The sequence below is a fragment of the Arthrobacter sp. AK01 genome (assembly GCF_021109375.1).
Taxonomy (GTDB): Bacteria; Actinomycetota; Actinomycetes; order Actinomycetales; family Micrococcaceae; genus Arthrobacter.
In genome coordinates this window covers 1-57671 of record NZ_JAJOHP010000005.1, presented here as the reverse complement: position 1 = coordinate 57671, position 57671 = coordinate 1, and the positions used below count along the sequence as shown (strand labels likewise).

At 64.4% G+C, this 57671-nt stretch carries 46 protein-coding genes (1 of these 46 running past the window's edge); 25 read left to right on the top strand and 21 right to left on the bottom strand.

All coding sequences use genetic code 11. The features are described from left to right. The 10 genes from glmU to sufU all read left to right on the top strand — a co-directional run. Nucleotides 1–279, top strand: partial view of a bifunctional UDP-N-acetylglucosamine diphosphorylase/glucosamine-1-phosphate N-acetyltransferase GlmU gene (gene glmU / locus LN996_RS03015; protein ID WP_231338711.1) — the 3' portion only. Its footprint begins 1215 nt before the window's first position; the window shows 279 of its 1494 coding nt (coding positions 1216–1494); its start codon lies off the left edge, out of view; it ends in the stop codon at nt 277–279. A gap of 2 nt (nt 280–281) precedes the next feature. Beyond that, the gene (locus tag LN996_RS03010) at nt 282–1262 is read left to right on the top strand and encodes a ribose-phosphate diphosphokinase (protein WP_011774071.1); all 981 of its coding nucleotides are present in this window, start codon (nt 282–284) and stop codon (nt 1260–1262) included. 319 nt (nt 1263–1581) lie between these two features. Further along, nucleotides 1582–2154, top strand: a complete 573-nt coding sequence (locus LN996_RS03005; protein ID WP_231338710.1) for a 50S ribosomal protein L25/general stress protein Ctc — start codon at nt 1582–1584, stop codon at nt 2152–2154. A gap of 156 nt (nt 2155–2310) precedes the next feature. Continuing rightward, on the top strand, nt 2311–2895 hold the full coding sequence (gene pth, locus LN996_RS03000) for an aminoacyl-tRNA hydrolase (protein WP_231338709.1): 585 nt from the start codon (nt 2311–2313) through the stop codon (nt 2893–2895). Between the two features lie 141 nt (nt 2896–3036). After that, entirely contained in the window at nt 3037–5769 is a 2733-nt protein-coding gene (locus tag LN996_RS02995; RefSeq protein WP_231338708.1) for a LuxR C-terminal-related transcriptional regulator, read from the top strand. A gap of 35 nt (nt 5770–5804) precedes the next feature. Next, the gene (locus LN996_RS02990; RefSeq protein ID WP_231338707.1) at nt 5805–8465 is read left to right on the top strand and encodes an AAA family ATPase; all 2661 of its coding nucleotides are present in this window, start codon (nt 5805–5807) and stop codon (nt 8463–8465) included. Nucleotides 8466–8691: 226 nt separating this feature from the next. Next, nucleotides 8692–8832: a hypothetical protein gene (locus tag LN996_RS02985; RefSeq protein ID WP_231338706.1), complete on the top strand. Its 141-nt coding sequence runs from the start codon at nt 8692–8694 to the stop codon at nt 8830–8832. A gap of 105 nt (nt 8833–8937) precedes the next feature. After that, complete coding sequence (locus tag LN996_RS02980; protein WP_231338705.1) at nt 8938–11400, top strand: ATP-binding protein; 2463 nt, start codon at nt 8938–8940, stop codon at nt 11398–11400. A gap of 88 nt (nt 11401–11488) precedes the next feature. Next, a complete protein-coding gene (locus LN996_RS02975) occupies nt 11489–12814 on the top strand; it encodes a cysteine desulfurase (RefSeq protein ID WP_231338704.1) in 1326 nt (441 codons plus the stop codon). Nucleotides 12815–12902: 88 nt separating this feature from the next. Beyond that, complete coding sequence (sufU, locus tag LN996_RS02970) at nt 12903–13355, top strand: Fe-S cluster assembly sulfur transfer protein SufU (RefSeq protein ID WP_231338703.1); 453 nt, start codon at nt 12903–12905, stop codon at nt 13353–13355. A gap of 21 nt (nt 13356–13376) precedes the next feature. Here sufU and nhaA read toward each other — a convergent pair whose 3' ends face one another. The 4 genes from nhaA to LN996_RS02950 all read right to left on the bottom strand — a co-directional run bounded on the left by nhaA (nt 13377) and on the right by LN996_RS02950 (nt 17153). Then, a complete protein-coding gene (nhaA, locus tag LN996_RS02965) occupies nt 13377–14720 on the bottom strand; it encodes a Na+/H+ antiporter NhaA (protein ID WP_374202209.1) in 1344 nt (447 codons plus the stop codon). Between the two features lie 126 nt (nt 14721–14846). Further along, nucleotides 14847–15068 (bottom strand): SCO4848 family membrane protein, encoded by a 222-nt coding sequence (locus tag LN996_RS02960; RefSeq protein WP_089594213.1) that lies wholly within the window; start codon nt 15066–15068, stop codon nt 14847–14849. Nucleotide 15069: 1 nt separating this feature from the next. Next, nucleotides 15070–15567, bottom strand: a complete 498-nt coding sequence (locus LN996_RS02955; protein ID WP_231338701.1) for a DUF2505 domain-containing protein — start codon at nt 15565–15567, stop codon at nt 15070–15072. 47 nt (nt 15568–15614) lie between these two features. Beyond that, entirely contained in the window at nt 15615–17153 is a 1539-nt protein-coding gene (locus LN996_RS02950) for an SDR family oxidoreductase (protein WP_231338700.1), read from the bottom strand. 109 nt (nt 17154–17262) lie between these two features. Here LN996_RS02950 and mfd point away from each other — a divergent pair, with 109 nt between their 5' ends. The 7 genes from mfd (at nt 17263) to LN996_RS02915 (ending at nt 29259) form a co-directional block, all read left to right on the top strand. Then, nucleotides 17263–20883 carry a transcription-repair coupling factor gene (gene mfd / locus LN996_RS02945; protein ID WP_231338699.1) on the top strand — a complete coding sequence of 1207 codons (3621 nt, stop codon included), beginning with the start codon at nt 17263–17265 and terminating at the stop codon, nt 20881–20883. A gap of 4 nt (nt 20884–20887) precedes the next feature. Then, the gene (locus LN996_RS02940; RefSeq protein WP_231338698.1) at nt 20888–21697 is read left to right on the top strand and encodes a metal-dependent hydrolase; all 810 of its coding nucleotides are present in this window, start codon (nt 20888–20890) and stop codon (nt 21695–21697) included. Between the two features lie 218 nt (nt 21698–21915). After that, entirely contained in the window at nt 21916–22725 is an 810-nt protein-coding gene (locus LN996_RS02935) for a glycosyltransferase (protein WP_308102690.1), read from the top strand. Next, entirely contained in the window at nt 22722–24161 is a 1440-nt protein-coding gene (locus LN996_RS02930; RefSeq protein WP_231338696.1) for a glycosyltransferase family 4 protein, read from the top strand. The genes LN996_RS02935 and LN996_RS02930 overlap by 4 nt, the downstream gene beginning before the upstream one ends. Before the next feature lie 36 nt (nt 24162–24197). Continuing rightward, nucleotides 24198–27299, top strand: a complete 3102-nt coding sequence (locus LN996_RS02925) for an oligosaccharide flippase family protein (protein WP_231338695.1) — start codon at nt 24198–24200, stop codon at nt 27297–27299. Between the two features lie 4 nt (nt 27300–27303). Beyond that, entirely contained in the window at nt 27304–28455 is a 1152-nt protein-coding gene (locus LN996_RS02920) for a glycosyltransferase family 4 protein (RefSeq protein WP_231338694.1), read from the top strand. A gap of 12 nt (nt 28456–28467) precedes the next feature. Beyond that, complete coding sequence (locus tag LN996_RS02915) at nt 28468–29259, top strand: PIG-L family deacetylase (RefSeq protein ID WP_231338693.1); 792 nt, start codon at nt 28468–28470, stop codon at nt 29257–29259. Nucleotides 29260–29282: 23 nt separating this feature from the next. Here LN996_RS02915 and LN996_RS02910 read toward each other — a convergent pair whose 3' ends face one another. The 3 genes from LN996_RS02910 to deoC form a co-directional block, all read right to left on the bottom strand. Beyond that, complete coding sequence (locus tag LN996_RS02910) at nt 29283–30386, bottom strand: right-handed parallel beta-helix repeat-containing protein (RefSeq protein WP_231338692.1); 1104 nt, start codon at nt 30384–30386, stop codon at nt 29283–29285. A gap of 108 nt (nt 30387–30494) precedes the next feature. Further along, nucleotides 30495–30722 (bottom strand): hypothetical protein, encoded by a 228-nt coding sequence (locus LN996_RS02905; RefSeq protein ID WP_231338691.1) that lies wholly within the window; start codon nt 30720–30722, stop codon nt 30495–30497. 53 nt (nt 30723–30775) lie between these two features. Then, the gene (deoC, locus tag LN996_RS02900; RefSeq protein WP_231338690.1) at nt 30776–31468 is read right to left on the bottom strand and encodes a deoxyribose-phosphate aldolase; all 693 of its coding nucleotides are present in this window, start codon (nt 31466–31468) and stop codon (nt 30776–30778) included. Between the two features lie 159 nt (nt 31469–31627). Between deoC and LN996_RS02895 the strand changes: the two genes are divergently transcribed. After that, on the top strand, nt 31628–33115 hold the full coding sequence (locus tag LN996_RS02895; protein WP_231338689.1) for an HNH endonuclease: 1488 nt from the start codon (nt 31628–31630) through the stop codon (nt 33113–33115). Nucleotides 33116–33141: 26 nt separating this feature from the next. Here the strand turns inward: LN996_RS02895 and LN996_RS02890 are convergent, their stop codons facing one another. From LN996_RS02890 to LN996_RS02850, 9 genes are all read right to left on the bottom strand, one after another. Then, nucleotides 33142–34014 (bottom strand): FAD-dependent oxidoreductase, encoded by an 873-nt coding sequence (locus tag LN996_RS02890; protein ID WP_231338688.1) that lies wholly within the window; start codon nt 34012–34014, stop codon nt 33142–33144. A gap of 156 nt (nt 34015–34170) precedes the next feature. Continuing rightward, complete coding sequence (locus LN996_RS02885; protein WP_231338687.1) at nt 34171–35514, bottom strand: patatin-like phospholipase family protein; 1344 nt, start codon at nt 35512–35514, stop codon at nt 34171–34173. Nucleotides 35515–35522: 8 nt separating this feature from the next. Continuing rightward, the gene (locus LN996_RS02880; RefSeq protein WP_231338686.1) at nt 35523–35996 is read right to left on the bottom strand and encodes a hypothetical protein; all 474 of its coding nucleotides are present in this window, start codon (nt 35994–35996) and stop codon (nt 35523–35525) included. Then, nucleotides 35993–36475 (bottom strand): hypothetical protein, encoded by a 483-nt coding sequence (locus tag LN996_RS02875; protein ID WP_231338685.1) that lies wholly within the window; start codon nt 36473–36475, stop codon nt 35993–35995. Before LN996_RS02875 ends, LN996_RS02880 begins: the two co-directional genes overlap by 4 nt. Beyond that, the gene (locus LN996_RS02870) at nt 36472–37425 is read right to left on the bottom strand and encodes an acetoacetate decarboxylase family protein (RefSeq protein ID WP_231338684.1); all 954 of its coding nucleotides are present in this window, start codon (nt 37423–37425) and stop codon (nt 36472–36474) included. Before LN996_RS02870 ends, LN996_RS02875 begins: the two co-directional genes overlap by 4 nt. Further along, nucleotides 37422–38495 carry an alpha/beta hydrolase gene (locus LN996_RS02865; RefSeq protein ID WP_231338683.1) on the bottom strand — a complete coding sequence of 358 codons (1074 nt, stop codon included), beginning with the start codon at nt 38493–38495 and terminating at the stop codon, nt 37422–37424. The genes LN996_RS02870 and LN996_RS02865 overlap by 4 nt, the downstream gene beginning before the upstream one ends. Then, nucleotides 38492–40510 carry a hypothetical protein gene (locus LN996_RS02860; protein WP_231338682.1) on the bottom strand — a complete coding sequence of 673 codons (2019 nt, stop codon included), beginning with the start codon at nt 40508–40510 and terminating at the stop codon, nt 38492–38494. Before LN996_RS02860 ends, LN996_RS02865 begins: the two co-directional genes overlap by 4 nt. After that, nucleotides 40507–43182 carry a GMC oxidoreductase gene (locus LN996_RS02855; protein ID WP_231338681.1) on the bottom strand — a complete coding sequence of 892 codons (2676 nt, stop codon included), beginning with the start codon at nt 43180–43182 and terminating at the stop codon, nt 40507–40509. The genes LN996_RS02860 and LN996_RS02855 overlap by 4 nt, the downstream gene beginning before the upstream one ends. A gap of 148 nt (nt 43183–43330) precedes the next feature. Next, nucleotides 43331–43762, bottom strand: coding sequence for a hypothetical protein (locus LN996_RS02850; protein ID WP_231338680.1), 432 nt, complete (start codon nt 43760–43762; stop codon nt 43331–43333). A 128-nt stretch (nt 43763–43890) separates the two neighbouring features. On the opposite strand from LN996_RS02850, the gene LN996_RS02845 reads away from it, so the two are divergent. The 6 genes from LN996_RS02845 (at nt 43891) to LN996_RS02820 (ending at nt 48549) form a co-directional block, all read left to right on the top strand. Then, nucleotides 43891–44487, top strand: coding sequence for a dihydrofolate reductase family protein (locus LN996_RS02845; RefSeq protein ID WP_231338679.1), 597 nt, complete (start codon nt 43891–43893; stop codon nt 44485–44487). A gap of 31 nt (nt 44488–44518) precedes the next feature. Beyond that, nucleotides 44519–45238: an ATP-binding cassette domain-containing protein gene (locus LN996_RS02840; protein ID WP_231338678.1), complete on the top strand. Its 720-nt coding sequence runs from the start codon at nt 44519–44521 to the stop codon at nt 45236–45238. A 144-nt stretch (nt 45239–45382) separates the two neighbouring features. Beyond that, nucleotides 45383–46201, top strand: coding sequence for a hypothetical protein (locus LN996_RS02835; protein WP_231338677.1), 819 nt, complete (start codon nt 45383–45385; stop codon nt 46199–46201). 158 nt (nt 46202–46359) lie between these two features. Further along, nucleotides 46360–46791, top strand: coding sequence for a LexA family transcriptional regulator (locus tag LN996_RS02830; protein WP_159697748.1), 432 nt, complete (start codon nt 46360–46362; stop codon nt 46789–46791). A gap of 64 nt (nt 46792–46855) precedes the next feature. After that, nucleotides 46856–47053 carry a hypothetical protein gene (locus LN996_RS02825; RefSeq protein WP_231338676.1) on the top strand — a complete coding sequence of 66 codons (198 nt, stop codon included), beginning with the start codon at nt 46856–46858 and terminating at the stop codon, nt 47051–47053. Nucleotides 47054–47250: 197 nt separating this feature from the next. Then, nucleotides 47251–48549 carry a Y-family DNA polymerase gene (locus LN996_RS02820; RefSeq protein WP_231338675.1) on the top strand — a complete coding sequence of 433 codons (1299 nt, stop codon included), beginning with the start codon at nt 47251–47253 and terminating at the stop codon, nt 48547–48549. A gap of 28 nt (nt 48550–48577) precedes the next feature. Here LN996_RS02820 and LN996_RS02815 read toward each other — a convergent pair whose 3' ends face one another. Genes LN996_RS02815 through nirB form a run of 3 tightly spaced genes read right to left on the bottom strand, consistent with a single transcriptional unit; the run spans nt 48578 to nt 53422 of the window. Beyond that, on the bottom strand, nt 48578–49735 hold the full coding sequence (locus LN996_RS02815; RefSeq protein ID WP_231338674.1) for a uroporphyrinogen-III synthase: 1158 nt from the start codon (nt 49733–49735) through the stop codon (nt 48578–48580). 12 nt (nt 49736–49747) lie between these two features. After that, nucleotides 49748–50782, bottom strand: a complete 1035-nt coding sequence (gene cobA, locus LN996_RS02810; RefSeq protein ID WP_231338673.1) for a uroporphyrinogen-III C-methyltransferase — start codon at nt 50780–50782, stop codon at nt 49748–49750. Between the two features lie 9 nt (nt 50783–50791). After that, nucleotides 50792–53422: a nitrite reductase large subunit NirB gene (gene nirB, locus LN996_RS02805; protein ID WP_231338672.1), complete on the bottom strand. Its 2631-nt coding sequence runs from the start codon at nt 53420–53422 to the stop codon at nt 50792–50794. A 281-nt stretch (nt 53423–53703) separates the two neighbouring features. Here nirB and nirD point away from each other — a divergent pair, with 281 nt between their 5' ends. After that, nucleotides 53704–54066: a nitrite reductase small subunit NirD gene (gene nirD, locus LN996_RS02800; protein WP_231338671.1), complete on the top strand. Its 363-nt coding sequence runs from the start codon at nt 53704–53706 to the stop codon at nt 54064–54066. A 5-nt stretch (nt 54067–54071) separates the two neighbouring features. Here nirD and LN996_RS02795 read toward each other — a convergent pair whose 3' ends face one another. Continuing rightward, complete coding sequence (locus tag LN996_RS02795) at nt 54072–55817, bottom strand: phospho-sugar mutase (protein WP_231338670.1); 1746 nt, start codon at nt 55815–55817, stop codon at nt 54072–54074. 102 nt (nt 55818–55919) lie between these two features. After that, nucleotides 55920–57536 (bottom strand): glycoside hydrolase family 32 protein, encoded by a 1617-nt coding sequence (locus LN996_RS02790; protein WP_231338669.1) that lies wholly within the window; start codon nt 57534–57536, stop codon nt 55920–55922. Nucleotides 57537–57671: the final 135 nt, after the last annotated feature.

The window sequence follows — 57671 nt, the reverse complement described above, 5'->3', positions numbered from 1 at the left end:
ACGGTGATCGGCTCGGGCGTGCGCACCGGTTCCAACACGGTCTTCGTGGCTCCCGTGTCCGTCGGCGATGGCGCCTACAGCGGCGCAGGAGCCATCATCCGCAAGGATGTTCCCGCAGGTGCGCTCGCCCTCAGCCTGGCCGCACAGCGGAACGCCGAAGGTTGGGTCATAGCCAACCGCCCGGGCACAGCCTCTGCCAATCTGGCCGAAGCCGCCCAGGAACTGGCCTCCGCCTCCACATCCTCACAATCCCCGGCAACCATAGAAGAGGGCAAATAGGCATGAGCGAAATTACCGCACACGGAGAGAAGAAGTTGATTCTCGCCGCCGGAAGGGCGCATCCGGAGCTGGCGCAGGAAATCGCGAAGGAGCTGGAGACCGAGCTCCTGCCCATCGACGCCTACGACTTCGCCAATGGGGAAATCTACGTCCGTTCGGCCGAGAGCGTGCGAGGCACTGATGCCTTCGTCATCCAGGCCCACCCGGCCCCGCTGAACAACTGGCTCATGGAGCAGTTGATCATGATCGATTCCCTCAAGCGCGCCTCGGCCAAGAGGATCACGGTTGTTTCGCCGTTCTACCCGTACTCCCGCCAGGACAAGAAGGGCCGCGGCCGCGAGCCCATCTCCGCCCGCCTGGTTGCCGACCTCTACAAGACTGCCGGCGCCGACCGCATCATGTCCGTGGACCTGCACACCTCGCAGATCCAGGGCTTCTTCGACGGCCCCGTTGACCATCTGATGGCCATCCCGCTGCTGGCTGACTACATCCGCACCAAGGTCGAGGCCGACAACATCACTGTTGTTTCCCCGGACACCGGACGTGTCCGCGTTGCCGAGCAGTGGGCCGAGCGCCTGGGCGGTGCCCCGCTGGCGTTCGTGCACAAGAGCCGCGACCTCACGGTCCCCAACCAGGCCGTCTCCAAGACGGTTGTTGGCCAGGTTGAAGGCCGCACCTGCGTTCTGATCGACGACATGATCGACACCGGTGGAACCATCTCCGGCGCTGTCCAGGTCCTGAAGAACGCCGGTGCCAAGGACGTCATCATCGCCTGCACGCACGCTGTCTTCTCCGACCCCGCCGCGCAGCGCCTGGCCGATTCCGGCGCCCGCGAAGTGGTGGTCACCAACACGCTGCCCATCCCGGCTGAGAAGCGCTTCCCGTCACTGACGGTGTTGTCGATCGCACCGCTGATTGCACGCGCCATCCGTGAAGTGTTCGACGACGGTTCGGTCACCAGCCTGTTCGACGGCAAGGCATAACGCCGGACTGCTGAAAGTACGAGGGCCACCTGCCGCCTCACGGCGTCGGGTGGCCCTTTTCCTTGCCCGTTTTCAGTTCCGACGCATTCCGCTGCTAAACTCTTGGGGATACCTTGGCGAGGGAGAGCACATCCGGTCCGCGTTTGATGGACCAGGGTTGCGGGTCTCCGTTATCGACTGGGTCTGCATCTCCTTCAACACAGGCGGAACGGCTGCTCGGCGGCCGCCCTCAGCCGGGCGTAGAAGGTCTCCAGACCTCCGCCCTTGCTGATAGACCAGCCCGGATATTTCCGGGCGCCACAGTAATCAAGGAGTACACATGTCTGAGCAGAAGCTCACCGCAGAACTGCGCACCGAATTCGGCAAGGGTTTCGCCCGCCGTGCACGCATGGCCGGCCAGATCCCGGCTGTTATCTACGGCCACGGCGCAGAGCCGATCCACATCAACCTGCCGGGCCGCGCCACCACGCTGGCAGTCCGCGTTTCCAACGCCCTCCTGGCGATCGACGTCGACGGCGAGCAGCACCTGACGCTCGTCAAGGACATCCAGCGCGATCCCGTAAAGCAGATCATCGAGCACGTTGACCTCCAGACCGTGAAGGCCGGCGAGAAGGTTACCGTCGACATCGCCATCCACGTTTCCGGTGAAGTTGCTCCGGGTGCAGTTGCCAGCCTCGAAGCCACCACGGTTTCCCTCGAAGCCGAGGCAACCCACGTTCCCACCGCCGTCGAGGTCAGCATCGAAGGCCTCAAGGCCGGCGAGAGCATCCACGCTTCGGACCTCGTCCTGCCGAAGGGTTCCACCCTGCTCACCGAAGGTGACACCCTGGTGGTCCGCATCGCTGAGACCGCTTCCGAAGCTGAAGAAGAAGCAGCACCGGCTGCCGAGTAGTCTTCTGACTGCTTGAGGCTTATGCCGTGGAGTGGCCGGGTACCTTCGGGTCCCGGCCACTTTCTTTTGGCCCTTGCCGGTAGTCCCTGGCTGGCCGCCTGTCCTGGCTGGCAACCTGTCCCCGCTGATAAAACCAACGTTCCCTAGGATGAGACCATGAGTGACACCTGGCTGATTGTCGGCCTCGGCAACCCCGGCAGTGAGTACAGCAACAACCGGCACAATGTGGGCCAGATGGTGCTGGATGAGCTCGCGTCCCGCATGGGTGGGAAGTTCAAGGTCCATAAGGCCCGCGCCCAGGTGGTGGAGGGCCGATTGGGCATCGGTGGCCCTCGCGTGGTCCTGGCCAAGCCCATGACGTATATGAACACGTCCGGGGGACCCGTAGCGGGGCTGTGCAACTTCTTCGACATCGCACCGGACCACGTCATAGCGGTCCACGATGAAATCGACATCCCTTTTAACACAGTCAAGCTAAAACTGGGCGGCGGTGAGGGCGGGCACAACGGCCTGCGGGACATCTCAAAAGCCCTCGCCACCAAGGACTATTTGCGCGTTCGCGTAGGTGTGGGGCGGCCGCCAGGGCGGATGGAGACCGCTGATTACGTGCTCCGGGATTTCGCCACCGCAGAAAAGAAGGAACTGCCATTCCTGCTTGACGAGGCGGCCGACGCCGTAGAGTTGCTCATGGACCAGGGCCTGCTGTCGGCGCAGCAGAAACACCACCCCGCGAAATCTTGAGCAAATCTTGAGGAAAGCCTGATGAAAGCCTGACGGTCCCGAGGACCCTAAGGCCTACAAAGTGTCGGCGCCCGAAGGTAGTGTGCATGGTACGCAGGTAAGCGGTGGGGGACTGTCGCGGATGTGTAGCGAAGGATGCGAATGTCGGCGGAGTTGCTAAACAAGGGCGGGGGAGGCGCAGCAAGGGCTGCGGCTCCCGATCTTGTGGGCGGACCAACCGACAGGCAAACGTGGTCACTCCTGGCCCGGAGCCATGATCTGTCAAAGGCCGGCAAATACCTTGAGTCACCTGATTCCTATGGAGTAGTGCTCACGGGCCAGCGGGGAATCGGCAAATCCGGGCTTGCCCGCGCTGTTGTTTCTTCGCTGGGGCCCAAGGTCCACAGCCTCCAATTGCGCAACACCGTAGCCAACGGCCAAACCCCGTACGGATGCCTGGGGTTCCTGTTGGCCCGGCTGCCGTCCGAAGCCGTAAGTTCCCCTACCGGGATCCTGCACGCAGTGACCAGCCTGATCAGGACAGAGGCCGCGGGCCGGGACACGGTTCTCATCGTGGACAACGCCGGTGGCATGGACCCCATGAGTACGGGCGTGCTGTTGAACCTCATGGCCACGGGTACCGCAAAGGTCGTTGCCACGGTCCAGCGCGCCAGCGACCTCCCTGCTGACTTCCACCGCCTGGTCCTTGAAGGTGAGCTGGGCGAAGTCCACCTCAACACCTTGAGCGAGGAACAGACCAAGCAAGTGCTGGGCTCTGTGCTGGGGCACTACGTATCCTCGACTTTGGTGGGCTCGCTGCATTCGGCTGTTGGCGGTAACCCGATGCTCCTCCACGCCCTCCTCGAAGAGCAGAGGCATACCGGCAATCTGGTCCTGAACGATTCCGTGTGGACGCTCAGGGACCGGATCAAGCTCGAGGGCGCAACGGTTGTTGAGGACTTTGTCCGCTCCAGGCTGGCGCGCGAAACGCAGGCCAGCAGGACCGTCGTCGAAATCCTGGCCTGTGCGCAGCGCGCCACCCTCATGGACCTGGCAGCCATCTTCGGGACAGAGGTCCTGGTGGAGATGGAGGAATCCGGGCTGCTCACCGTTGAGCGGTGCGGTGACCATTGGGTCTCCCTCCGCGATCCCTACGTTGGCGAGGTAGTCCGCGGCTGGTTGAGCACCCGCCGCAGGCGTGAATTGCGCCTGATGCTGCACGGCCCCCAAGAGCCTGAGTTGCAGGGGTTGGCGGCGCAGGATCTCCTCAGCTACGCCGCGTGGATGCATTCGTGCGAGGACGAGCCAATGCCCTCGCCGGCGCATGCCCTCGCGGCCGGGCGTGCGGCGCTGGATGACTACGACCCCAATTTCGCCATCCAGTGCACGCTGTCACTGGGCCCGAAAGATGTGGAGTGGGTACCCGGGCAACGACTGAAGGCCGCGGCATATCTCATGCTGGACCTGCCGTTGCATGCTGCACAGGCGTTGGATGAGGTGTCCGAGTCCCATCTCGCTGCCCTGGATCCACTGGAATTCGCGGAGATTACGGCAGCAAAATGCCAGGCCATGACATGGATTGATGGGCGTTCGGGCATGGTGCCGGGAGTTGTTTCCGATGGGCTTGAGACCCTTGAAACCATGGCGGAGGCCTATCCGGCAGAGACGCTGGCCAAGGCGCGCAACCGCCTCCACCTGTGCAGCTACGAATACAACTCCTACATGGGCGAGTACGCCGCCATGATCGACGACCTGGAAGGGGAACTGGCCAAGGACCCGGACGCGGACCGCGAGCACTGGCTGAGGTCCTCCTTCTTCCTGATTGAGGCCCGTTGCATTCTTGGCCGGGAGCTTGAGGCGCAGGAACTCGCCAGGACCGTGTCACGGAATCTCGGTGACACAGACCGTCCAGCCCAGCTGGAGGAGGCCTTCGCCAGGCACGCCTTCCTGGTGCTGTTGTTGTCGGGGCAGTGGCGGCAGTGCATCGAACTCATACGGCGCACGCCATCGAGGTCATCACGGCTCCAGTACCGGGGTGCGCTGACTGAACTGGGCATCGGCCTCGCGTACGCCTACGCGGGCAAGCCTGCCAGCGCCATCGAACCGCTGCGGTCCGCCGTTGCCCAGCTTGAACTCCGTCCGGCCATGAACATGAACAAGGTAGCGTACGCCGCTACCGCTTTTGCCTACGCCCAAGTGGGCAATTCAGTGGAGGCCGGGCGGTATTTGGACCTCTACAGGACGTGCAGGGGAGTGGGGACATTCTTCTCCGAATCCGTTGCTGGGTTCTGCTCGGAAATGGCGGGGCGTTGGATGGGGGATCCTGAGGTCAAGCAGCGGCTCCTGGCGCGGGTGCGCAACGACATCGATAAGCAGCGGTTGACGACCGCCGGCATTTACCTCTTTGGTGCCACAGTTGAAGGGACCGACGACGAGTACCGGCTGCTCGAAGACATTGCCGGGCGTCGCCAAGGGCCCCTCGCCGAGATTTCGGGGAACCTCGCCCGAGGCGCCCTGGCCAGGAGCTCCCGGTCCCTCCTGGCCGCCGCGGATGCTGCCGCAACGCTGGACCTGCTGGTGGTTGAGGCCCGGTGTGTGGCCATGGCATTGGACTTTGCCCGGGACGCCGGCGAGACAACAGCGGCCCGGACAGCCCAACTGAGGCTGGAGCGCCTGGAACATTCCGTGTCAACATTGCCGATCCAACCGCGCAGCGACGCGCCGGTACTGACCGAGCGGGAACGCCAAATTGCTAAACTCGCCGGGAAGGGAGTCAGCAACCGTGAAATCGCGATGGATATTGGGGTGTCTGTGCGAACTGTCGAGGGCCATTTGTACCAAGTGTTTACCAAGCTCGGTGTGTCGTCTCGAGGCGAGCTCAATGGACTCCTATGAGGCCGGGTGCCCAGTAGTTTCAGTTCGGGTTGCCCATGCAGGCTGAGCACCTTGTAGGCCGGGACGCCGAACTGGACCTGGCCACCGGGATATTGCGCCAGGAAGGCGCAGGGGCTGTGCTCCTGGTAGCGGATCCCGGTATCGGCAAGACTGCCTTGGCAGCCGAAATCGCGGCCCGTCTGGCAGGGGAAATGGTGGTAATGCGGGTCCATGGGAGTCCCGCCTTGTCTGCTGTGCCCTACGGTGTCCTCGCGCCCTACCTGATGGACCTCCCGGTTGAGCAGGCCACCTCCCCTGTTGCGATCCTGCGCGAGTTCTGGTCACAGTTCGAAAAGCGGCGCGGTGGCGAAGGCGCCCGCCTGCTGCTCATCGTGGACGATGCACACGACCTCGACGAAGGCAGCACCCAGATCCTGGCCGAATTGGTGACGGCAGGATGGGCACGGCTGGTGGCAACCAGCAGGCCGCGGCCCGGTTTGCCGGCAGCCTTGCTCCAGCTCTGGTATGACGGCCTTGCCGAGCGGCTGGAACTGCATCCCCTTGACCAGGAAAGCGTCACTGAGCTGGCGGAGAAGACCCTTGGTGGAACGGTCATGGCCAGTGCCGCGGACGTCCTGCACTCCGTTTCCGAGGGTAACCCCCTGCTTCTGCGCTGCCTCCTGGACGACTCAAGGGCCGACGGAAACCTGGTGCGCAGGAATGGAGTCTGGTTCCTGACTCATGCCCTCTCAGGCAACGGCGAAGGACTGGCCGAGGTGGTGAGGAACAGGGTCCTGCGGACCAGCGAGGCCGAACGGGAAGCGATGTATGTCATTGCGTTGTCCGAGCCCGTCCCTGCCGCTGTCCTGGACACACAAGTGGGCAGGGAAACCGTGAGGTCGTTGATGGACAGCCGGTTGGTCCTGTCCACCAACGGGCCAGGCAGCCCGCTCAAGATGTGGCACCCCATGTACAGTGAGGCGCTGCGCCAGATCGTTTCGCCCGCTCGAAGCCTCCAGATCCGGCAGCGCATGGTCCAACACTTGCTCGCGGAGCCGCCCACCGCCGAGGGCTTGCTGCGCTTGGTGAGCTGGGCGCTGGACTGCGGCGCCGACGTCGAGGATGAACAACTGCTGCAGGCAGCGTTCCTGGCCGCGAAGCTGCTCCAGAATCCCTTGGCGCTGGCCGCCGCCGGCAAAGTCAGCTCCGAGGTGCTGCGCCCGCGTGCCCGGGCCGTTATGGCCATGGTCAACTACAACGACGGCGACTTCAGCAGTACCGTACGGTTGCTGGAAGAAGACTTGGGTTTCCTGGACGCGGATCCGTCCGGACCGGTGGGCACAGGTCTGCTGTGGGCAGCTGCCCGGGCGGCGAATGGAGACTCGTCCGCGGACATTGTTGCCGACGCACGGGCCGCCGCCGCCACCCTGATCAAGGGCCGTCCGACGTCGGACCCGATGGTTGGGCTGGTGGGGCGGCATGCCCGCGCCCTGGAATTGGCGGCCTTGGCCCATGATGGGCACTACGGAGAACTCCGCGAGGGCCTGGAGCGGTTTGCTGAAGTGCTCGGAACCGATGAACCGGATTTCGTGATGAACCGGGTTTTCCTGCTGGCCATGCAGTGTGAGCTGCTGACGGTCGAGGGGCGGGCCGCAGAGGCGCTGGAAGCTGGCAGTGAGGCCCTGGCGCTGCTGGACGCACCCTCGGATGAGCTCCTGTACTTCAGCGACTTCGTCCTGGCCCGCTACACCCTCGCAGCCTTGGAAGCGGGCGATTGGGGGGCTGCCGGGAGTGCGCTTGACCGCTATTCGGCCAGTTCGGCCTTGGGACTCATTGTTTTTGGTGGCGATATTCAGACCCTCAAAGGATTGTCGCTGCTGCGCCAAGGCCGCTTGGAACAGGCCACGGAGCTGCTGGCGCCCGCCGTCGAGGCGCTCCGGATCAACGACCCCCAAAGGCTGCAGGGCCTGGGCAGTGCCTTGGCGTTCTACGCGGCGGCCAAGTCCGGCGACACCGCACTTGCAGCGCGCTTGGCAGGTGAGCAGGACGAAGCCGCGGTTGGCGGAGCCTATGTAGGGGCCCTTTCGGAGCTGTTCATCCTCGCCGGCCAGGAACTGCTGGCAAAAGGCTCAGGGTTGGACAAACTGCGGAAGCTGCCCGAATCCGGGCCGCTGCATCGATGGCCCGGAGTTTTGCTGCAGAATCTTGTCCTCCGGGCAGAGCTCGGTGATATGCCGGCCATGGAGTCAGTCATGGAGACGGCGTCGTCCATGTCCGGTGCGTGGGCAGCAGGATGGCAGTCGATGGCGGCAGCACATCTGGGCGGTGAGGGCCAGGGCTTCGTCAACGCGGGCAACCTCCTGGCCGCCGCCGGTATGCCCGGCCCTGCCGCAGTGGCGTTCGACAAGGCTGCCCTGTCGTTCGACGCTGAAGGCAAACGCCCGGAGGCACGGCAGGCAGCGGTGCTGCGTGACGTGAGCGAAGCCAGCCTTGGCGACGCACTGGTCCATGACCCGAGTGCCGAAGCAGACCGTTCCGTGCCGTTGACGCGCCGGGAGCAGGACATCGTGGCATTGGCCGTTTCAGGACTGACGGACCGCCAGATTGCCGAGAAGCTGATGGTCTCCGTGCGCACCGTCGAAGGCCACCTTTACCGCAGTTACGCCAAGCTGGGTATCCGACGGCGCGAAGATCTCGGGGCGGCCGTCCGTCACTGACGGTGCCGCCCTTTGAGTACCCATAAAACCCGCAATGGGCCACTTGCGCCCCTGTCTGCGCGGAATTTAGCCAATCAATGGAGTAACGCGCGGGTGTTTGGCGTCCAAACCAAGTAGTGCCCTGTTGGGGGACTGAGTACAACAAGGTACCGGGCCGGAAAAAGCCGCGGAGTAATCGAGTACCAACTACTGGTGTACGGCAGTCGCCACCACGGCAGGATTGTTCTTGGAAGAACGGTTCAGCCCCAAGCATCACCGGGATTCCGAAAGTCGCATCATCCGCATCGGTGGTCTCTTTGAGCCGATGCACCGGCCATCGAAAGATGGTCCGGCCCTGGACGAAGCCGGCGGCGACAGAGTCTTCTGAGACCGAGACTCTCCCCCCAGCCGCCGCCGGCTTCTAGGCCAGGTAGCCCGCACTTCGCGGAAACCAAACCTCCCGGACCATGGGACTGCTGCTATTGGAGTGCGCATGCTGCCGGATCCCTGGCTGGACGAAGACACCGTCACAGTCGGGCTGAGGCCATCAGCATTCCCGGACCGGACGCGGCTCCTCGATATCATCCTTTCCGCAGTACCGTCATCCTCCACCAGCGGCATCGTGGTGGTGGGAGACCGAGGATCCGGAAAGAGCCACCTGTTGCTCTCCGTCAAAGCGGGCCTCCCCGACTCCATGGACGTCAGGAGCTTTGCAGGCAAGCCAGAGCTCAAAACCACCAGTTACGGAGCCTTGGGCGCGGCCCCTGCGGAGGAAGGCGACGGGGCAGCACTACCAGGACTTCACGTACTCAGGGCCCTCACCAGCACCCTTGGCGCTGCCGGGTATCTGTACACCCCAACGCTTGGCCGACGCCGGAACAAGCGCCAGTCGCAACCGGAACGTCCTCCGTTGGTATTGCTGGTAGACGACATCCACTACGTGGATCCGGCCTCGCTGGCTGTCCTGCTGCAGCTCATCCCCGGCTTCGGGGCAACGTTGGTGGCAACCGCGGACAGTCGCCGGCCCCTTCCGCCGGACCTCTACCAACTGTGGGAAGACGGCTTCCTGGAGCAGTATTTTCTTCCACCCTTTACTTTCTCGGAGGCACACGTGGTGTGCGAGGCCGTCCTGGGCGGCAGGGTCCAACGCCGCGCCAGCAGTCTTCTCGCTGCCATGAGCGGCTTCAACGTGGGCCTGCTTGGATTGGCAATCAACGATGCCCGCCACGCAGGGCTTCTTATGCGGAAGGACGGCTTCTGGACCATCGACGTCCGGGTCCATTGCCACTGGCCCGCTGTCGTTGCGCAGGTGCAGGCCGAAAACGCTGCCCGCCCACCTGAGGAACGGCATGCGCTGGAACTCATCGCGCTCGCAGAGCCCGTGGCGCTGGACGTCGTGGAACACCACTTCGGCCGGAAGGCAGTGGAGGACCTCCTGGACAACCACCACATCAGGTTGCTCCCCGGACGGCCACCGCTGGTCCGGACGAGTTCCTGGCTGCGTGGGGAGGGCACCCGCCTGTCTGTGCCGCGCCCCAGGAGCCTTGCACTCCGGCTGGGTGTTGAGGAGCCGCAACTTACGCGGGAATCGGCGCCCACCATGCTGCGCTGGATGAACTGGACCTTGGACTGCGGCCTCACACTCTCTGATGAGCTCCTCCTGGCTGCCGCCCCGGCCGCGGACAGGCCATCCACCGCAGAGCTTGCGCTGCGGGCCGCCGCAGCTGTGACAGAGCCCGGCCGGCAGGACGAGGCAAGGCTGCTCAGGGCACGGGCACTGGTGGCCGAAGGCCATATCGGCGAAGCGGCGCCGGAACTTCGGGAATTGGCAGCAAAGGCCGGGTCCGCCACCGTAAAGACCGATGCCGCGAACCGACTCGTGGCGCTGGAACTCCTGGGCGCTGTTTCCGATGAACCGGCAACTGGTGCTCCGGAGCAAGTGACCACAAGGGACACCGGGCTGGAGCAGGTGCCCCAAGGGGTGTCCGGGCTGGTGCTTGAAAACGTCCGGGAAGCCGAGCGCCTGCTGCAATCCGGAGCTGCCCCGGAGGCATTGGAGAGGTCCACAGCGGCAATGGCGGCCGTGGAAGCGGACGTGGGCTTGGAAATGTTCCGGCCAGGGGTGCTGCTACGGCATGTGGTGTGCCTGCGGAACAACCTTGCGTGGGGGCAGGTGGATTCGCTCCTGGAATGCCCTTCCGCGTTCGTGCTCCCTAAGTATTTGGCCGTGTGCCTGGAGGTGGCCCGCGGATACGCCGAACTCAGCCAAGGGCTCCCGCGTGCGGCGCGGGGAACCCTGGAACCGGTGCTTGCGGAACTGTCCGACGCCGGCCTGCCGCCGGTACTCGCCCTGGCCGCAGCCATGCTGGCCTACTCGGAGGCGCTCTGCGGCAACCCGGACCGTGCCATGGAACGGGTGAAGCAGAGCCTGGCCGCACTCTCACGCGTGTCCCGGGGGCCCGCGGACCTCTTGCCTGAGCTCAGCACCGTGTACTTGGCAGCGGCGCAGGACCAAGTGTCGGGCAAGCCAAGCCACTTGATGGCGCTGGCCGGACAACTTCACGCCCAAGGCAGTACGTTGATGGAAGCGGAGGCAGTGTCCCTCCTGACGCTCAACGCAAGCAGCGCCGCCGTCGACGATCTTGTGATCCAGCGCCGCCTGGCGGGGCTGGCTGCGGACATTCACGGCGCGGGCGGAGCAGCCCTGGGAACGTATGCCTCCGCACTGCTGGACAACGACCCCAAGACGCTCGAGTCGGCAGGGCGGAGCTTGTCCGCAGACCGGCAGTTTGCGCATGCAGCCATCTGCTATTCGCGGGCAGCCAGTGGATATGAAGCAAGAACCCGGAGCGCGGCGAGCCGGCGGGCCGCGGTACTCGTTGAGCGGCTGCGCGGTGCGTTCGACAGCGAAGCGGTTCCGCCGCTGGGCTGGGTGCCCGGGAGGGCAGGCGGCTGACGTGCTGTACGGCACACCTTCGGCACCGCACGCCAGGGGTCTCCGTGGGATAATGGGGAGTCCCTGAAGGATTTCCAAGGAGCGCCCCTTGACTGCCGTATCAACCCCCGCCTCTCTGCAGCGGTCCGTGCATGCCATGGACAACGCGGAGGTGTTGCGGATCCGGAACGACTTCCCGGTGCTGGACCAGCTGGTCAACGGCAAGCCCCTGATCTACCTCGATTCCGGCGCCACGTCGCAGAACCCGCTCAGCGTCATCGAGGCCGAGCAGGAGTACTACGAGCAACGCAATGCAGCCGTTCACCGCGGCGCGCACCACCTCGCCGTGGAAGCCACGGAGGTCTTCGAGGACGCACGCCAGACCGTCGCGGACTTCGTCGGCGCCCGGTACGAGGAAACCGTGTGGACCTCCAACGCCACCGAAGGCCTCAACCTGATCAGTTATGCCTTGTCCAACGCTGCTCTCTGGGCAGCGCAGGGGAGGGGCGGTTCGGCGTTGAAGGACCTGGCCATCGGACCGGGCGACGAGATCGTGGTCACCGAGATGGAACACCACGCCAACCTCATCCCCTGGCAGGAACTCGCCTTCAGGACAGGAGCCACGCTCAAGTTCATCCCCGTTACGGACGAAGGGACCCTGCGGCTCGACGCCGCCGCTGACATCGTGGGGGAGCGGACCAGGCTCCTGGCCTTCACCCATGCGTCGAACGTCCTGGGCACCATCAACCCGGTGGCGGAGTTGGTGGCCCTCGCCCGCCGGGTTGGAGCCCTGGTTGTGTTGGACGCGTGCCAGTCCGTGCCGCACATGGCAGTTGACGTCAAGGAACTGGACGTCGATTTCGCCGTGTTCTCGGGGCACAAAATGTTGGCGCCCACCGGGGTTGGCGTGCTTTACGGAAAGCAGGAACTCCTTGATGTCCTGCCGCCGTTCCTTACGGGCGGCTCCATGATCACCACTGTCACCATGGAGCGGGCGGAGTACCTGCCGGCACCCCAGCGGTTCGAGGCCGGCACCCAGCGCATCTCCCAGGCCGTGGCGCTCGCGGCCGCCGTGAACTACCTCACGGAGACCGGCATCGACCGCATCCATGCGTGGGAAGCAACGCTGGGACAGCGACTGGTAACGGGACTGGAGGGCATTGACGGCATCCGTGTCGTCGGTCCAGCCTCCGGGTCCGAGCGGATCGGTTTGGCGGCGTTTGACGTCGCCGGTGTCCACGCCCACGACGTCGGCCAGTTCCTGGACGACCGCGGCATCGCCGTTCGCGTCGGTCACCACTGCGCCCAACCTCTCCACCGCCGCTTGGGGCTGACGGCAACGACGCGAGCGAGTACTTACCTCTACAACACAACGGACGACGTCGACGCTTTCCTCGACGCTGTTTCCGGGGTCCGGGCCTACTTCCAGGCCTGACAAATGGCACAGGCCTTGTTGGCCGGAGCGCCGCCAATCCACGATTTCGCCAGAACAGGCATCAACCACCGAACAGGCAACAACCACTATGAGTCTTGACCAGCTGTACCAGCAGATCATCCTGGACCACTCCAAGCAGCGTCACGGCAGCGGCCTGGCAGAAACGGCCGCCCCCGCCGGGGCATCCACCGGCCAATCGCACCAATTGAACCCTGTGTGCGGGGACGAAGTGACCCTGCGGCTCGCCGTTGCGGACGGAACAGTCCAGCAGATCAGCTGGGACGGTGCCGGCTGCTCCATTTCCATGGCGTCGGCCTCGGTGCTCAGCGAACTGGGTGAGGGCATGTCAGTGGAGGAACTGCACGCAGTGATCGAGAACTTCCGCGAGGTCCTCCGGTCGCGTGGCAAAGTCCCGGCGGATCCGGAGATCCTGGGCGATGCCGCCGCGTTCGAAGGTGTCGCCCGGTACGCAGCGCGCGTGAAGTGCGCCATGATCTCCTGGGTTGCCGCGGAAGACGCCCTGAACCAGGCCACCGCCTAGCCCTTCCGAAGCACCCGCGCGTCAGGCGCGGGCAAAGACGTCAGGTACGCCGTCGCCGTCGTCGTCCCGTTCTTCCTCCGCCTGCACCTGGCGGTAGCGCCGGTTGCGGGCCCTCAGCACGACGGCGGCCAGCAGCGCCGCTATCAGGGAGCCTGCCAGGATGGCCACCTTGGCGTGGTCATTGTGTGCCGAACCGGTGCCGAAGCTCAGCTCGCCGATCAGTAGCGAGACGGTGAACCCGATGCCGGCCAGGAGGGCCAGCCCGAAGAGGTCGATCCAGGCAATGCTGGAGTCGAGGCTTGCCCGGGTGGTCTTGGTGACCAGGAACGTGGTGCCGAAGACGCCAACGGCCTTGCCCACCACCAACGCCGCCACAATGCCGACGGCCACGGGATCCGAGAGGGCTGCGCCCATGCCATCGAGTCCGCCCAAGGCCACGCCGGCTGAGAAGAACGCAAAGACAGGTACGGCAAACCCTGCCGAGAACGGGCGCAGGCGGTGTTCGAAGTGCTCTGCCAGGCCCTCGGAAGGCTCTCCCTTTTTGCCGCTTGCCAGGACGGGCACGGCGAAGCCCAGCAGCACCCCGGCCACGGTGGCGTGGATGCCGGAGGCGTGGACGAAGCCCCAGGTAGCCAAGGCGAGGGGGACGAGCAAGTACCAGCTGCGGATCCGTTTTTGGACCAGGAAGGTGAAGAGGGCGAGCGGAACCAAGGCCGCCAAAAGCATCAAGGGCTGGAGGCCCGTGGAGTAGAAGAAAGCGATAATGCCGATGGCGATGAGGTCGTCCACCACGGCGAGAGTCAGCAGGAAGACCCGCAGGGCAGCGGGCAGGTGCGTGTTGATGACGGCCAGCACGGCAAGGGCGAAGGCGATGTCAGTGGCCGTGGGAATGGCCCAGCCCTTGAGCGTTTCGGGGGATCCCATGTTGAACAGGACGAAGATCAACGCCGGAACCACGACGCCGCCGACGGCCGCGGCCACCGGGACCACTGCCCGGGCCGGTTTGCGGAGTTCGCCGGCAACGAATTCGCGCTTGAGCTCAAGGCCGGCGAGGAAGAAGAAGACCGCCAACAGGCCGTCCGAGGCCCAATGGCCAAGGCTGAGTTCAAGATGCAAGGGTTCGTAGCCGATCTTGACGTCGCGGAGCGCGAAGTAGCCATCTGCTGCGGGCGAGTTGGCCCAGATCAGGGCGACGACGGTGGCCGCCAGGAGGAGTGCGCCGCCCACGGTTTCCGTGCGGAGAATGGAGAGGATCCGGCGGTACTCGGGGTACGTGGAGCGGGAGAAGACTTTGCTGGAGCTGCTGGTATCGGGCGAAGGAGGGAGTTGCTGGGCCACGGGGGGCTCCTCACGGTGGGCGGGCATCACGAAGACATCGCCGACCAGACTTCCCGGCACACCATTGTCCATCTTACCCAACTGGGTAGCAGCACATGCTCCAATAGGGGCTCAGTGGAGCGTTTACTGCTACTCAGTTGGGTAAGGCGAGGGTCAGGCGACGAGGCCCGCAATCCCGATGGCCGCCGTCGCAAGGCCGAGCACCATGGAGATGGTGACCAGCACGACGTGGACCGTGAGGAACTTCGTGGCCTTGCCTGCGGCGTCGCGGGCGCGGGGGTCCTTCATGACACGCTTCAGGAACTGCGGCCACACAACCAGGGACCAGACACCGGCAACGATCAGGACGACCGCAAGGATCGCGGGGATCTCCACGCTAGTGGCTTTCGAGCCAGGCCTGGGCCTGCTGCGACTGGATGTTCAAGGCCTTGCCCACCATGGGCTCCGCGGCGTCGGCGATTTTGCCTCCGAGGAACGGGACCGAGGAGGACACGTTGCCTTCGAGCTCGATGCGGGTGTTGCTGCCATCGGCCACGAGGCGCTGAACGGCCGTGACGTCGAGGGGAGCACCCGAGATCTTGAGGGCGATGTTGCTGGCGCGCGAGCCGTCGGCGGCAGGGGCTTCCCACTGCTCGGTCTGGGTGACCTTCAGGGTTTCGCCAACGAACTTGCGGGCAATGTCCGGCAGCCGCGTGGTGGGGAGGGTACGGACGGTGGTGGTGGTGAAAGCACCGGCGGTGTCGCCGTCGATCGTGAACGATTCCAGGGAGCCGCCCACCAGTTCGCTCGTGTGACGCAGGAATTCCTCGTCGACAAATACGGCAGCTACGCGGTCAACGCTGTGCGGCAGGGTGGTGGATGCGCTCAGGGCCATGGGTCCTCCGTGGATGATGGTGGTGAAGCTTTTTAGCTCCCAACATCCTACGGGTTGTCCGTGGCCACCCCCGAACCCTGCTTCTGCTCAGCCTCCTGGAGGGTCATGGCCGCCGCCGAAATGTTGCGAGCCATCGACGGGAAGATGAACCCGTGGAACGGGTACACGCCCAACCAGTAGAGCCTTCCCGCCAAACCCCGGGGGAAGAAGATGGCTCGCTGCTTGTACAGGCTCCCGCCGCCGTCGGGCTCCACTGCCAGTTCCAGCCAGGCGCCGCCGGGTGCCCGCATCTCGGCGCGAAGGCGCAGCAGGTGTCCCCGCTCGATGGCCTCCACCCGCCACCAATCCACCACCTCGCCGGTATTCAGCGTCTTGGGGTGGCGCCGCCCCCGCAGCAACCCGGCACCGCCCTGCAACTTGTCCAGCCAGCCACGGATGCGCCAGGCCAAAGGCAGCGAGTACCAGCCGTTCTTGCCGCCGATGCCTTCGATGATGGTCCAGACGTGTTCGGGCTTGGCGTCGCTGTGGAAGGCCCGTTCGTCCAGGAACACTTTGTAGCCGGCCCAGTCGGGGTCGCTCGGAAGCGGATCGGCATCGATGCCGGCGTTGGCCCACGTGGTCTCCACCTGCACGTCCCGTTCCTTGCCGAGCGCCAAAGCGACGGCACGGCGGTAGGGCGTCAGGCCGCCGTCGGGCTGCGGGAAGTAATCGTCGACGTCGTGCTCCCTCGACACAGCGTCGTGCTGCAGTGACTGCACCAGAGGCAAGGACATGGACAGCGGAATGGGTGTCACTAGGGCAACCCACAGGCCGGCAAGCTTGGGTGCCGGGACGGGGAGCGCAATGACCAAGCGCCGGGGGAGTCCACGCTCCACGGCGTACTGGTTCATCATGTCCTTGTATTTCAGGACGTCCCGGGACCCGATGTCGAAGGAACGGTTCAGTTTCTCCGTGAGCGCCGCGGCAGCGACGAGATAATGGAGCACATCGCGGACGGCAATGGCTTCAACCCGATTGTTGACCCAACTGGGCGCCGGCATGACGGGCAAGGTTTCGGCCAGGTGGCGGATCATCTCGAACGAGGCCGACCCCGAACCGATCACTACACCGGCTTGGAAGACGATGGCGTCCACCGGCGACTCAAGGAACACCCTGCCCACGGTCTCGCGCGAACGCATGTGCGTGGACAGCTCGGTCTTCTCCGGGTGCAGCCCACCGAGGTACACGATCCTGTCCACCCCGGCCTCCGCTGCGGCTCCTGCCACGAGCCGGGCCATGGCTTCTTCCTTGGACTCGAACCCGCTGCCGGACGCCATGGAATGGACCAGGTAATACAGGACATCCACGCCGTTCAGGGCATCGGCGAGGCCTTCGGCGTCGGACAGGCCGTTCTCGATGATTTCGACGTCGTCATGCCAGGGAACATCGGCGATCTTCTGTGGCGTACGGACCAGCACTTTAACTCTGTGGCCGGCTTCGAGGAGCCGGGGGACCAGGCGGCCGCCGATGTATCCCGTGGCGCCGGTGACCAGCACTGTCTTGGTGTCCTGCGGGGTGTTGGAATGCGTAGCTTCCGAAGGCTGCAAAGGAACTCCTGGGGCTGGGGGTAGAGGTAGGCTGGAATGACCCGGCGTTCATCTGAATTTCCGGGCATTTGTGTTGCCTGCCCTTGGACCCACCCTAGGAGTTTCTGTCATGAGCCTCAACGGTCTGCGCCGCGCATTGGCGGAGGACAAGACGTTCGCGCGCGTCCGAACGGAGGCACAGCGGCCTTTCAGCGACCGCAACACCGACTACCAGATCAGCGCGCCCACGGGCATGCGCGCCGTCCTGCTGGCGGAAATGGCAGATGCCCTGGCTTCCCAGGACGGCACTCCCGTGGTTCTCGCCGTCACCGCAACAGGCCGCGAAGCCGAGGACCTCACAGCCGCGCTGGGCTCCTATCTTCCGGCGGACTCCATAGCGACCTTTCCCAGCTGGGAAACCCTCCCGCATGAGCGGCTGTCGCCGCGCTCGGACACCGTTGGCCGCAGGCTCTCCGTCCTGCGCCGCCTGACCCACCCTGAAACGTCGACGGCGGCCCCGTTGCGCGTGGTGGTGGCCCCGGTCCGCGCTGTGGTCCAGCCCATTGTTGCCGGTCTCGGCGACCTTGTTCCGGTGACACTGCAGGTGGGACAGGAACGCTCGTTCACGGAGGTCGTCCGCGCCCTGTCCGACGCCGCCTATGCCCGCGTTGACATGGTGACGCACCGTGGCGAATTCGCGGTCCGCGGCGGCATCCTTGACGTCTTTCCGCCCACCGAGGACCACCCGATCCGCGTGGAGTTCTTCGGTGATGAAGTGGACCAGATGCGTTGGTTCGCCGTCGCCGACCAGCGCTCGCTGTCCGCGCCCGGGATCCACCACCCCACGGAACTGCACGCCCCGCCGTGCCGGGAAATCCTGATCACGCCCTCCGTGATGTCCCGTGCCTCGAAGCTGAAGGCCGACATGCCTGCCGCAGCGGACATGCTGGAGAAGATCGCGGGCGGCATCGCTGTTGAGGGCATGGAATCGCTGGCTCCGGTGCTGGTGGATGCCATGGTCCCGTTCGTGGACCAGCTACCGGCAGGCTCGCTTTCCGTGGTCATCGAACCGGAGAAGGTGCGCACCCGTGCGCACGATCTCGCGGCGACCAACGAGGAGTTCCTCGAAGCTGCGTGGTCAACAGCGTCCGACGGCGGTGCGGCGCCCCTTGACCTGTCGTCCCAGGCTTCCACGGATCTGCATGCCGCCAGCTTCAAGTCCCTCACCGACACCCGCTCCGCCGCCCTTGCGCACAACGTTTCCTGGTGGTCCATCACCTCGCTCGCCTCGGACGAGGACCTGGTACTGGATATCGACGTCCTCAACATGCGGGCCCGTGAACCGCGTGGTTACCAGGGCGAAGTGGCCGAGATGCTGGAGTTCATCGGCTCCCGCGTCCGCGAACAGTGGCGTGTAGTGGTGGTAACCGATGGTCCCGGGCCCGCCCAACGCCTGGCCGAGCTGTTCCACGATGCCGACATTCCTTGTTCCCGCGTTGAGTCCCTGGACAAGGAACCCCAGGCCGGAATCATCGAGGTGACCACCGCCGCCGTCGGACGTGGTTTTGTCCTGGACGGCCTCAAACTGGGCCTGTTGACCGAAGCGGACTTGCTGGGTCGCGCCACGGCCAGCTCCACCAAGGACATGCGGCGCATGCCGTCCAAGCGTCGCAACGCCGTGGACCCGCTGCAGCTGCACGCCGGCGATTTCGTGGTGCATGAGCAGCACGGCATTGGCCGGTTCGTCGAGCTCATCCAGCGCAAGGTCACAGGTACGTCAGCCTCGGACGCCGGGCTGCGCGAGTATTTGGTCCTGGAGTACGCGCCGTCCAAGCGCGGCGCCCCGGGTGACCGGCTCTTCGTGCCCACAGACCAACTGGACCAGGTGACACGCTACGTCGGCGGGGACACCCCGGCATTGAGCAAGATGGGCGGCGCGGACTGGGCCAGCACCAAGTCCAAGGCGCGCAAGGCCGTCAAGGAAATCGCCGGCGAACTGATCCGGCTGTACTCCGCCCGCATGGCATCCCGAGGCCACGCCTTTGCCCCGGACACCCCCTGGCAGCGCGAACTCGAGGAGGCTTTCCCCTATGTGGAGACGCCCGACCAGTTGACCACCATCAACGAGGTCAAAGCGGACATGGAGCGGGAGATCCCCATGGACCGGCTCGTGTCCGGAGACGTGGGCTACGGCAAGACCGAGATCGCAGTCCGTGCAGCATTCAAGGCCGTCCAGGACGGCAAGCAAGTGGCTGTCCTGGTGCCCACCACGCTATTGGCCCAGCAGCACTACGAGACGTTCACGGAGCGCTTCTCCGGGTTCCCGCTGCGCGTGAAACCACTGTCCCGCTTCCAAAGCACCAAGGAAGCCAAGGAAACGGCCGACGGCGTCAAGAGCGGCGCCGTGGACGTGGTGATCGGCACGCACCGGCTCTTGTCCAAGGACTTTGAGTTCAAGGACCTGGGCCTGGTCATCGTGGACGAAGAGCAGCGCTTCGGAGTGGAGCACAAGGAAGCGCTCAAGAAGATGCGCACCAACGTGGACGTGCTGGCCATGAGCGCCACGCCGATTCCGCGAACCCTGGAAATGTCCCTCACCGGCATCCGGGAAACGTCCACCCTGGCCACGCCTCCGGAGGAACGGCACCCCGTCCTGACCTACGTGGGACCGTATACCAACAAGCAAACGTCGGCCGCCATCCGCCGCGAACTCATGCGCGAGGGACAGGTGTTCTTCGTCCACAACCGGGTTTCCTCGATTGAGCGCATCGCAGCGCAGATCCGCGAGCTGGTCCCGGAAGCGCGGGTGGAAGTAGCGCACGGGCAGATGTCCGAGAGCCGCCTTGAGAAAATCATCGTGGACTTCTGGGAGAAGCGCTTCGACGTACTGGTGTGCACCACCATCATCGAGACCGGCCTGGACATCTCCAACGCCAACACCCTGATTGTGGATGGCGCGGACAAGTACGGGCTTTCGCAGCTCCACCAGCTTCGTGGACGTGTTGGCCGTGGCCGCGAACGTGCCTACGCCTACTTCCTCTACCCGTCCGAGAAGCCGCTGGGCGAGGTAGCTCTGGAACGACTCAAGGCCGTGGCAGCCCACAACGAGCTGGGCGCCGGCATGCAGCTGGCCATGAAGGACCTCGAGATCCGTGGTGCGGGAAACCTGCTCGGCGGTGAGCAGTCCGGCCACATCCAGGGCGTGGGGTTCGACCTCTACATCAGGCTGGTTGGCGAGGCTGTTGCCGAGTACCGCGGCGAGGCCGAGGAGAAGGCTGCCGAGATGAAGATCGAGCTGCCCGTCAACGCCCATTTGCCCCACGACTATGTGCCCGGCGAAAGGCTGCGCCTGGAGGCGTACCGTAAGCTCGCCGCGGCGATTACCTATGAAGCCATCGACGAGGTCCTTGCTGAACTCGTGGACCGGTACGGTGAGCCGCCATTGCCCACCCAAAACCTCATTGCCGTGGCACGCTTCCGGGTGGGTGCCCGCGAAGCCGGCCTGTCCGACGTCGCACTTCAAGGCAACTTCATCCGTTTCTCGCCGGCGCAACTGCCCGAATCCAAAACCATGCGCCTGAACCGCATGTACCCGGGTTCGCAGGTCAAGCCTGCTTTGGACTCCGTGCTGATTCCCAAGCCCAAGACTGCCCGGATCGGTGGACGGGATCTCCAGGACGCCGAAATCCTGCAGTGGGCCAACAACGTCATCGAAGCAATCTTTACCGACGTCCCCGTGAAGGCTGGCTAGCCGAATGATGGGAGGACACCACGCCGCGTCAGGAGCCGCGGCGTGGATAGCTATTGCCTCGACCGGCCCGTACGCCTTGGGCTGGTACCCGCTGGATTCCACCGGCATCCTGATCGGAGCCATGGCGACGGCGGGAACAGCCTTGGTCTGCGACTGGGACCACCGGCACAGCACGATCGCGAATTCGCTGCCGCCGTTGTCGAACGCGATCGCCGTCGGAATCGAGAAGGCCAGCGGCGGGCACCGGCAGGGCACGCACTCCCTGCTGGGCGCCTCAGCCTTCGTGGTGCTCGCAGCCATGGCCGCACAGTTCCAGATGGTAACCCCGGTGGGCAAGCTTTCCGTGGGTGCAGGGCTGCTGTGCATGTTCATGATCAACCTTGCCGCCAAGGCCTTGAACCTGTTTCCCAAGTCCGGCTGGATCACCAACTGGCTTTTCGCCCTGGTGATGGCCGGACTGGTGACCTGGTTTGCGCCCGATCAGTGGGGATGGTTGCCGTTGTCCATGCTGACCGGTGTTGTGGTGCACATTGTAGGGGACATGATCACCGTGGGCGGAGTCCCACTTTTGTGGCCAATTGTCATCAAACCGCCAAAATTTCTCCGCAAATCCTTCATTAGTGGAATTTGGCGGGCAAACGGCGCCTTCTCCATTCCGCTGTTGGGGCGGGCTGGTTCGCGCCGTGAATGGCTGGTCCTTATTCCTGTCAGTGGATATGCCATGGTGGGCATGATTGCTTCGGCCTGGACGCTTGCCCAACAGCATTGGCCCGGAGTTCTGGCCGCTTTGGGCGGTGTTCTTCCCTTGCCTTAGGGGTGCAGCAGGCCTAGTATTACCGCACCTGCCGTGAGGCGTATGTAACATCGGTGGAATATTTGAAATGACCCTCTACAAGTAGTGGGTTGCTGCTAAAACTGCGTACTCCGCTGCCAGACCAAGAGCTACTCCCTGAGATTTCGAGTAGTGACTACTCGTGCCTTCCGAGTAGAACCCCTAATAGCTTGGACCTCAACGTCAAATTGTTTGACTAAATGGAGGTTCAGATGGATCTGCTCCACTCGCACAGTATCCATACAGGCAGCAGGGGGATTTTTCAAGCCCGGCAGGGGACCGATTCGCTTCGGCGTTCACACGTAGACCTTGAAGTGGTTATTCCTGCCTATAACGAGGCTGCCCGAATTCCCGGAACGCTCATGCAAGCAGTCGATTTCCTGGCCGGGCAGCCGTGGTCTTCCCGAATTGTGGTGGTGGACAACGGCAGCGTAGACGAAACGGGCGCAGTAGTCCGCAGGATATCCCGCGACAAAGGAAACGAAATTCCGATTTCCGTGGTGGGGTGTTCGCGCCGCGGCAAAGGGGCGGCAGTCAGCAGGGGCCTGCTCAGCGGAACGTCCAAGTACACGGGCTTCTTTGACGCTGACCTGGCGACACCGCTTGAAACACTGATCCCGACGATGGCCCACTTGGAAGAGGGCGCCTCCGCGGTCATTGCTTCCCGTCACGCGCCAGGTTCCACCTTTGTCCAACCTCAACAACTGGGACGCCGGGTAGGCGGAACAGCCTTTCGTGTGCTGACCAAATCGAAGGTTAAAGGCATTTGGGATACGCAGTGCGGCTTCAAGTTTTTCGAACGGGCCGCACTGACAGCAGCCATGGTCCAGTGCCGCACCACCGGTTTTGCTTTCGACGTTGAACTGCTCCTCCGGCTCCAGCACCAAGGGGCCCGGATTGTTGAATTACCCGTGGCCTGGACGGATGTGGCAGCGTCTACTTTCCGGCCGTTCAAAGACGGAATTTCCAGTTTTGCCTCAGTTCTCCAACTACAAAAGGCGATGCCGTGACCGAAACCTTGGTAAATGCCGACCTCCCGGCACAATTGGCCGGTCAACGGATCCTCGTCCTGAACTGGCGTGACATCAGGCACTCCCAGGCCGGTGGAGCCGAACAATACATGCACGAAATATCGCGTCGTTGGGTCGATTTCGGCGCCGAAGTGACGTGGTTCACCGGACGTGAAGATCATCAGCCCGCCGAGGACGTCATTGATGGCATCCGAGTGGTCCGTTCGGGCGGCCCCTTGTCCCTGTATGGCAAAGCAGCCCTCAGAATGCTGCGTACGCGCAACCGGTTCGACGCCGTTATTGATTGCCAAAACGGGATTCCGTTCTTTTCGCCACTGTTCCTGCCCCGGGAAATGCCCATCGTTCAATTGATTCACCATGTCCACCAGGAACAATTCCGCACCCGCTTTTCGGCTCCGATGGCCGCCGTGGGCCGCTTGCTCGAAAGTACAGGGGCCAAGGCAGTCTATGGACGACGGGCTATTGCCGCGGTATCGCCATCCACCCGGCTGGAGTTGCGCAAGCTCGGGTTCCCCGGTGCCATCCACGTGGTTCCGAACGGAACCATCGAAGTGCCCAAGACCGTTGGCCCCCGCGATCCCGAGCCGACCATCGCCGTCGTCAGTCGATTGGTACCGCACAAACGGCTGGACCTGCTGTTGGGCCAGTTTGCCATTGCCGCGGCAAGCGTACCCAAACTCCGCCTGGAAATAATGGGCGATGGTCCCGAGCGGCCGCGTTTGCAGCAACTGGCCATGGACCTGGGCCTCGATGACATCGTGACATTCCACGGTTACCAACCCAACCACGTCCGCAACAGCCTGCTGAACAGAGCCTGGCTCACCGTTTCGACGTCAGCCTCGGAGGGCTGGGGTTGCTCGGTGATTGAGGCGGCCGCGTGGGGTGTTCCGTGCCTGGCGCTGCGCGTCCCAGGCATCCGGGACTCGGTGGTTCACGGGAGCACGGGCTGGTTGGTGGACACGGCTGCCGAGTTCGGACCCGCCTTGGTGGCCGCCCTCGAGACACTCTCCGAACAGCGTGAGGCGGGCGGGATGTCGGCCAGGTGCCAGGACTGGGCACGCTGCTTCACCTGGGATCGCAGCGCAGCCCTGCTCGCCGGGGTGCTCATGGAAGAAGGAGCCTTGCGTCGCGGAGGCGTCGACGCCGGCGGTTCGTCATCGGACATGTCCACGCTGGTGCACTTTGACATGCCTGCCGGTGCCAACCTGGAAGCCATCCTTCGGCCAACCGACGAGGTCTCCGAAAACCAAGGGCGGGTGTCCGTGCTGATGAAGGGCCGGGACGAATTCGAGGCCTTCGCCATCATGAGGCGCATTGGAGTTGTATCAGCCGAACTCCGTGCCGTGGGCCGGAGCACGCTCCTGGCCGGTCCTGGAAGCACGTTTACACCTGCAGACGCCGTTGAGGGCATGTAGCGGACACCAGTCCATGGGGGAATTCGAGGGGGAAAAATGACTGACACTTTGCGCGCACTCGATACGAAGGCAGACGCCACTCCTGTGAACCTGCCGGAGCGGAAACGGGGACCAACCCCGGGCCGTGGGCCGAAAAGAGCATTGCCAACGGACAGCGGCGCCAGCGCCAAAGTAGCCGAAAACAGTGGCTTCCTTTCCGTAGCAGCTGGTTTGGTGGGGGTCATCAGCTACGCCTGCACACTGCTGATGGCCAACATGCTGGGCACGGCGGACTACACGCAGTTCGCGGCCGGGGCGATGCTTCTGGGTGTCGTAGGCATCGTCGCTTCCGCGCTCGTTCCCCTTCCCCTTTCCCACTTTGTGGCCGTCCACCCGGCAGGGTCGGTGGGGCGCAGGGACGGCATGGCCTTCTCGGTGTTCGTTTCCTTCATCGCGGGCATCGTTGCCGCGGTGACGACCGGCGCACTGACGCTGGCCTTCGCCACGCCGGCACTTGCTGCTGCTGTAGCGCTGGGTTCACTGGCCATCTTCCTGATGGCGGCGCCGTCGGGCTGGCTGCAGGGTGAGCTGCGATTCAAGTGGTACGCGCTGACAACCATCGGCGAAGTGCTCCTGAGGCTGGTGTTCAGCCTCCTGGTGGTGGTCCTTGCCTGGGGTGCTGTGGGCGCGATCCTTGGATTCGCGGTGGGTGCGCTGGCCCTGGTGGTTGTTCCTTGGTCCTTTTACCGGGACCTCCAGTGGCGCCCGGGTGTCCTGCGGCAACGTTGGCGGTGGGCTGAGACCACTGACATCGCGTCCGTCCTGTGCGTGGTGTCGGTTCTGGTTGGCGTGGATGTGGTGGTGGTGGCGTTCCTGGACGAAGGTTCCGCCGCCGCAGGATTTCAGGCGCTGGCTACTATTGCCAAGGGCCCGGTCTACGTTGCGGCGGGCACCGCGTTGGTGGCGTTTCCGCTGCTCCGCCGCCGCGGCGCCAATGTCCGCCAAGTACTCGCTGCCGCCTTCGCTTCCTTCAGTCAGCTCGCCGTGGTGGCGTTCACCATCATCGCCACCGCCCCCCATGTTTTTGCCGGTGTGATCATTCCGGAGAAATATCATGGCTCCCTGGAACTCCTGCCCTGGCTTGCGGCCGCCGGTTTGGGCTACGCAGTCCTCACTGTCCTGGCCACGATCCTGCTCGCGCTGCGGGCATACCGGCGCTGCCAAACCGGCTTGGCCTGCGCCTGCCTCCTTGTTGTGGCAGGGCTCTGGGTGGGGTGGCACCTTGCTGCGGTCAGTGGCCTGGCCATGGGCTCTGCGATCGGGGCTGTCCTTGCAGCGCTGGTGATGACACTCATTGCATGGCCGGTCCTCACTGACATTGGACCGGTGAAGGGCGCCGGACGCTTCATGGGCGGCGCTGCCGCCCTGCTGCTGGTCCTTGCCGTCGCCAGCCAACTTCAGCCCTTCGTGTGGCTGGTCCTTGCGACCATCAGCGGGCTGGCTGTGCTGGCCCATCAGCGCGGTTTGTTGCCGCGAACGCTGGGCATTGGATCCTTTCGACGGCGGTTCGGGGCGCGTTCCCGGACTGGCCGGCGGTCCGCGTCCCAGGAGCCTTTCAGCAGCGTGCTGGCAGCAACCATGGTCCGGGTGGTTTCCAGTCCGGCGGCAATCTTCGTTGCCGTGTCCGCTGCTGCCTTTGGGGTGCGGGCCTTTGGCCTGGAGCGCGGCTTTGAGATGTGGGTGGATGAGTTGCTCTACGTCCGTCTGGGCGAGTCGCTGACGACAGGCCAGGTTCCCACCTTGCCGGACGGCCCGTTCTTCCTGCACCCACCGGGCTTCTTCCTACTGGAGGCCGGAGCCATCAAGCTCTTTGGAATCTCCGGCGACATCGTGGAAGTAGTGCTGCAACTGCGCTGGCTCAACGCCGCCTTGGGAGCAGTCACCGTTGGCTTGGGATTCCTTCTGGTCAGAAGGCTTGCAAGCACGACGGCGGCATGGTTCACCGCGGTGGTCCTGGCCTTCGAACCCTTCATCCTGCGGAATAACAGCCATGCGTTCCTGGAGACGGCGGCGATGGCCTTCGTGCTCGCTGGCTTCCTCGTGCTGACTGGCCCGCGCCAGGCGGCGGGGAAGGTGCCCGGTATCCTGCGGCTGGTCGGGGCTGGACTCCTGTTGGGATACGCCGTCCTGTGCAAGGACTTCTTCGTCATCTGCACAGTTGGTCCCGTCGTAGTCGCCGTGATCTGGAAGCGGACCCTGCCATGGCGGCAGGCCGCCGTCGTGATTCCTGCAGCGGCCGTGCCGTACGCGACGTACCTGGCCGTGGCGGCTTCGCAAGCCCACCTGCCGGATTGGATCGATGCGAAGACCAGCGGCTTGCTGCGGGCATCGGGACTGGAAAAGAGTACGGGCTTCACCGCAGAAGGTTCACCGGACATCGTCACCAGGTTGGTCGAACAGAGCGGACACTTTGGCACCAGCTACCTCCTGCTGGCCCTGTGCCCCTTGGCCGGTGCGATGCTGTGCTTCAGCCACCGGGCAGACCGGCGACTGATTGGTCTTGCCGGCCTCGCTTTGGGCGCTGCCGGGGCTTACAGCGCCGCGTTTGGCACCTTCGAGGAACAGTACGGGTATGGCGTCATGATCGCCGGGGTACTGTGTTCGGTCCTTGTGGTGGTTGAGCTCCGGGAGAGGTGGGTGCGGGGACGGACGTTCCTGGCCGTCGCTAGCCTGTGCTTCGTGGCCTTGACCGTGGTACTGGGTGTACGGACCGCACTGACGGTGGACAACGGCTTTGTCCAGGTCAAGGAGTGGGTTAAAACCAACCTCCCGCAGGAGGCCCGGGTAAGTGTCACCAACAGCACGGGTGAGTTCGCTTTTGCCGACGATCCACGGTTTGGTGTTTGGCCGTCTGCGCCCCTGATGCAGGGAGCCGGGGCAAGTTACATCCTGACGCAGTCACACCCCACAAGCCAGGGCTATGGCTACGCGAGGCCCGAGATGCTGACATGGCTCAAGGAGCACGCAACACCCGTGTTCAGCGCCGAGGGACCCACCAACGGTGCCACCACGCTCTGGTTTGTGCCACCTGCCGAACTCAGCGCCGGAGCTGCCGACGGCACGGGCACGCCCTCCAAAACCTACGAGACGGAACGGTGAACCCATGAGAATCCTGCATCTGGGTTTTGAGGATCCCCGCATGCCCGGCGCCGGTGGGGGATCGGTGAGGACCCATGAGATCAATCGCCGCCTCGCAGCCGACGGGTTCCGGATCACCGTGCTGACGACACGCTATCCGGGGTGGCGGGAGCGGGTTCAAGACGGGGTGCACTATGTACCGATCGGCTTAGGGCAGGGCAGCACGCGTATGACCCGCCTGCTGGGGTATGTTGTCCGCCTGCCGTTCGAAGCCCGCAAACGTCGCGCCGCCGCCGACCTTGTGGTGGAGGACTTCTTCGCTCCGTTCTCCACCATGGCCGCCCCGCTGTGGACCAAAAGGCCCACCATTGGCGTGGTTCAGTGGCTGCACGCCCGTGAGAAAGCGCGGCAATACAGGCTTCCTTTGCACTGGTTGGAACGGTTCGGAGTCAGGCGTCATCGGCGGTGCATCGCCGTCTCGCAGGGAATTTCGGACCGGCTGACCGCCCTGAACCCGGACATCCACGTGGACGTGATCGGAAACGGCGTGGACCCTGCCGCCTGGAAACCTGTGCCAACGGTTGGCCAGGACATCCTTTGCCTTGGCCGGCTGGAGTTCACCGGCAAGGGCCTGGACCTGCTGCTGGCGGCCTGGGCAAAATGCTGCCGGCGAATCGACGGAAAGCTGTTGATTGCAGGGACCGGCCCGGACGAGGCGACACTGCGCGCAGCCATTGCGAACGCCGGACTTGCGGACCGTGTGGAGCTCCTTGGTTGGCTGTCCGGAGATGCCAAGTTCCAGGCCTTGAGCCGTGCACGACTGGTGGTGTGCCCGTCCCGGCAGGAGACCTTCGGCTTGGTGGCCATCGAAGCGCTGGCCACCGGCACGCCGGTCATCGCCTTCGATATTCCTTGCCTTCGGGAGATTGTCCCGAACGGTGCGGGCTGGCTGGTGGACGCGTTCGACGTCGGCGCCCTCGCCCGGGAGCTCGAGGCGCGGTACTCCCAATCCGGCCTGGAGTCCGTCGGTGCGCACGGCCGGGCCTTCGCGGCCGGCTACAACTGGGACCGTTTGGCAACGCTGCAGGGTGCGGCATACCGTGCCGCGATAGCTGATCCCGCTGCTTTTGAAGCCCAGGTTGAAGGCCCCGCGGCGCTACCGAACATCGTCCGTTAGGAAGGCACCGTCTTGCCCCAGCAATCCAGAATCGATCGATCCTTGTCAGGCGATGCGCCGTGGCTTTTCCTTTCGCCGCACCTGGACGACGCCGTCCTGTCCTGCGGTGCGCTGATGGAGGCCCAGGCCCAAGGCCGCGAAGTGATTGTGGCAACCTTGTTCACTGAAGCGTCGCCGGGGCCGCACACACGGGCCGCGAAGTCCTTCATGAACCAATGCGCGGTCAAGAATGCCGGGCATTTGTTTGCCGCCCGTCAAGCCGAAGACAGGGCAGTGTTGGAAGACATGGGCGTCCGATCGATCCACATGGGAGCCGTGGACGCTTTGTTCCGCCGACGCCGGGCCCTCCGGTTTGGCAGCAGTGCTTGGGACAGGCTTCTCCCGGAAATGACGCACCGATATCCCACGTACAGGTTCGACATCGCGCTGGGACGGATCGCGAGGGGAGACCAGGAGCTCATCGGCCAACTCCGCACCGATGTGGCTGGGTTGATGGGCCTGACCGGGGCCGAGCTGCTGTTCTGCCCTGTGGGAGTAGGGAAGCACGTGGACCACCTCATCACCCGGGAAGCCGGCATGGCCCATCCGGAGAACCTGGTGCTGTACTCGGATTTCCCTTACGACCTCGAGGCCGAACCGGATGCACGGCGCTTGGCACAACTGGGCTACGTCCCGTGGAGCTGGGATCAGGGCCTTGCCAATAAGCCGCCCAGGATCCGGCAATACGGCACCCAGGCGGATGCACTTTTTCCCACGGGCGAGGTTCCGGTAAAGGCGGAGACCTACTTCGTTCCGGCTTTTTGAGTAGCTTGACAGGCCGGCTGTGGTCAGCAACCTTCGCGGTTGTTCGACACAACATTGCCGGGAGCATCGCCAAGCTTCATGGCCCCGCTCTGGCAGAAGACGTTGTCCGTCACCGTGATGTTCCTCAGGTCCCCTTGGAAATCCAGCCACGGTCCTGGCGTATCAACGACGGAGTTGTTCTTGACCACGATGTCATGAACAGCGGCGTTGCCGTCGTAGTAGCCGATCTTGACGCCGTTGGGGGATTCCCAGAAGCGGTTGTTCTCCACCGTGATGTTGTAGATCTCGTGCTTTCCCACCGCCAACTGCATTCCAGAACCGTGCGATCCGCCGCGGACCTTGTTATTCCGGTAGGTGACGTCGTAGACCGAGGCTCCAATGGTTTGCGCCACGAGGCCGTCGTCGCCGTCGTCTCCCTGGCGTTGATCGACAGTGTTGCCTTCCACTATGCCGCCGTGTGAATCGGTGATGTGGATGCCGTCCAATTGATCGTATGTGCCGCTGCTGGTCACCAGCGTGTCATTGTTCCGGATGCAGAAGCTGCTGCTGGCGACCACCGCGATGGAGTAGGTAAAGGGGTTCCGGGTCCGGACATCTTCCACCAACGCATTGGTGGTGTGACGCACGTCCACCAGGTATTCAGTGAGCCGTTCCGAGGTGTTGCCGTCCAATTCCCCGCCGCTTTGATCTGCAGTGAGGTGGGAGATGGTGACGTTCTGCGCTCCGTTGGTGGTGATCAGCGGGTGCCCGCCGAAGGGTCCTTTGGTTTTCAGGAACCCCGGCCCCGCTTTCAGCACTGTGGCTTGCCCCGTACCCTTGAGGGCCACGTTGCTCTTGATGACCAGCGGACGCCCCAGCGTGAACGTTCCCTCAGGCAGTTCTACGATGCCGCCACCGTCCTTGGATGCGGCGTCGATGAGTTGCTGGAGGGACTTGGAGGTGTCCTCCGGGTCCAGGTAGCCGTTGACCGTGAACTTCTCGACGTGGGTGGCTTGGCTGCCCGGAGCGCTGCAGTAGGACGGGTTAGGGTCGACGGCGCCGGGTTTCGCCGCGACGACGGCCACGCCGAGGCCTGCCGCGGCCAATGCCACTACCAGCAAGGCAACCTTGGGGACCGCTGATTTCATGGCAACACCCTATCCTGCGCGGGTTTCCGGCGAGTTAAGCGGGTTAAAGCGGGTTAAAAGGAAACGGCCCAGGCAGCAGCCTGAACCGTTTCCCGACATGTGAAGGATTTAGCTTTCGCCCGCGGAATCAGAGCGGCCAAGAATGGTCTGCGGGATCCAGAAAGCCAGAGCGAACAGGCCCAGGCAGACGGCCATCGGCCACGGGTTCTCGAGGCTCAGGAAGGACAGCGAGTAGATGGCGCCCAGGAAGAGCACGAACATGACCACGAACAGCACAATGCTTGTGCCCAGGTTGTTCTCACGTTCAATGGGGGCGCTTGTTGCGTTCTTGGACATTCGTTCCTCCTCGGCCCCGCGGGGCTCAAAAATCTCTGGCGGTTGCGGAAGCCTCAGTAGGCAGATGAACCTTGTTCACCCTTGACGATGGCAATTCCGGAACTCGCTCCGATACGTGTTGCACCAGCAGCAATCATAGCCTGTGCATCGGCGAGGGAACGCACTCCACCGGAGGCCTTGACGCCCAAGTCCGGTCCAACGGTCTTGCGCATCAACGCAACGTCTTCTGCTGTGGCGCCGCCGCCGTTGAATCCGGTGGACGTCTTAACGAAGTCCGCCCCTGCCTCCACGGCTGCTTGGCACGCGATGACCTTCTGCTCATCGTTCAACATTGACGTCTCGATGATGACCTTCAGGATGGCGTCACCGGCGTGGACTGTCTCGGCCACGGCCTTGATGTCATCCACCAGCGCACCCTTGTCGTTGGCGCGGGCGGAGGCCATGTTGATGACCATGTCGATCTCGTCCGCTCCATCAAGCACAGCTCCGCGTGCTTCGAAGGACTTGACGTCGCTGGGCGTGGCACCCAGGGGGAAGCCGATCACCGAGCACGTCAGCACACCGGAACCTTTGAGGGCCTTGGTGACGGTTTTGACCCAGACCGGGTTCACGCACACTGATTTGAACTGGTATTCGATGGCTTCGGCGCACACCTTGAGGACGTCGGCCTCGCTGGCCTCCGGCTTCAACAGGGTGTGGTCGATGTAGGAGGCGATGTTCGCAGGGGCGACGGCTTGGTTGCTCATGGGATCCTTCCGTGCTGGGCGTGGCCGGCCCGGTGGCCGCAGGGTTGTCACTGCCCGTCAAAGGACCATCTTGCCACATGGCCTGAGGGCTTTTGGGGTTTGTCCACATAGGCAAAGTCAGGCCTGATGATGGTCCGGGATGGCTGGAAGAGTTGGGGTATGGAGCGGATTTGGAGAGGGCAGGCGGCCACTGCAGCGACTGCGGCGGTAGGGGATGTTTTGGCGGCCCTGCGTTCCGTCTACCTCGGCACCGCGAGCCGGGAGCTTATCGAGCAGATCCGCGGGCTGGAAGACCTGAAGTCCGCCATCGTGGGGTTGCAGGCCCGGGCCGCGGTGGCCTTTGACCTTGCCCAACGGCAGGAGCGGGCCGCGGCGGGTGTGCCCGCGTCCGAACGGGGCCACGGTGTTGGCGCGCAGATCGCGTTGGCCCGGCGGGAATCCCCGAACCGGGGCTCACGACTCCTGGGCATGGCGAAGGCGCTGGTGACAGAGATGCCGCACACCATGGCAGCGCTGGAATCGGGCCAGTTGAATGAATGGCGGGCCACGCTGCTGGTCAAGGAAACAGCATGCCTGTCTGCGGAGGACCGCTGCGCCGTGGATGAGGAACTCTCCGCAGACACCGGCACGTTCGAGGGGAAGGGCGACCGGGCGATCATCGCCGCGGCGAAGGCAGCCGCCTACCGGCGTGATCCGCGTTCCGTTGCCCAACGCGCCGCCCACGCTTCCACCGAACGGACCGTGACCCTGCGCCCGGCGCCGGACGCCATGACCTACCTGACCGCCCTCCTGCCCGTGGCTCAAGGTGTGGCGGCGTACACCGCTCTGACCCGGGCTGCTGACTCTGCCCGTTCGGCCGGGGACCCCCGGATCCGGGGCCAGGTCATGGCAGACACTCTCGTCGAGCGCATCACCGGCAGGCGCGGCGGGATCAGCGGAATCGACCTGCAGCTCGTCATGACCGATCGAACCCTCGTTCAGGGCGACAGCGAACCTGCCCGGCTCCAGGGATACGGAGTTGTGCCTGCAGAATGGGCTAGGGCACTGGTTGGCGCCGGAAGCGGGGCGCTGTCCGAGCAGGCCCCGGCACCAAGGCAGGAGCCGGCGCCAACGCGGGACGACGAGCTAACCGTGTGGCTCCGCCGGCTCTACACCGCGCCGGCCGCAGGCGAACTCCTGAGCATGGACTCCAAAGCCCGGATCTTCCCCCAACGATTACGTCGCTTCATCGAAACCCGTGATGACACCTGCCGCACCCCCTATTGCGACGCGCCCATCCGGCATATCGATCACGTGGTCCCTTGGCATTCCGGCGGGACCACCACGCTGGCCAACGGGGCTGGACTCTGCGAGGCCTGCAACCACACCAAAGAAAACCCCGGCTGGAGCGCCAACACCATGCCCGGCGACAGACACACCCTGGAAATCACCACACCCACGGGACACAGCTACCGGTCGAAAGCCCCAGCCTTGCCGGGCTATAGACAGGGCTCTCGCACGTCCGCGGTGACAACTCCGGGGGTGATAGCGGAACCGTCGGCGACTCCAACAGGTTCGAGCATTACGCCCCCGGAGAGTTCACCGCAATCCCGCCGGGTTGGTCGTAGGGTGCGGTACCGGGACAAGTCGCCCGCGGTGGTTCGGTGAGGAAAGGGACTTCCAGCCGAGAAGGATCATGCTGCAAGGGGCGCTTGCAGATTCGCGAAGCCCGGCGCACCCAAGAGCATGCCCGAAGCGCACAGCATCGCCGAAGACTCGGCGGAGAGAAGCAAACCAAGGCGAAGGCCGTCGCAGGACGCGGCGTCGCCGATCGCCCAGATACCCGGAACGGAGGTGGCGAGGTCGCGCCCCACTGCAATGCCGCCGTCGGACGCTACCAGGAGGCCGGCGCTCCCGGCGAGATCGTTGCGTGCAGTGCGCTCCTCGGCGATGACTACGAGGTCTCCGTTCATGCTGCTGCCATCCTCGAAGAGGATGCCGGTTGCCGGGAGCGGGGAGCCAGCAGCAGACGCTACGACGGCGGCAGGGCGGAGGGTGGTGCGGACGGGACGGACCCCGCGTGCCCGCAGCACGGCCTCAGCCTGGCCAGCAGCAGGTCCGTTGCCTACGAGGATCCCCAAGGGGCGTCGGCCGACGATCCGGGTGACGTCCTTGACTGCTTCGCCGATGTTTGCGGCGTCGTCGATGGTGGAGTAGCTCAGGCTGGATTCGGCGCCCGCCACCGGGGGCAGGACCGGGGCGGAGCCTGTTGCGATGACCAGCTGGTCGTAAGCGAACTCCATGCCGTCCACAGTGGTGACAATCTTTGAGTCGGCGTCGATGAAGCTGGCCGGCTGGCCGAAGCGGACCGAGACCTGGGGGAGTTCAGCGAGTTCAAGCAGGGCGTCCGGGCACTCGTCACGGTTGCTGAGCACGGTGATGGTTCCGTCGAACGCGCGTCGCCGGGAGTCGGACCTTCCGGCAAGTCGCCGCACCAAAGCCTGGGCGGCGGGGCCTGCGCCTGCGATGACGATGTGGAGGGAAGGTGCGGACGGGGTGGCGGACATGTTTGGCCCTTTCGCTCATATGACCTGCTGTTGATCATCAGCGTATTGGGCCGGTTTTTCGCGGGTGTTTCCCCGCTGTTGCCATCTTTGGCGTATCCGTAGCGTGGTGTTTACCAGCCGGTAATAACGTGCGTCACATTCGGCCGCCCATGACCCTCAGTATCGGCGGAGCAGCTCGCGGAAACCGTTCCCAGCGAAGCCGGCCACTGCCCCCGCACGGTCCACGAGTCCGTGGGCGCCCACCGGTTCGAGGGAGGCCAGGAGCCCTGCAGCGTCGGCCAGGCTCATGCTGAGGTCGGCAACCAGCCCACCAACTTCCAGCCGGGCACGCCGCGTATCCGCCCAGGCATCCGGACCCGGGTCGTCACGCAAGGTGCGCGTCACGGCGACGCTTTGCCACCCGCCGTCGAGCCTTACCCGTGCACGGTACGTGACGTCGTCCCCCATGACCTCCACCCGGCCGCCTGCCAGGAACGCCCGCCCGAACCGTGGGTGCTCAAGGTATCCGGTGAGCTGAGGCGCTTCATCGCCGGGATCAGACGGAAGGACCACTGTGGCCTTGAGCGTCACGGGAGAACCGTCCAGGTCGCCGCGAAGGGTGTCGTTGAAGCGGACTCCCGGTGCCGGTTCAGTCATCGCAGTGCAGCTCGCATCCTTGGCCACTCCGGCGTCAGTCATTGATTCAAGGTAGGCGCGGGCATCCCGGTAACCCATCCCGATCAGGGTCTCGGCGTCGATCCTGCCCAAGTAGAACTCCGGGTCCAACGGAAGCGGGTGGCGTGGCCGGACCACATGCAGCACAAACTCGCGCCCGGCAGCTGCGGCAACCTCGAAATCCGCCAAGAGCGCCCCCATGGCGCTCATTTCGATCATGTGCACGTACTGTTCCAGCGGACCATCGCCCCAGTACGGCGTATTTCCAATGCACCAGACAAGCCATACTTCGTCGGCACCCCGCTGCAGGGCTTCGGCCACGTTGGCGTCCCGTACCCAGACCGCGTCGGTCCAAATCTTCCCGTCCCGTCGCAGGGGTGTCAGGAAGATGGGCAACGACATGCCCGCCGCCATGAGCCCGGCGTCAATGACCGTGGCGTCGAGTGCGTGGCAGCGCTTTTCGGTGAACTCCACTACGTTGAAGGAACCGTCGACGGCGCCCGGTTCAGCCGCGCGGGCGCGGATGGTTGCGTCGTTGATGCCCAGAGTCGGGAAGACTTTCCCGAGGATGCCGTCGGCATCGCCGATGGCAGGAAGTGACCACGGCCCCTTGAGATAGTCACCCACAGGCAATGCCGAGCCGAAGTCCTTGACGTCAACCCCCGACCAACGGTTGCACATCTCCTCAGGCGACACTCCTGAGAGCAGCATGCCGGCCGTGAGGATCCCGCCGGAGGTGCCGTCAATATGGTGGAATTCCAGGCCTTCCTCGGCGAGCGCTTTCACCACGCCGGCCTGCCAGGCCACCCGCATTCCGCCACCTGCGAGGACCAGCGAGCGTTTCACGGTGCGCTTCATCCTGCCAGCCCGGCGTTCGCTGGTGCCGCACTGATGCGACGCCAATAGATGAACAGGAGTATCGCCGTCGCGAGGTCGAAGAAGGCGACTAGCAGGGCCAGGGGTGAGAAGACGCCGTTGAGGACGCCGATGCCTACGGCTCCGAAGGCGCCGGTTTTCTGCAGGCCGGACCAGAGCACCACTTCCGGGGAAGGCACGGTGTTGAGCAGGGTGTGGAGGAGCAGTCCGCCGACCACGACCATGAACATGCCCACGGTGCCGAAGAGTTGGCGGGTTTCGGGGGTGGAGCCGGCGCCGATCAGTTGGAGGACCGGTCCGCCGAACGGAACCTGGATGGCACCGGTCAGCACCGTGATGATGGCAATGACTGCGAGGGCTGCTCGAAGTGGATCAGCGAGGGCCCAGGCGAGAGTGCCGGGAGGGTGCGGCCGGCGGGATCGGGCGGGGTGACCGGGCTGGTGCGCGGTCACGCGAACGACTCCAACAGCCGGCCGCGGTCCACCAGCAGCCACACCATGGCGGCCCAGGTGAGGGTGGATACGTAGAAGCGGATGTCGTTGAGCATCATCCAGCGTTCGAGCAGGGTGCGCAGTTCGGTATCGTCCGCGAAGTCGCCGCCACGGATCCGGACGTTGATGGGGATGATGATGCCTTGGCCCACCCAGGTCAGGACGATGATTCCCAGCAGGCAGATGATGGCGGGGATGACGCGGATGCTGCCCCATTCGGACCAGACGAGGATGCCGCCGGAGATGAACATGATGGGCACCACGATGGTGAAGAACTTGGTGGCCGCACGCGTGGGGATGCCGAAGTGCATGTCCACGTTGTCGCGGGCCAATGATTCCCATGTGGGGTAGAGGAAGAACTTGAGCACCCACATGGTGCCGACGTACATGGTGGCGCCGAAGAGGAAGTAGAGGGCGTTGATCAGGAGGAGCCAGTTCATTGGGCACCGCCCTGTACCCGGCTGCGGTCCGGCGGGGCCAGCCATTCCTGCCCTTGGCCCAAATCCACCACGCTGTCCATCATGTCCCCGCCGCGCAGCGCTGCGGCTTCGAGCTGGGTGGGGGCTGTGAGGAACCAGGCTTCGTAGTGGTCGTCCAGGACACCGTGGGCTTGGGGCAACCATGCGGTGAACACCGGTTTGCTTTCTACCTGCAGCTTTTTCAAGGGTTCGACGCCGGGCGCGTCACCGAGGATGAGCCGCGCCTTGGCTTGGGCTCCGAGGGCGATGTCCCCGGTGGCTTCGAAGTAGATGTCCGATTTCCAGAGCATGTTCCGGAAGACACAGTAGTTTGAGGCAGCGAGTTTGAGCGGCAGCTGGGTTGCGCTTGGCGCTGCCGGCCGTTCGATTTCGATGTAGCAGCCCAACTGGCCGTCCTTGTCGTACTGTGCGGAGACCGAGGAGTCCGTGACCACGAAGTCCAGGTTGGCTTGGTGTTTGGGCATTCCCCAGATCCCTTTGCCTCCCTTGACTGAGACTTCGGAGCTCACGGGCAGGTCCACCACGAACTGACCCAGTTTGAAGGTCTTTTGGAAGAGCAGCGGGAGGATCGGCGGGGCTGGGCGGCTGCCGTGGGTGATGGCGATGGCCAGGGAGTATTCGATGTACTTCCCGATGTCAGTGGATTTGTAGTTGACCACCGTCACCACCAACAAGCCTTTGCCGCCGAGACTGAACGGCCGCATCTCGGAACCCGGCAGCGCAGCGGCCGCGGCTTTCTTGTTGATGGGGAAGGCCGCCATCAGTACGGGCGAGTCATCGGAGTTGACCGGCATGACGTACTTGATCCCATCCGCGAAGGCATGCTGCCCGCGGAGCCGCTCCTGCCGCCGTGGAACCGGAGACGGGAGGAGTTTGAGCAAGGGTGTGGCCAGCTCGGTGAGGTTTTTCATGGTGTTGGCTCCTGGGCTGGGCTGATTGCTGGGGTTCCGTTGAGTTCGTTGACAATGACTGGGAAGGTGTCCTGCCAGGCGTGGTCGCCGAAGAAGACGTCCAAATGGCCGTAGCCGGGGATGAGGTGGAGTGAGTCCTTGCCGGGGCGGTGCTTTTGGAAGAACGCGAAGGTGCGTTGTTGGCTTTCGGGCAGGAAGCACAGGTTGTCCAGGCCGGCGATGAAAGCGAACCTCGCGTCGGTCTGGGGAGCCTCTGCGACGAAGTTGTCCGGCAGTTCCGGATGGTCGCCGGCAGCCACCATGTGCCCTGCTTTGATGCTGCGGCCCATTTCTTCGAAGAAGGTCACGGGTACCTCCGCGAACTCTCCGCTGAGCCACTGGTGGGTGGCGTCGTCGAGGTTTTCATGGGACCAGAGGGCCGGGCGGCCGCTGCCGTAGGTGAAGCTGACCATCTTGCAGACGGTGTTGTCGCATTCATGGTGCGTGGCTTTGACCAGGCCCCGGATGGCCCGGGTGAAGTACCCCTGCGACTTGTACCCCCACGCTGGTGACAAGTACGGAGTGAAGACCTTGACCACAGGGGTCAGGTAGTCGATCTTGAGCCGGGAGAACGCCGGAACCACCGGGTGCAGGGACACCGCATTGGACACGATGGTGTCCACTTGCGGCAGGAGTCCGGCCACGGCGGACATGGTGAATGATGTGGATCCCTGGCAGTGGATCACAGCCTTCATGGTCTCCGCGCCCGTCGCGTTCAGGACGTGCTCGACGGCGGCAGGATGGTCGTACACGGCAGCGTCGGCGAGCGTCCAGGACAGCGGATCGAGGTCGATGGAAGCCCGCCAGTTCAGCATCCACACATCCCAGCCGTCTTCGAGGAGGACGTCTACGATGGTGGTCTTGACCGGGGGCCGGAACAGCTCAGCCCTGACGCCTGAGCCGTGGACCAGTATCACGGGACCCTTTGTGGCTTCCGCCGGCGACGTGACGTGGACGAGGCTGAGCGGTGTGTTGTCCCGGGCACGGAGGGGGATGACCTCAGTCCTGTGCTCGGCACGGGTGATGATCATGGGGTGCTTCCCTTCTGTGTGATGGTGATGGTCCGTGCGATGGTGATGGGTTCTTCAAGAAGCCGCACGCCGGGCAGGCCGGTAACCGGAACCAGGCGCGCGCCGTCGTCGCTGCTTGCCAGCTGCCAATCGCGGCAGACTGTGTCCACCATGAGGGGGTAGACGGTGAGGTCGCCGTCGGGTGCGAGGTGGATGCGGAGGAAGCCTTTATGGTCCTCGATTGCCTGGCCGGACATCCTCCAGGAGGACACCTCTCCGCTGGGCGTCGCCAGGATGTACAGGGCAAAGGCCTCGCTGCCGAGCACCCAGCCACCCAGATGCACCAGCGCCAGGGCCAGGACCAGGATCACGAAGTCCGGCCAGCTTCCTGGCCAGGGAACCAGGATCACGACGGCGGCACTCACCGCGAGCGCTGACAGCTGGTACAGCGCGCCCCGGACAAAAACGACGATGCCTGCCTTGGCCACTCGGAGCCAGCGGGCAAGCGTGGAGGCGACGGCCAGCACCAGCGGAAGGGCAAGGACCAGGACGAGGACCAACAACCAGGTGTTGCCGCGGGTGAGGCTGCGCAGGCTGTCCACGAACGACTCGCCGCGGAAGGCGCTGAAGACGGTCCACAGAGTCAGGGCGGCCACCACGTGCACTATGCCGAGCGACAATCCGAAGCCGGGGTTGCGGATGGGGAGCCAGAACTGCGAGAAGGGGTTGGCCAGCTGCGGGCCGAGCAGGCGGGAATCTCCTTGGCCGGGAAAGGTGGTGGGTGTGCGGGTGAACGTTCGGGCTGCGGCTGTGGGCCCAGAGCCTGGCTGCCCCGTGCCCGTCAGCCCCGTGTGTGCGCCGTTGGAGGACTCACCGGGAGCCGCCGACGGGGCAGGAAGGACGATGTCCTCCGGCAGCCCGTGTGTATCCGAGAGGTAGGCGCCGCCCAACCCGCAGGTGATCATCTGGGTCTTGCCTGGATCCGGTGCCTGGTGCTGGCCGCGGGAGTGCTCTCCGGGGTGGGAGTCCTCGTAGCGGGCGTAATGGTGGAGGTCGCCGGTGAGCCACAGCCGGACGCTGGCACCGGTGGCTTCGAACATGCCGGTTTCAGGGTTGAAGCGCCGGCGCAGGTAGTCCTGTTCGAAGAAGTTTGCCTGGCGGAACTCACCTAGGCCCGGATCAGCGGCGTCAACCCAGAAGGGGGCGGCCACGCAGAGGATGATCGCGTCACCTGGCTGCAATTGAAGGGTGACGTTCCGGTAGAAGTAATCCAGCTGCGGCTCGTCGATGTACTGACCCAATTGACTGTCCAGGCCCAACAGCCACCAGCCGGGCGTGCCGCCGCGGCCCGGCCCGGGAGGGGCTCCGGTGAGCCGGACGGCAAAGTAGCTGCGCGTCTGGATGGTCCGCCAGCCCCCGATGCTCCGTTGCCTGGTGAAGATCCGGACGAAGGAGGTGAGGCCGTCGTACCAATCGTGGTTGCCGGGAAGCGCAAGCATGATGGGTACGGGATCCCGTCGGGGGTGGGCCGGAAATGCCGTCCGGTACGGGCCGGCCATCCGGTTCTCATAGGCCGCGGGGGAAGCCACAGGGTAGACCTCGTCCCCTCCCAGCACCAGGATCCTGCCGCGGGGGAGCTCATGTCCGTCCACGGTCAGGGTGTCCTGGGCCAGCAGGGATGCCACCGTGTACGTGGCATCGAAGCCGTCGCCGAGGTCGGCCGCGAAGTCGAGCCACATGTCCGCAGGTGCCGACCCGGCTGCACGCTCGTCCTGAAGCCCGGCAGGCGAGGGCAGGCCCCGGCTGCTGACCGGGGGCTGCGCCGGCTGGCCCTGGACGGGAAGGTTATCCAAGCGCAGGGGATCGGCGGGAAAGCTGCCCTCAAGCTCACGCTTATCGCCAAAATCGGCGAATACGGTGGCCGCCGCAACCTTCAGCGCAGTCCTGGCCAGCGACATGGGTGAGAGCCAACGAACCGCCGCCTGGGGTGTGAAACCCAGGACGGCGTGGTGTTTCGCGAGCTCCCAGCTTTTCATTGCTTCGGCTTGAAAGGGAACGGGATACGTTTGAGCCCCGCACCGTAGACCTGCCGGAGTTCGCCACCGAACAACTTCCCGAAGGCCACCAATCCTGCAACGGGGGCTGGGCCTTCGGCGCGGAACGTGGTGAGTTGCTTGGCGAAGTCGAGAGGCCTGATGTAAAGGATGCCGGCGCCCACGACGCCCTCATGGCCGGTGTCGTCTGAGGCCGGCAGCCCGGCCTCCGGTGGAACGTGCCCCTTGAGGATGGTCGCATACAGGGTGGTGGTGTCCGCCCAAAGGTCGAAGCCTGCCTCGTTGTGGATCAGTTTGTGCCCGGTGAACGTGAACGGCGTTCCGCCTGGGTCCCGCAGCCACAACCGGTACAGCATGCGCCTGGCTGGTGCGCCGTCGTCGGAGGTGTCCTCGACAAACAGGTTGAACCAGCCACGCTCCACCGGCATCCGGCCGCCGAAGTAGTCCGCCAAGACATAGCCCTCGGTCTTGGCAGGGTGGTTCGGGTCGGCAACGAACGCGTCAATGTCCTCGGCAACAATGGTTAGCTCGAACATGATCCGACGGCTTCGGTCCCGCCCCAGGCTCCGGCCCTTTTCCGGGTCGGTGATGCCGGGACTGAACCAACCGTGCATCTGTTCGGTGAACCGCACGGACGTTGCATCCTTGTTTTGAGCGCCAGGCACCCCCAGGCCGCGACTGCGCACCCCGGACCCTTCGGAGACGGCGCTCGCAGGCTGTTCCTCGGGCGCCGCCTTGCCTTTGGTAGCGTCCGGTGCCAGAGCGCGCGGAGCGGACGCACCGACGTCGACGACGGCGCCTGCCGCCTCGCGCTCAACGGTCGCCTTTCCGCTGGACTCGCCCGGGGCCTGCGCATCTGCGGGACTGATGCCTCTGTGGCCCGCCCTGTCCGCGTCCTCGACGATGTGGGCACACGTGCGTTCCGCGAACGCGGCGATGGTCAAGGACGGGTTGGCGCCCACCGGACCGGGCATAGCGGCTCCATCGACCACGTACAGCCCCGGGTACCCGAACACCTCGCCATAGGAATCGCAGACTGCCTCCCCGGGGTGCCGGCCGGACGGCGCGCCCCCGATCGGGTGGACGGTGATGACGCGCTTGGCCCACCACAGCGGGTTGTCAATGAAGTCGCCGTCGAGGTCTTTGGAAACCGACTCCATGGTTTCGCGGACGCGGCCGAAGTATTCCTTGGACGTGGCCATGGTCCAGGCGATGGCGAGCCTGCCGTCGCGAAGGGTCATCACGCCGTCGGGAATGTCCCTGCCCATGCCGAGCAAAGGCACCGAACTGGACGATAAACGGCCGTCACCCAGGGCTGCGGCGAGGTCGGCCGAGACGTTGGAACGGCCGGAGTCGAACAGCCTGTCCTTGAAGAGTTGCCCCGCGACCCTGGCGGTGCGTTTGATGGTGGTTCCCAACTGGGCGGTTTCGATGAGCCAGTTCATGAAGGCCGGATACCCGGCGTCCTCCACGTAGTAGCCGCGACCATCGCCGTCGTCGTCGTTCGAATCCGGAACCCTGATCGCTGTGGTGATCACCGGCCCTCGGCTGCCGGCCAGCGTTCGGACGCCGGGACGCGAGCCGTTGGCAGGGGGAGTCTTGGCGCCCATGATGAACGTCAAAAGGTCGCCGTTGCCGCTGAACCGGGTGCCCAAGGCGTCACTGAGTGCCGGGAGGGACCCGCGGTTGCGGAGCAGCAGGAAGTTGGTGCCGAACGTACCTGCGCCCAGGATGAGCCTGCGGCAATGGATGATGCGCTCTGTGAGGAGTTCGCCGTGGTGGTCCGGATTGTGCACAACGTACCGGACCTCGTAACCGCTGCCCGGCGTTCCGGAATCCAGCGGCCGGATGCCGCGGACATCATGGAAGGTGCGCACATCGGCGCCCTTGAATGCCGCGGCTGAGACGTAATTGTGGTCCAAGGTGTTCTTGGCGCCGGCGTTGCACCCGATGTCGCATTCACCGCTGAGCGTGCACGTCGTCCGCACAGTGTCGGGGCCATGGATGCTGCCGTAGCCGGGCAGGGGCAGCGCATGGTTGGTCCGCGGTTCCGCGGTCGGGCTGCTGGAGAACGTGATGGCAAGGGGCGGGCGGGTGATGGCCAGGCCCAGGTTCGCGGCCGATTTTTCCATGGCCACGGTTTTGGCCGTGTCCCTGTACGGGTAGGGGACAGGCTGGAGCATAGCCTCGGCGGCATCGTAGTAAGGTTCGAGATCTGCCCGGGTGAAGGGCCAGTTCTCGTACCCGCCGCCGGGAATGGGTGACTCGTTGACGAACCACTTTTCGTCTTTGCGCAGCAGCACGTTGGCGTAAATGAGTGAGCCGCCACCCAGCCCGCTGGACACCAGTCCCTCAGTGCCACGGAATGTCCAGGCGTCAAAGAGCCCGTACAGGCCGCGGTCCGGATCCCAGAAGTTCCTGCCCATCTCGGACGGCGAGCGCGCGAAGCTGCCGGGTGGGTAAGGTTTGCCGCGTTCCATGAGCACAACGGACTGCCCGGCTTCGGCCAGTCGAAGTGCGGCCACGGAACCGCCGAAGCCTGAACCAACCACCACTGCGTCGACTTTTTCGATGCCACTGCCCCGGTGGCGTGAAGGATCACTGGCGGGTTCGGTACCCGCATCCCCACTGTTCCCGGTCCCCAGACGACCCATGGCCGTTCCTCTCAGAGGAGAGCTGACTACATAGCTGCAGCTGACGGCGCCGGGCGTGGCCGGGCGATGCCTCCGCGGACTATGGGGCTTATGTTCCCACCGGGCAGGGGATCTGTAAATGAGGTGGAGTTATTGGGTAGTACTCGGGTTAAGCGAGGCGCCTGTAAACCATGTCAAAGTCGTGTTCCAGCGGTCCACCGGGGTAACTGCCCCGCTCCAAGCGCGCAGTGATGGTGGTGCCATCCTCGCTGAAGCGGCCAACAAAGCGCTGAGGCCAGTCCGGTCCATCCCGGAAAAGGGTCCACAGCTTGTCCTTGAGCGTCATGTCGTAGATCCGCGCTACGCCACGGGAGTCGAAATAGTGCTGCTGGAACGCACCGTCCGAGCCTGTGGCGCCGATGACGCTGACCGCGTTGGGGTACTCGGGGTGCTGGACCGTGGAGCGCTGAATGAGGAAGCCTCCACTCTCGAGCCACTCGAACGCCGTCCTACCGGAGATCTCCATGCCCGGAATGGACGTTTCCCACTCGCCGACCAGGATGTTCAGTTGCTCCAACGTGGGTTTTGGATCCCGAGCCATGGCTGCCCTCTCTTCGCGTCATCGCGCTGGTGAACAGGTTCAGCGTAGAGCCCGTCGGTTCCTCCGCCTAGGGTCCTGGCCCCAACTGTTTCCTGTACGGCCGGCATGGTGGGTGGCAGGATGGGCGCATGAGCCGAGTAACCTGCGATCTCACCGTGTCCCTGGACGGCTTTGTTGCCGGCCCCAACCAGTCCCTGGATCAGCCGCTGGGGGAGCGCGGCGAAAGCCTGCACCGCTGGCAGTTCGAAGAGCGTGAAGCCAACGCAGCCGAAGTGGCCGGGATCCTGGAGGCGGGCGCCTACATCATGGGCAGGAACATGTACGCAGGACCAGGGGCCGGCCCTTGGGACGCGGACTGGCGCGGGTGGTGGGGTGAGGAACCTCCTTACCATGCGCCCGTCTTCGTCCTGACCCATCATGAGCGGGAGCCCTTGGAGCTGCAGGGCGGCACGACGTTCCACTTTGTCACCAATGGTATTGAGGCTGCACTGGACCGTGCCCGGGAAGCTGCCGGCAGCAAGGACGTGGCCATCGCCGGCGGAGCGCAGACGGCCCGGCAGTTCCTCTCGGCGGGGCTGATGGACGAGTTGAGGCTCCACATCTCGCCGGTCATTCTCGACGGCGGCGAGCGGCTGCTGGATGGACTCGGGGACGTCCGCCTGGAGCCGGTGGACGTACGGGGGACCGGGCTCGTGACGCACGTACGGTACCGCGTGATTCGCTAGCCGGAGATTCGGTGACTGCAAGAATGGGCGCATGCCCCTCCACACCTACCCCATCCGACGGGTTGCTGAGGACCCTGCAAACGTTCTTGATCGCGGTCGCTGGCCGGCAGCGCTGCCGCCTGTTGCCCAGGTGCTTGATGAGGGCCTCGACCTGACCTCAGCAACCATCCTGATTGGCGAGAACGGGTCCGGCAAATCGACCCTGGTGGAAGCCATCGCCCTGGCTTACGGTCTGTCGCCGGAAGGCGGTTCCACCGGTGCACGGCACACCACCAGGTCCAGCGAATCCGTCCTCGCCGATCACCTGCAGCTTGTCCGGAATGCCGGTGCCAGCCGGCGGGGGTACTTCCTGCGGGCCGAAACCATGCACGGATTCTTCACGTACCTCGAGATGAACCCGAGCACATCCGGGGACATCCCATTCCACGACATGTCCCACGGCGAGTCATTCCTGGAATTGGCGCTGGACAGATTCAAGGGACACGGATTGTGGGTGCTCGATGAGCCCGAGTCGGCTTTGTCGTTCAGCGGTTGCCTCAGCCTTCTCAGTGTTCTGAAGGACCTGTTGTCCCACGGAGATTCCCAGGTCATCATGTCCACTCACTCACCTCTTCTGGCGGCCCTTCCGGGCGCCCGGATCCTGGAAGTCGGGCCTTGGGGCCTGCGGGCACGCGACTGGGAAGATCTTGATCTTGTTGCTAACTGGCGGTCATTCCTGGACGCACCTCAGAGGTATCTTCGGCACATCTGACGCCACCTCACGTGGCCAACGCGCCGGGAAAGTGACCGGAGAGGTTCGCGAATGGGCGGGGCTTGCCCGATGATGAGGTCTGGTCCGGTGATGGGTCCCGTCCGGTGATGGGTCCCGTCCGGTGAGCGGCGTAGCCTTGGCGGCATGGGGAAACTATTGACAGCAGCACCACGCCTTACATTGGCCTGCGGAGCCCTGATGCTGTTGGGAACGGGGTGCGCATCGCTCGGACAGCCGGCCGCCGGCCTGCCGTCTGCCAGCCTGCCGTCCGCCGGGAGCCCAACCCCGGAAATCCGACCGGAAGTTGTGCTGTGCCAAGGCAACGAAGTTTCGCGTCCGGCGCTGGACAATCCACGACCGGCCAGCGAGCTCGGCCCGGAGGCCGCCCCGGCTCTCGCCGGCCGTGGGGTCTCGGCTTTTGACCCGGTCACCTGGCTGATTGCGCAGGAGAGCAGCGATCGTGTGATGCTCATGAACAAACTCGCAGCTCCCCAGGATCACGGCTACGGCGATGTCCGCGACTACATGTACATCGTCATTTCCACCCACTCCATGGCATCGGAACCAGGTCAACCGGTATGGGCGGTCGTCGAGTCATCGACCTGCACGCCCACGCTGGACCTTGGCGAGCTGAGAGCCGGCGCAGTCACTCTTGATCCCTCGTTGCCGCCGGTCCCTGAGTCCGATCGCGTGGCTCTCCTCGTCACGGAGTTCGACTGCAACTCCGGGAAGAACGCCGAAGGCCGGATTGACGTCGTCAAGCTCGTCGAAACAGAGTCCACGGTCGAGGTCGTCCTGGGGGTGCAGCCCGCCGGGGCGCAGTGGGCCACCTGTCAGGGAAACCCGGCGACGCCCTTCGCTGTCGATCTCGAACGGCCGCTCGGGAACCGTACCATCCTGGACGCCGCCGTCCTGCCCGCGCGCGAGATCACAGCACCAGCCCGGCCGGGAACCGGCGGATAGCTCTATCTGCCTTCCCCGCCCCGGCGGGGACCAGCAGCCATGCCATCTCCGGCCCGCGATTTCACGGTTCCGCGGGTAGGTTTCGGGTGGAGATCGAACAATGTCCGCCAACCGCTGTACACTCAAGTATCGAACATATATTCGAATAAAGGTGTGTTGTGGGCGTGATCGTCGGCCCCCGCGTGATAGATGCGGGCTTTTCCCTGATGTCGGTACTGCTGGCTCCAATCCCGGTGGCGGCAGGGTATCCATCGCCTGCCCAGGACTACTTTGACGGCAGGATCGATCTCAATGAGCACCTGATCAAGGATGTCACCAGCACTTTCGTGGTGAGGGTGACGGGGCAATCCATGGAGGGTGCCGGGATCAGCGACGGGGACGAGTTGATCGTTAACCGGGCGCTGGAGCCCAAGGACGGGTCCGTCGTCGTGGCTGTCCTTGACGGTGAGTTGACCATCAAGAGGCTCCGCGTCACGCCCTCAGGGGTGATCCTCCAGGCGGACAATCCCAAGTACCCGGACATTCGCGTGCCGGCAATGTCTGAGCTGACCATCTGGGGCGTGGCAACCACGTGCCTGCATCACATCTAGCTGTCGCCGCCCCCGCTGATCCCCGAGTTGATCCGTTCTATCTTTGAGTGCACAAACGCGACATATGCACTTGAAGGATGGGTCTACTCCTCGATGGTGTCAGTCCGGGCCGGAACTGCTCGAAATCGCAGCCGTGACACTTCGGATGCTGGCCGAACCGACCCGCCTCAACCTTCTTTGGCAACTCGCCAAACCCCGGCTCATCCAGAAGACCATCAACCACGCCGACCACCAAGTCAGTGGCGAACCCGCCCACGACTAACCCAAGCGGTGTGATCAGCGGCAGGTTGATATCGAACTGGAGCTGATGTTGTGGGCGGAGTTCGGTCGCTGCTGCAACGCGGTTTCTTGTCGGCGGTCGGCGGTACAGTTGATGCATTCGAAGATATATTCGAATGCACGGGGTGTCCTGCGTGATGATTGCGGGCATGCGTGCTAGTGGCGAACGCAAGGAGAATGATGTCCAAGCCAGCTCTCATGCATCAAATGCAAGAGATTGCCCATGTGGATATCAACTGCTTCTATGCGTCGGCGGAGAGGGCCTTCAACCCCGCGCTGGAGGGCAAGCCATTGATTGTGTTGTCCAACAATGACGGTTGCGCCGTGACCAGGTCGCCGGAAGCCAAGAAGCTGGGCATTGGGCTGGGGGAGCCGTGGTTCAAGATCGCCCCACGGGCCAAGGAATGGGGGCTGATAGCGCTCTCCAGCAACTATGAACTGTACGGCGACATCAGCTCCCGGGTCATGGAGCTCCTGGCCCGCTACTCGGCATGGCAGGAGGTCTACTCCATTGACGAGGCGTTTCTCGGAGTCAGGGGACAACCACAGGACTTGCTGGAGCTGGGAAGCACCATCAAGGCAGCCTGCCAACGGCATGTGGGGGTTCCGGTCTGTGTCGGAATCGCCCGCACCAAGACCCTGGCCAAGCTCGCCAACAAATGGGCTAAGCACAATCCAGCCTTCCACGGCGTATGCCGCTGGGACTCGGTCCCCGAAGCCCAACGCGAAGCTCTCATGGCACGGCTGTCCGTCATTGAAATCTGGGGTGTGGCAACGCGGCTTACCAAGCGCCTGAACGCCCTGGGAATCTTCTCAATCCTGGACCTGGTCCACGCCGACCCGATTGCTTTGCGGGACAAGTTCTCGATTGTCATGATGCGAACCGTCCTGGAACTCCAAGGCACGCCCTGTATTCCCATGGAGGAAGAGAGAGTCGGCCGGGACCAACTGATCTTCTCCCGCTCGTTCTCCACACCGATTACGACGACGGACCAGCTGCGGCAGGTGCTCAGCGTCTACGGTCAAATGGCCAGTGCCAGGCTGGCCAAGCACGATCTTCAGGCCAAGCTCCTAACAGCGTTTGCCGCGACGTCCGTCTACAACCCGAACGATAAGTCCTTTCCCACGGTCACCGTGAGGCTGCCCATGCCCACGTCGGACCCCGTGCTCCTCACCAAGGCCGCACACGCGCTGGTCCCCAAAATCCAGGAAGGCGTGAAGTATGCCAAAGCCGGAATCATGGTCACGGACCTCCGTCCCAGCGGCAACCAGAAACCGTTGGAGATCTTCGAGAACCGTCATGAGGAGCGCGGCATCGGCCCCCTGCTGGAGCAAGTCAGCAAGCGGTATGGCCGGGGCTCCATCGGCCTGGGCCACGCCGGCATTAAGGGCGGCCCGGACTGGTCCATGAAACGGGACATGCTCAGCCCCCGCTACACCACCAACTGGGACGAACTTCCCCTGGTGAAGGCGGCGTAGCGGGGCAGGGGACGAGGAAGCGGAGAGCCTACGCCCGCAGCCGGTAACCGCGCTTCACGACGGTCTCCACGAGCTTGCCATCCGGCAGCGAGGACCGCAGCCTGCTGACTGTCATGTCCAGGGCGTGCACGGAGCCACGCAGGTCCAACAGGTCCGAGAGCGCTTCCCTGGACAATACGGCTCCACCCGCGCCGAGCAGGGCCCGCAGCAGCAGGAGGGGGGCCGGTGCAAGGTCCACCACCTCACCGTTGATCCGCAGGCAGCGCCCACGCAGCTCGATCGTTGCGCTCTTGGTTTCCAAACGGCGCACGTGGTTCAGGGACAGGTGCTCCGTCACCAAGCGGATCAAGGCACCCATCCGGTAGCGGTCGGGGATAAGGGGCGTCAGCCCGGCGTCGACCAGTGGCTGTGCGGTGACCGGCCCCACCGCGGCAACAGTCACCGGCCCCTTAAGGGCTTCGATGAGCTGCCGGTAGAGGCCCATTTCGTGAGCGGTGCTCCACATGGCATCCACCGCGGGGGCGCTGGTGAACGTCAGTACATCGAGGTTCCCGCCCACCACGGCTTCGATCAGGCGCGGCAGTTTGTCCTCGCCGTCGGGCTTCACCCAGCGGTACGGGGTCACCGTCAGGACCGTGGCGCCGGACATGCGGAGCCGCTCCAGCTGGCGGACGTCGGTGTATCCGTGCAGCTGCACGGCCACGGTCTTGCCACGAACGCCTTCGGCCAGCAGCATGTCCACCAGCGTGGCCGTGGTTTCGTCACTGCTGATTCCGACGTCGGCAAGACCGGCAGCGCGCACGGCACCGCGGGCCTTGGGGCCACGGACGAACATGCGGCAAGCGGACAGGGTTTCCAGGAGTTGCTCGCCGATGCCGAACGAGTCCGCGGCCTCGCACCAGCGGCGCATTCCGTAAGCCGTGGTGGCGATACAAATGTCCGGCTTTGCCGCAATGATGGTGCGGGTGTCCTCGATGAGGACCATGTCTTCCTGCACAGGTGCGATCTTCAAAGCGGGGGCGTGCAACACGCTCGCACCGCGGCGCTCCAATGCCTCAATGAGGTCACGGGAACGGCGGTGCGAGGTGACGCCGATTCGGAAGCCATCCAGCGGCGCATCGGCCGCTTCGGATACTCCCGGAGCGGCGGTGGCGTCGTGGACTTCGAGGGCGCGTGCAACAGTCATGTGTTCTTACCTTCAGGCTTCAAGGAGCGAAGCCGCGAGGCGGCTCAGTTCAGCGGATGCTTCAGCATGATTGCGGTTGGCTTCAGCCACCCGGACCACCTCGCCGATGACCAGAACGGCCGGGTTGCTGCAGCCGGTGGCTGCAGTTTCGATCGTACCCAGATCAGCGATGGTGGTGCGCTGTCCCGGACGGTAGCCACGTTCAACGACGGCCATGGGCATGTCCGAATTCATCCCGGCCCGACGCAGGCCTGCCGCCAGCTGGGGAAGGGTGCCGATACCCATGAGGACCACGATCGTGCCGCCAAGGCCGGCAAGGTGGGTGTGCTCCTTCTCGGTCAACGGGGCGTGGCCGGACACCACGGTGAACATGTGGCTCACTTCGCGGTGTGTCACCGGGATCCCTGCCGCTGCAGGAACGGAGATGGCACTGGTGACACCGGAAATCACCCGTACCGGGACGCCGGCCGCAACACAGGCGGCCACTTCCTCGCCTCCGCGGCCGAACACGTATGGATCGCCGCCCTTGAGTCGGACCACGTTCTTGCCCAGCAGGGCAGCTTCCACCATGAGCTTCTCGATGTCACGCTGAGTCACCTTGTGGAGGCCAGGCTGCTTTCCGACATCCACCAGCTCGGCAGAGGTCAGGTCGGCCAGTTCCTGGTAGGGAGCCAGCCGGTCATAGAACACGACGTCGGCATCCCGCAAGGCGTCAACGGCACCAACAGTCAGCAGGTCCAGGGCCCCCGGGCCTCCGCCTACCAGGGTGACGTGGCCCTCAGCGCCCGGGGCGGGCTCGAACGCAACCGGGATTCCGGCGTCGCGGCAGCGTTCCACCAGCGGCAGCCAGCCGGCCCCGCCGTCGTCCACTACTGCCACCAGGAACGGGCGCTCGGGGAGCTGGCCGTCGCCGGGCACACCCTCCGGGGTGCTCAGCCGGTACACATGGGCACCGGCGCTCTGGTAGCGGCGGATTGCTTGGCGGGCGGACTTGTCCGATCCCGTGACGAGGACGTCACGGCCGGTGAGATCGATGGTGAGCTGCATGGGAGACCCCTAGTTTTCTGCGCCGACGGTTTCGCTGCGGACCGGGATGGTGGAGGCAATGAGCACACCGCCCTTTTCTTCGTTCGTGGCCGGACGGATCTGGCCCCGCTCAGGAACGAAGGAGATGGATTCGTCCTTCTGGTTGGGAGCGTTGACGAAGGAACGGAAACGGCGGAGGCGCTCCGGGTCCTTCAACGTCTCAGCCCACTCGTCCTCGTAGGTGTCGATGTGCTTGGCCATGGCTGCCTCAAGCTCTTCGGCGATGCCCAGGGAGTCGTTGACCACTACCTCCTCGACGTGCTTGATGCCGCCGTCAAGCTCCTCCTGCCAGCGAGCGGTGCGCTGCAGGCGGTCGGCGGTGCGGATGTAGTACATGAGGTAGCGGTCGATGTACTTCAGAAGGGTTTCGTCGTCCAGATCCTTGGCGAGCAGCTGGGCGTGGGCCGGGGTGGCGCCACCGTTACCGCCGACATACAGGTTCCAACCGTCCGCCGTAGCGATCACGCCAACATCCTTGCCGCGGGCTTCGGCACATTCGCGGGCGCAACCGGAGACACCCATCTTCAGCTTGTGCGGGCTGCGGAGGCCCCGGTAGCGGAGCTCCAGTGCGATGGCCATCGCCACGGAATCCTGGACACCGAAGCGGCACCACGTGGATCCAACGCAGGACTTCACCGTGCGCAGGCTCTTGCCGTACGCCTGTCCGGACTCGAAACCGGCATCCACCAGTTCCTTCCAGATGTCCGGGAGCTGCTCAAGGCGGGCACCGAACATATCGATGCGTTGTCCGCCCGTGATCTTGGTGTAGAGGTTGTACTTCCCGGCAACGGCCGCGATGACGCCCAAGCCCTTGGGCGTAATCTCGCCACCTGCGATGCGGGGGACCACCGAGTAGGTGCCGTCTTTCTGCATGTTCGCCAAAGCGCGGTCGTTGGTGTCCTGCAGCGAGCCACGTCCGGCATCCAGGACATAGGCGGAGTGCTGGCTGGCCAGGATGGAGGCAATGGTCGGCTTGCAGATATCGCAGCCCGCGCCGGTGCCGTACTTGGCCATGATCTCTTCGAAGGACGTCAGTTCCAGCACGCGGATGGCGTCGAAGAGTTCCTGGCGGGAGAGGCTGATGTGCTCGCAGAGTGCCTTGGAGACCTCGATGCCGGACTTCTTCAGCTCGCCTTCGAGGAGCTTCTTGAGCATGGGGACGCACGATCCACACTGGGTACCGGCCCTCGTGCAGCCCTTGAGTTCGCCGAGTTCCTGCACAGGAGCGTCGCCTTCGCAGGCGCCGCAACCGTTGATGGTGTCGCGGATGGTTCCGGCGGCCACATTGTTGCAGGAGCACAGGATGGCGTCATCGGGGAGCTCGGTCTCCGGGGCCTCGCCACCGCCGGCAGCGCTCAGATAGGCACCGGGTTCGGCGGAGAGCTCGCGGCCCAGGAGCGGGCGGAGGCTCATGTAGGGGGAAGCATCGCCGACGAAAATGCCGCCCAAGAGGGTCTTGGCATCATCGGTGGTGACGATCTTCTGGTAAACGCCGCGGGCGGGGTCGGCGTAAACGATTTCGAGGGAGTGCTCGGTCCGGGCGAAGGCGTCACCGAAGCTGGCAACATCAACGCCGGACAACTTGAGTTTGGTGGCAGTGTCAAAGCCCGGGAAGGTCGCTTCGCCACCGTGCAGGCGGTCGGCAACGATCTCGGCCATGGTGTTGGCGGGAGCCACGAGGCCCAAGCACATGCCCTCGAAGTTGGCCACCTCACCGATGGCCCAGATCCCGTCCACTTCGGTGGCACAGAAATCGTTGATGACCACACCGCCGCGCTGGCCCAAGCTGAAGAGCTGCTCTTCGCCTTCTGCCGCGCGGAAAAGGTCGTCGCGGGGTTTGACGCCGATAGCCACGATGACAAGGTCGGCGTCGATGGTGCGGCCGTCGGCCATGAGGACTCCGGTGACGTTGCCGTCGTCGTCCGTAACAACCTCCGAAGGGAAGACGCCACCGTGGACCTCGAAGCCCTTGGCTTCAATCAGCCGACCGAGGGCCTGGCCTGCGCCTTCGTCCAACTGGGTGTTCATGAGCCAAGGCGACCCGTTGATGACCACCGGAGTGGCACCGAGCTGCTCGGTACCGGCCGCGGACTCAAGCCCCAGCAGGCCGCCGCCGATGGTGACTGCGTTGACCTTGCGTCCCAGCTTCGCACTGAGCTCGGCGATGGCCTTGTTAATGGCCCAGACGTCTTCGAGCGTGCGGTAAACGTGGGTGTGCTCGGCGCCGGGAATGGGAAGCCGGGCTGCATCCGAACCCGAGGCAACCACCAGGTGGTCGTATTCGTACTTGTTGCCGGCGGCCGTGAGCACACTCTTGGCAACCGTGTGGATCTTGACGGCGCGCTCGCCGGTCTTGAGGGTCAGGGCCTCGTGGTCCCACATCGATGCCTCGCCCAGGGTGAGGTCCACGTCGGTTTCGGTGAGGGCCTTGCTCAGCGCCACTCGGTCATAAGGGAGGTGGGCCTCTTCGGTCAGCACCGTAACCTGCCAACCTTCAAGTCCCCGGTTGACCATGGCATCGGCGAAACGGTGGGCAGCGGGGCCGCCGCCGACGACGACGATGCGGCGCGGGTTCTCTGTACTTGAAGTGTGTCCGGTCACTGGTGGGCCTTTCGCAGATGTTGCAGACGGATCTCCGCAACTTGTGGTTCCAGCCTAGGGACGGGCAGTTTCGCTTCAGTTTCCCTTATGTTTCGTGATCTTAACTTCTGCATCACGAACGCATTTCCGGGGGCGTGAGGTCTCTTTTACGCGTTAGACACAAACGCGCACCCCTGTTGAAACACCCCCGCCCTAGCGTGGAGGAGTGGCCGCAAGCGTGGCCCGGTCCGGGGGAGTGACGGTGGAAATGCCAGCACCCGGACACAGTGAGAGGGGCTGAAATGACCGTAATTCTGGACCGTGCCGAGGACCTGACCACCACCGCCACGTGGCAGCGTGTTTGCCCGGTGGCAGAACTGGAAGTGGCCTGGGGCGAAGCGGCACTGATCGCCGGACGCCAGGTTGCCCTGTTCCGCACCGCGCCCACCGAGGTCTTCGCTGTGGCACAGCAGGATCCTGCAACGCTGGCCAACGTCATGGCCCGCGGCATCATCGGATCCCGAGGCAGCAGGCCGACCATCGCGTCGCCACTGCACAAGGAGGTCTACGACCTCGAAACCGGGGAGTGCTTCACCAACCCGGAACTTAAGCTCGCCGTCTTCGCCACCCGTTTGGTGGACGGTTTCATCGAAGTTGAAGTCTAGGACTCCTACAAACCCAATGCTTCGCGGACATCCCTGAGGACATCGTCCAGGGAGGCCCGCGCTGCTTGGCGTGCCTCGGGCAGTTCGGCCGCGGACTCAACGGCCTGGATGACTTCCAGGTAGCACTTGAGCTTGGGCTCCGTGCCACTGGGACGGATAATCACGCGGGTGAGGTCCCTGGTCACATACAGCAGGCCGTCCGTGGGCGGCAGGGCCTCGCTTCCTTCTGCCAAGTCGGTGAAGACCTCGACGGCGGAGCCTCCGAATGCTTCGGGCGGGTTGACCCGCAGGCGGTTCATCATGGCGTCGAGCAACCCGAGGTCTGCCACCCGGATGCTCAACTGGTCACTGGCGTGCAGCCCATGCACCAGGTACAGGTCATCAAGGGTGTCGAAGATGGTCCTGCCCTCAGCTTTGGCGGCGGCGGCCAATTCGGCGATCAGGACTGCTGCGGAAATGCCGTCCTTGTCGCGCACCAGTTCGGGCGCCACACAGTAACCCAGTGCTTCCTCGTACCCGTAGGTGAGGCCGGGAACCCGGGAAATCCATTTGAATCCCGTGAGCGTTTCCTCGTGCGCATACCCGGCTGCTGCCGCGATCCGTGAGAGAAGGCGTGAGGACACGATCGAGTTGGCGAAGACGCCGCCCCGGGACTCTTCGCCCGCACCGGCGGCCATGCGCGCTACGACATGTGCGCCCAGTAACGCACCCACTTCGTCCCCGCGCAACATCCGCCAAGCACCGGTGGCGGGATCCAAGGCTGCGACTGCGGCGCGGTCGGCGTCGGGATCATTGGCCAGAACGATGTCCGCATCCGAGTCCGCGGCAGCCGCGAGAGCCAGGTCAAGCGCGCCGGGTTCTTCCGGGTTGGGGAAGGCAACAGTGGGGAAGTCAGGGTCCGGGGCCGCCTGTTCAGCCACCAGGGTGACGTCCGTGAAACCTGCGGCATTAAGGACTGAGACGGCCGTTTCGCCACCCACACCGTGCATGGGAGTCAGGACGATCTTGAGGTCCCGGGCGGGAAAGTGTTCCCGATCTGCCAGGCCGGCCATGGCAGTTTCATACTCTGCGGTGATGGCGTCGGGCAGCACGGTCCAGCCGGCCGCGGCCAGCTGAATCGAGTCCAGCGCACCCACAGCCTCGATCTTCGCCGCGATTTTTGCATCGTAGGGGGCCACGATCTGGGAACCGCGCCCGCTCTCCGGCACAGCGTGCCGCCCCAGGTAGACCTTGTAGCCGTTGTCCTGCGGCGGGTTGTGGCTGGCTGTGACCATCACGCCGCCGTCGCACCCCAGTGACCTGACCGCGTAGGCGAGCAACGGCGTCGGGAGCGCCGCCGGCATGAGGAACGTCTCGATTCCTGCTGCGGTGAAGATTGCCACGGTTTCCTCGGCAAAGATGTCCGAGTTGTAGCGGGCATCAAAGCCGACGACGGCGCGTGGCTGGGTTCCCGGCGCAGCTGCAGCGACTGCTTCGGTGAGGAAAGCCGCCAAACCTGCCGCGGCTCGACGGACAACGACGCGGTTCATGCGGTTGGGACCGGGGCCCAGTGCTGCGCGGAGGCCGGCAGTGCCGAACTGCAGGGTGCCGTTGAAGCTGTCGCCCAGCTCCTGGGCTGCTCCCGCATCACCGCCACTGGCGAGTTCGGCGAGCTCCACGAGAGAGGCCGACGTCGCCGGATCCGGGTCTTGGGATGCCCATTCGCGGGCGTCGGTGAGCAGCTGTTCAAATGCGGCATCGCTGGATGTCATAGGGACAAAACTATCCTCAATGAGCCGCGAAGGGGCAACGAGGGGCAAGATCCCTTCCCCCAAGAGGGGTCTTAATGGGTGGGATCCCGCTCATCGGCGGCACTAAAGTGAGCGCGTTCGCACGGTGAAGTCCGTGTCGCCATCCAGGCTGAACCCTGAAGAACCCGTGTCGTCCCAGTCCGGGAAGAACGTGTCCGAAACAACCGCAGCTCCGTCTCCGGCGAAGACTTCCACAGAGGACGAATCCAAGAGGATGGTCAGATGGACCTTGTTCCCGGAGGATGGCAGGGCCACTTCGTGAAATGGGCTGAACTTTTCAGAGAAGTTGCCCGTTCCGGCCTTGGACCGGTCCACCCTGAGAGTGTGGTTCTCCTTGTTGTAGGAGATACGCAGGCCCGCATTGGCATCGGGCGATTGGCGGAGGATCAGTCCAGCTTCGCGGGCAGAGGTCAGTTCCATCTCGAGTTCGATCAGTTGGGCGCGGCCCGTGAAGTCCTCGCCGAGTGCCTGCGGTGAGGAGCCGATGGTGAGGTTTTTGCCTTTGACTTCACTGCCGGCGCGTTCAAGTGCCGTTCTTGCTGCGGAGGCGATGACGGACCGCAGTTCGAAACGGCGCTCTCCGCGAACCAAGGTGAGCTCGCGCGGAATCGCCATGGAACCTCGCCACGGAGTGGTGGGAACATGCTGGGCGTAGTCCCAGTTGCCCATCCAGCCAAGCAGCACGGGTTTGTCCCCGGGCGCGCCGGAGATGGAGTTGGCCGCGTAATAGTCGGCGCCATGGTCCAGCCACCGGGATTCGTTGAGTGGGGCATCCGGTGCGGCCGCGTTTTCGGCTGTGAAGCGGGTCCCGTCGAATTCACCGACGAAGTACTGCATGCCCGAGCCGCCAGCTATACCGCCGGGGTTGATGCTGAGCAGCATCACCCACTTCTTCGCGGTGGAACCTTCTACCTTCATCTGGAGAAGTTCGGGCACCTCCCAGAGCCCTCCTTGCGCTCCGACTCCCGAGAAATCACTCAAGTAATCCCACTGGAGCAGATCGGTGGACTTGAACATTTTGACCACTTGGGCGTCGGCCACCACGGTGGTCATCACCCAGTAACCGCCCGGCTCATACCAGGTGATTTTGGGATCGCGGAAGTTGTTGTTCGTGGGCGCGAGGTTCAGCACAGGGTTGCCCCGGTACTTCTGCCAAGTGGTCCCGTTATCCAAGCTGAAGGCGAGCGACTGTGCCTGCGCGCCCTGGGGGAGTGCACCGTTCTTCCCGTAAGCGCTGGTGTAGAGGGCCACCATCGGCGGATTCCCTGCCGATCCCAGTCCGGAAGCGTTGTTCGTGTCCATGACGATGCAGCCGGAGAAGATCTCTTCCTCGGGGCTGGCTTCCATGGCCACGGGACGCTGTTCCCAGTGCACCAGGTCTGTGCTGGTGGAGTGGCCCCAGGACATGTTGCCCCACGAGTTTCCGCGCGGGTTGTACTGGTAAAACGCGTGGTAGGTCCCGTTGTGGAAGACGAGGCCATTGGGGTCGTTGAGCCAGTTCTTTTCAGCTGTCAGGTGGGCAACGGGCCGCCAAGGATCCGAAGCGGTAGGTGCCGGACCCGTCGAGGTGGGGGACGGCGTCGGGCTGGCCGTGCAGGAAGCGGCAGAAAAGGCGACCACGACGGCGGCACTTGCGGCCAGTAAATGGCGGCGGGACAGGTGGGGGTTGGGATAAGTCATGGGGAAAATCCTGAAGGGGTTGGGGTGGGGGGGGGGGGGGGGCGGGTGGGGGGCCAACCCCCCCCCCCCGGGGGGGGGGCCGCGGGGGTTTGGTGGGGGGTGTTTTGGGGGGGGGGCCCGCCCGCGCGGGGGGGG

Bases quoted from the DNA above. Each gene is read 5' to 3' on its own strand.
- LN996_RS03010 (WP_011774071.1), top strand. From the start codon at position 282: ATGAGCGAAATTACCGCACACGGAGAGAAGAAGTTGATTCTCGCCGCC.
- LN996_RS03005 (WP_231338710.1), top strand. From the start codon at position 1,582: ATGTCTGAGCAGAAGCTCACCGCAGAACTGCGCACCGAATTCGGCAAG.
- pth (WP_231338709.1), top strand. From the start codon at position 2,311: ATGAGTGACACCTGGCTGATTGTCGGCCTCGGCAACCCCGGCAGTGAG.
- LN996_RS02995 (WP_231338708.1), top strand. From the start codon at position 3,037: ATGTCGGCGGAGTTGCTAAACAAGGGCGGGGGAGGCGCAGCAAGGGCT.
- LN996_RS02990 (WP_231338707.1), top strand. From the start codon at position 5,805: ATGCAGGCTGAGCACCTTGTAGGCCGGGACGCCGAACTGGACCTGGCC.
- LN996_RS02980 (WP_231338705.1), top strand. From the start codon at position 8,938: ATGCTGCCGGATCCCTGGCTGGACGAAGACACCGTCACAGTCGGGCTG.
- sufU (WP_231338703.1), top strand. From the start codon at position 12,903: ATGAGTCTTGACCAGCTGTACCAGCAGATCATCCTGGACCACTCCAAG.
- nhaA (WP_374202209.1), bottom strand. From the start codon at position 14,720: ATGCCCGCCCACCGTGAGGAGCCCCCCGTGGCCCAGCAACTCCCTCCT.
- LN996_RS02955 (WP_231338701.1), bottom strand. From the start codon at position 15,567: ATGGCCCTGAGCGCATCCACCACCCTGCCGCACAGCGTTGACCGCGTA.
- mfd (WP_231338699.1), top strand. From the start codon at position 17,263: ATGAGCCTCAACGGTCTGCGCCGCGCATTGGCGGAGGACAAGACGTTC.
- LN996_RS02940 (WP_231338698.1), top strand. From the start codon at position 20,888: ATGATGGGAGGACACCACGCCGCGTCAGGAGCCGCGGCGTGGATAGCT.
- LN996_RS02935 (WP_308102690.1), top strand. From the start codon at position 21,916: ATGGAGGTTCAGATGGATCTGCTCCACTCGCACAGTATCCATACAGGC.
- LN996_RS02925 (WP_231338695.1), top strand. From the start codon at position 24,198: ATGACTGACACTTTGCGCGCACTCGATACGAAGGCAGACGCCACTCCT.
- LN996_RS02920 (WP_231338694.1), top strand. From the start codon at position 27,304: ATGAGAATCCTGCATCTGGGTTTTGAGGATCCCCGCATGCCCGGCGCC.
- LN996_RS02910 (WP_231338692.1), bottom strand. From the start codon at position 30,386: ATGAAATCAGCGGTCCCCAAGGTTGCCTTGCTGGTAGTGGCATTGGCC.
- LN996_RS02905 (WP_231338691.1), bottom strand. From the start codon at position 30,722: ATGTCCAAGAACGCAACAAGCGCCCCCATTGAACGTGAGAACAACCTG.
- deoC (WP_231338690.1), bottom strand. From the start codon at position 31,468: ATGAGCAACCAAGCCGTCGCCCCTGCGAACATCGCCTCCTACATCGAC.
- LN996_RS02895 (WP_231338689.1), top strand. From the start codon at position 31,628: ATGGAGCGGATTTGGAGAGGGCAGGCGGCCACTGCAGCGACTGCGGCG.
- LN996_RS02890 (WP_231338688.1), bottom strand. From the start codon at position 34,014: ATGTCCGCCACCCCGTCCGCACCTTCCCTCCACATCGTCATCGCAGGC.
- LN996_RS02875 (WP_231338685.1), bottom strand. From the start codon at position 36,475: ATGAACTGGCTCCTCCTGATCAACGCCCTCTACTTCCTCTTCGGCGCC.
- LN996_RS02870 (WP_231338684.1), bottom strand. From the start codon at position 37,425: ATGAAAAACCTCACCGAGCTGGCCACACCCTTGCTCAAACTCCTCCCG.
- LN996_RS02865 (WP_231338683.1), bottom strand. From the start codon at position 38,495: ATGATCATCACCCGTGCCGAGCACAGGACTGAGGTCATCCCCCTCCGT.
- LN996_RS02860 (WP_231338682.1), bottom strand. From the start codon at position 40,510: ATGAAAAGCTGGGAGCTCGCGAAACACCACGCCGTCCTGGGTTTCACA.
- LN996_RS02855 (WP_231338681.1), bottom strand. From the start codon at position 43,182: ATGGGTCGTCTGGGGACCGGGAACAGTGGGGATGCGGGTACCGAACCC.
- LN996_RS02850 (WP_231338680.1), bottom strand. From the start codon at position 43,762: ATGGCTCGGGATCCAAAACCCACGTTGGAGCAACTGAACATCCTGGTC.
- LN996_RS02845 (WP_231338679.1), top strand. From the start codon at position 43,891: ATGAGCCGAGTAACCTGCGATCTCACCGTGTCCCTGGACGGCTTTGTT.
- LN996_RS02840 (WP_231338678.1), top strand. From the start codon at position 44,519: ATGCCCCTCCACACCTACCCCATCCGACGGGTTGCTGAGGACCCTGCA.
- LN996_RS02835 (WP_231338677.1), top strand. From the start codon at position 45,383: ATGGGGAAACTATTGACAGCAGCACCACGCCTTACATTGGCCTGCGGA.
- LN996_RS02825 (WP_231338676.1), top strand. From the start codon at position 46,856: ATGCACTTGAAGGATGGGTCTACTCCTCGATGGTGTCAGTCCGGGCCG.
- LN996_RS02820 (WP_231338675.1), top strand. From the start codon at position 47,251: ATGTCCAAGCCAGCTCTCATGCATCAAATGCAAGAGATTGCCCATGTG.
- LN996_RS02815 (WP_231338674.1), bottom strand. From the start codon at position 49,735: ATGACTGTTGCACGCGCCCTCGAAGTCCACGACGCCACCGCCGCTCCG.
- cobA (WP_231338673.1), bottom strand. From the start codon at position 50,782: ATGCAGCTCACCATCGATCTCACCGGCCGTGACGTCCTCGTCACGGGA.
- nirD (WP_231338671.1), top strand. From the start codon at position 53,704: ATGACCGTAATTCTGGACCGTGCCGAGGACCTGACCACCACCGCCACG.
- LN996_RS02795 (WP_231338670.1), bottom strand. From the start codon at position 55,817: ATGACATCCAGCGATGCCGCATTTGAACAGCTGCTCACCGACGCCCGC.
- LN996_RS02790 (WP_231338669.1), bottom strand. From the start codon at position 57,536: ATGACTTATCCCAACCCCCACCTGTCCCGCCGCCATTTACTGGCCGCA.